Source organism: Brevibacterium sp. LAARM2_SD2 (genome assembly GCF_057364785.1).
The window spans coordinates 1-52,067 of sequence record NZ_JBNFOM010000030.1; the positions used below are offsets into that span (position 1 = coordinate 1).

Genomic DNA, 52,067 nt, shown 5'->3' on the forward strand with positions numbered 1-52,067 from the left:
AAGTCGGTGCCGGCGGAGATAACGCCGCGATGGAGTCCTTCTTCGCGCTGCTGCAGAAGAACGTCCTGGACCGCAAGCGCTGGCGGACTCGAGAAGAGCTCCGCATCGCGATCATCACCTGAATCGCCCCGGGTTTAGTGGAGGGCGGGTTGTCCCAGCGACGGCTGTCGCTGGGAGGTGTTCTCACGGTAGTACTCGTTCTCCTTCTCGATCGGGGTGAGGTAGCTGATCGAGGAGTGCAGCCGGTTCTCGTTGAACCAGTGGACCCAGGACAACGTCGCCAGTTCGAGGTCATCCGGGCTGCGGAACGGGCCGTCGATCTTGACGCACTCGTTCTTGTAGAGCCCGACGACGGTCTCGGCCAGGGCATTGATGCTCCTATAGTTGTCAACTCGCGATTTCACCGGTTCGGGGGTCGGTCTTGACGAGGTGGTAGACCTCGCGGATCACGTAGCGCTTGAGGCAGCGGATGATGTCGCGCTTGCTCTTGCCCTCGGCGGTGCGGCGGGCGACGTAGGCGATCGTCGGCTCGTGGAACCTCATCCTCACGATCACCGTCCGGTAGATCGCAGCGTTGAGCTGCCGGTGCCCACCATGGTTGATCCTGTGCTTGCCGCTGGTCATGCCCGACCCGGTCGGGACGGGGCTGATACCGGCGAGTTTCGCGAACGCCGCCTCGCTCTTGATGCGCTCAGGATTATCGCCCGCGACGATGAGGATCTCCGCGGCAGTGTCGACACCGATGCCGAACTCGTCCAGCAGGTGAGGCGCGCGCTGGAGCACGAGCTGCTCGATCTGCGCCTCGAGGTCGGTGATCTCGTCGTTCAGCGCGATCCAGCGCTTCGCGATCGACCGCAGCGCGTGACGGTTCGCGTCCTCCGGGGTGTCGAGCCCGCGGGGTCGGAGTGCGGCGCAGTGGCGGGCGATCATCTTCTGCGTCTTGCGCGCCGTCTCCCGACGCAGATCCTCGGTGGCATGGACAAGCATCGCTTTGAGGGTGATCATCGCGCCCGTGCGGTCCTTGACCGCGGTGTCGTGGGCGACTTTCAGCTGCCGGATCATCTCGACGACGCCGTCTGCGGTCTTCGGGATCGCGGTCGCGAACCCGGCGAGTACCGCTCTGGCGGCGTTCTCCGCGTCGAGGGTGTCCGACTTGCCGTTGAGGCGTCGCAGTCGCCGGTCGGGTCGTGAGACCTCGGCGACCTTGTGACCGTGGCGGCGGACGAACGAGGTGAGCGCGGCCCCGTAGGAGCCGGTTCCTTCGATGCCGAACGCGATGATCTTCCCGAACCCGTTCGCCCACTCCAACAGCTGCCGGAACCCGGCCGTGTCGGTCGCGATCGTGAGGGTCGCGAGGATCCCGCCGATGGAGTCCATCACCGCGGCGACGTGGATGTGCTTGTGGGTGTCGACGCCGATGACGACGTGCCCCGAACGGGCGGCCTCGAGTGCGGTCATGTTGTCCTGTTCCTCCTGCGGGTTAGCGTGGTGTCACGCTGTCGCCGGCGGGTGGACAGGACTGTCATGGGGACGCGTTGTCGAGACTGCTCCAGGCTCCTATCAGGTCACGCCCGATCCGGCGGCAGCGGTTACTGCGCGCCCGGCCGGAGGCTCGACAGATCAACGCCAAGGCACCCTGCGGGCCAATCGTATGCAAGGGTCAGAACGCTCCGGCCAGGACTTCCTCATCCTCGCGGGATGCGGCAGAAACAGACTGACAGTCGTAGCTGTCGCCGACGGTGCCGATCGAGGCGATCGCGCCGACCTCGGCGAGCCGGTCCGAGTAGCGCAGGGCGGTGTACTGGGCCCCGGCATCCGAATGCTGGATGACGCCGGTGACATCCTGGCCGGCCCGATCTCTCACCCATAGCGCCATCTCGAGCGCATCGAGCGGCAGCTCGGTCGGCATGCGCGACATCGTCCGCCAGCCGACGATCCGGCGCGAGTAGACATCTGTCACGAACGCCGTGAACGCCATACCCGACCAGGTCGCCACATACGTGAAATCGACGACCCAGAGTTCGTTCGGGCGGTCCGCGCGGAACTGACGCTGCACATGATCTGGCGGCCGAAGCGCTGAGTCGTCGGGCCGGGTGGTGACGACCTGCTTACCGCGACGGATGCCGCGCAACCCCAGTCGGCGCATGAGGCGCTCGACGGTGCAGCGGGCAACCTCGATGCCCTCGCGGCGCAGCAGACGCCAGACCTTCCGCGCCCCGCTGATCCCACGGCCGAGTTTTCGGTCCCAGAACACCCGCTCGATCTCGATGATCAGCGCCTCATCGCGGACTGCCCTGGCCGAGGCGGGGCGGGTCTTGAACGCGTAGTAACCGGACGGAGCGATCTGGACGCCGTGCTCGGTCAGCACGCGACAGATCGGCTCGACTCCGAACCGGTCACGATGATCATCGATGAACTGAACTACCACGGCAGTCGCGGGTCGAGCTCCCGCGCGAAGAACGACGAGGCCGCCAACAGGATCTCGTTGGCGCGCTTCAGCTCGCGCACTTCCGCCTCGAGCGCTTTGATGCGCTGCGCGTCGCTCGTCGTCGTCCCGGGACGCTCGCCCGCGTCGATCGCGGCCTGCTTGCACCAGCCCCGCAACGTGTCGGCGTTCACGCCGGTCCGCTGCCCGATCCGCACCACCGCCGCGTTCAACGACAACTCCGGATCTTCCTTCCTGGCCCCAGCGACAAGCCGCATCGCACGCGCACGAAGCTCCTGCGGATGGGGCCTTGACCCTCGATCGTGGACACGGTGTCGGTTCGGTTATGCCGCTTCCGCGAGGGTAGCGGATGCGGCGGCTTCGTAGGTGTTCGGGCTGATGTTGCCGATCGCGGAGTGGCGTCGGCGGGTGTTGTAGCGGTTCACCCAGCGGAACACGGCCCGGTAGGCGGTGGCCTGGTCCGGGAACGCCGCGCGTCCGGCGAGGAGCTCACGTTTGAGGGCGGCGTTGAAGCTCTCCGCGAGTGAGTTGTCGGCACTCGTCCCGATCGCTCCCATGGACTGGATGACCTTCAGGTCCTTGCAGAGCTTGACGTAGGCCTTCGAGGTGTAGACCGAGCCGTGGTCGCTGTGGAAGATCGCGCCGGCCAGTGAGCCACGCTCGCGGGCCGCGGCGCGGAGGGCGTCCTCGACGAGCTCGGTGCGCATGTGGTCGGCGACCTGCCAGCCGGCAAGCTTGCGGGAGCCGAGGTCGATCACCGAGACGAGGTAGAGGTTCGAGCCGTCCGCGATGGGCAGGTAGGTGATGTCTCCCACGTACCTGCGGTTCGGCTCGCCGACCGTGAAGTCGCGTTCGATCAGGTCCGGGAAGCGCCTGCCCGACTGGTCCGGGATCGTCGTCTTCACTCGGCGTCGCAGCCGGATTCCGGCGAGCTGGTGCTCGCGCATCACCCGGGCGACCCGCTTGCGATTGACCCGTTCGATCGGCGCGACGCCGTCGTTGAGGTCAGCGGTGATCCGCGGTGCACCATACGCGCGGTCGCCGCCCTGGTCGGGATCCTGCAGCACCCGGATCCGCGCCGCCAACGCCGCGTCCGCAGCGTGACGCTTGGCTCGTCCTGGCGCGGCTGCGAGCCACGCGTAGAACGAGGATCGGGCGATCTGAATGACCTCACACAACCGCTTCACGCCGTAGGCGTCCTTGTGGTCCTCGACGAACTGGAAGCGGTTCACCAGTTCGTCTCCCCGGCGAAATACTTCGCCGCCTGACGGAGTATGTCCCGCTCCGTCTCGAGCTTGCGGGCCTCGGCCTTCAGCGCTGTGTTCTCCGCTTCGAGCCGGGACACCCGCGCCGCCTGCGACTCCGGCCGCGGCCCATCAGGCACCGCCATGCCACCGCCGACAGTCGTCCCGGAGCCGAGCTTGTCGATCCACTCCTTCAACGCGCCCCGCGAGACCCCAAGATCGCCCGCGATGCCCTTGAGCGTCGCGCCAGGCGTCGACTCGTACAGGTCCACCGCCCGCCGCCGGAACTCGTCGGTGTAGTTCTTCCTTGCCATCCTTGGATTCTCGCTTCCCCAGCATCGTGCTGGAATCAGCGTGTCCAAGATCAGGGGTCAAGCACCGATACTTCCTCGGTGCTGGCATAGTCATCATCCTCTCGGGGAATCAGACCCTCCACGACACCCGGGGCGATTCAACCTGGATCGAACGCACCTACCACCGTCGTCGCCGACAGGCCCGCCTGGGCCGATTGACCCCCATCGAATACGAGACCATCATGAACCCCGCCGTGGATCTCGCGGCCTGACACCCCAACTGTCACCTGAGCGTGCGGCAGTCCCAGCCGATGAAGCCGGGGCTGCCGGGGTGACAGTGGGCGCAGAGTCCTTGGCTGTAATACTCGGTTGATCCGCACTTGCTACAGGCCGGCGGTGTGAACGGGCCGCCGGGGATGCAGTCGTAGCAGAAGTCGATTCGGGGTGTGAGCCACGCGGCCGGCCTCACCCCGCACGCGGTGCAGGGCAACGGCGGACTCAAGGGTCCGTTTGGGCCGCGTGCCGGACTCATAGCGGCGGCGGCGGCCGATCGTTCTTCGGACCGAACCGGGGCGCGACCATATTCGTGCTCCCATTCGCTTCTACCCGCCGACGGGTGCCGGGCTTGCGTGCTCGGACTTTCTCGGGCTCGGGCACCAGCAGATCAGTTGGCTTGCAGGCGAGGACATGGCAGATGACATCGAGATCGTCCAGCCGGATCGTGGTCGGCGTGCCCGTCCACAGCCCGGACATCTTGCCCTGGCTGATCTCTAGCCCGGCGTCGGCGAGCATCCGCCGCAGTTCCGCCGACTTCCAGATGCCGCGCTCGGCGGCCTGGACTCGCAGGTTCCATTTCATCGCGTGGTCATCCCTTCAAATCGGTCTTCCAGCCGTTGGTTGGCTTGCATCCACGAGTCCTCGACGTGCTCGCCCGGGACGTGGATGTACTGCGTCGTGGTCGAGAGCCATTGGTGCCCCAGCAGCTCTTGCAGCGCTTTCAAGTCCATGCCCGCCAGATACAATGATGACGCGCAGTAATGGCGGAGCACATGCGGCGTCATCCGTCCTCCGGCCCAGGCGGGCAAGAACCGTTCAGTCGCTCGGGTCAGGCCCCGCCGGAGCACGTCGTCGCTGGCCCGCCAGGAACGACCGAGTTCGTGGTCGAACCGCTCGGACGGGATCATCGGGGCATCCGGGTTGTCCCAGTCGGGGCCGAAGCGGTGTCGCACATCGCCGAGCCACCAGTCGATGAGCTTGTCCGCCCCGTTGATCGCAGGCACCAGACGCTGCTTCGACCCTCGTCCCCGCGAGCCTTTCCCGAACCGGACATGCAGTTTACCCAGCGCCCCGAGATCGGGCCGCCAGTCACGGATGTCGAGTTTCGTGCTCTCCGTGATGCGCACCCCGACCCTGCGCCAGAGCGACGCAGCGAAGTAGTTCCTCGCGGCGGGCAGATAACGTCGCTCATCTTGGAGCGAGGCGGCCCACCCGCCGAAGAGCCGGCCGATCTCCGCATCGGACGGAGGCACACGGACCTTGCCCAGCGACGAGCCCGACTGCCGGTTGTACTCGTCGACGGGCTGCTCGATCACCCAATCGGTCAGCGCATTGATGTCGCCCTGGTAGCGGGCGATGGCGAAGTCGTAGAACTGCGCGATCGCACCCGCCTTGCTCGCCCGCGTCGTGACCGCCAACCCAGCCCGACGTAGCCCGGCCAGAAAAGCGTCCGCGTCGGAGGGCCTTGCTTGCCACAGCGGGACGTCGAGATGGTGACGGAACTCGAACACGACTGCTCTGGACTGCGCGATGTAGCCGTCGCTGAGCCCGGCGGCAGCCATCGCGAGAGCGTACTGGTCGATGATCTCCTGCTCGAAGTCGGCAGCATCCTCCTCGGACCGCCAGCCCCTGGCAGTTCCGACACTCCGAACCGCAGCGAGCTTCATCACTCCGCAGCTTCACGAATCATGACCATGCATCAAGAATACTGCAAAAGTGTCAGGAATCATGATGGTTCGTCAGAATTCTCGACAAGCGGTAAGTCCGTTGCGGCGGCGGGCGGAGCGCACCTGCGAGGCATGAACCTCGGTCAGAAAGTTGCGGCTCTAGAGATAAACCCCCGCAAGTTCCCCGGATTTCTGACGGTTCTTCACTGTGGCTGACGGTTCGTCAGTATTCCTGAAGGTCTGTCGGAAGCTCTGACGGTTCGCGTGAACATGCGTGTCCGGCGCGGGACGGGCGGGGCGCACCTGGCGGGCATGAGAAAGAACCCCACCAGCCCCACTCCGGCCGCGTCCGCACCGGTGTCATTGCGATCCGTCGTCCTGGACGTCCAGCCGGACGGGTCGATGACCGTCACGATCAACGGCGCCCCGCACCCGCCACCGGAGAACACCGGGGCGTGGTCGCGGAAGATGTTCCCGCAGATCATCGACCAGGCCAGTGATGAGCGGGCGGTGCCGGTGCGGGTCGAGGTGCACGAGGCCGACGGCACCAGCTTCACCGACCTCATCCCTGCCGCGCCCCGCAAGCCCGCCGCCGCCGAACCGGTGCCGCAGAAGAAGGAGAAGCGCACGCCGGGCCGGCCGGTGCTGGTCGAGGTCACCGGGGACGGGTTCGTGCCCGGCGAGGACGTGGCGGTCGCAGTCATCGTCTCCCACACCGATGCCACCGGCGACGGCACCGCCCGCGCCCTGCTCGACCCGGCGCGGTTCGTCGGCTCAGGGGCGGATGAGGTGGTGTTGGTCGGGCGTATCTCCGGCTCCATCGTCGTGGAGACCCTGCGATGAGCATGGCGTCGCAGGGACGGCAGACCGGCAGCCTCGGCGACGAGCTGACCAACGCCGCCATGATCGGACTGGTCGGCCTGTTCGGCCTCGCGCTCATCCTGCGCGCCGCCGGTAGCATCGCCGCGTTCCTCACCGGCACCGACCAGCCGGCGGCCGGGCCGGCGGCCGGGGTCGGGGTGCTGTTCCGGCCCGGCGACCCCGCCGCCGCGCTCGACGCGGACGGGCTGCATCCGTTCGCCTACTGGACGGTCGCCGTCGTGCTGCTCACCGCTCTCGCCGCCGCGGGCGGCTGGGTGTGGGTGCGGCTGCGCCGCCACGCCCGCAAGGTCGAGACCGACCCGCACACCACCGCCGGGATCGCCACCTCGCATGAGATCACCACCACGGCCTCAGCGCGGGCGCTGCTCCAACGCGCCGCGAACCTCCGCCCCTCCCTGGACAACCCGACACCGGCAGACGTGGGGTACCGGCTCGGCACCAGCAAGGGCAAAGAGGTATGGGCATCGGTCGAAGACTCGATCCTGCTGATCGGGCCGCCCCGTTCCGGCAAGGGCCTGCATGTGGTGATCCCGGCGATCCTCGATGCTCCCGGCGCGGTGATCACCACCAGCACCCGGCCCGACAACCTCACCGCGACTCTGCGCGCCCGCAAACGGATCGGGCCCGTGGCCGTGTTCGACCCTCAACACTTGGCCGAGGGCGTGCCGGCGGGGATGCGCTGGTCACCCATCCGCGGCTGCGCCGACCCGCTCACGGCGATGATCCGCGCCACCGGCCTCGCCTCCGCTACCGGTTTGTCGGCGGGCGGGGTGGAGTCCGGCGGGTTCTGGGAGGGGAAGACCCGCACCGCTCTCCAAGCCTTGCTGCACGCCGCCGCCCTCGACCACCGGAGCCCGGAAGAGCTGTTCCGGTGGACTCTCGACCCCTCGGCGGCGGCCGAGGCGGTCGCGATCCTCACCAACCACCCCGACGCGGCGACCGGCTGGGCGGACTCGCTGGAATCCATGATCGACGCCGACCCCCGCACGCGGGACTCGATCTGGTAGGGCGTGTCCCTCGCCCTGGGTGCGCTGGCCGACCCGCGGGTGCTCGATGCTGTCAGCCCCGGCCCCGGCGAGGATTTCGACCCCGAACGGTTCATCCGCGACAAAGGCACCCTGTTCCTGCTCGCCACCGGCGCCGGTGCCGGCGCATCCGCCGCGCTGGTGGCCGCCCTGGTGGAAGACCTCGTGGAGACCGCTCGCCGGATCGCGGCCCGCTCGCCGGGAGCCCGGCTGGACCCGCCGGTGCTGCTCGCGTTGGATGAGATAGCCAATCTCGCACCGCTGCCGAGCCTGCCGGTGCTGATGGCCGAAGGCGGCGGCACCGGCATCACCTGCGTGCCCGTCTTGCAATCCCTCGCCCAAGCCCGCGACAAGTGGAACGAGAACCAGGCGAACGCGATCTGGGACGCCTCGATCGTGAAGATCATCCTCGGCGGCGCCTCCAACAGCAAAGATCTCCAAGACCTCTCCTCGCTGATCGGTGAGCGCGACGAGTACACCGACAGTGTGACCCTCGGCGATCACGGCACCCGGCAGAACCAACGCTCGGTACGGCGGGTGTCGGTCTTCCCGCCCGACCGGCTGCGGACCTTGCCCTTTGGCACTGCCGTCACCCTGCTGCGCGCCGCACCACCGATCGTCACCGATCTGACCCCGTGGCCGGCCCGGCCCGACGCCGCCCAGCTGAAGACGGACCGCGGCGAGATCGAGGCACTGCTGCGCCGCCCCCGTTCCGCGTAGAGCTCAGGACAGCGGGTGTGCACCTGCCTGTCACGACGGTCACCGCCCTCGGTGACCCGATGAGGCAGACAGGAGCAGAGCGATGGCCGAGGAAGCACACCCCGAGCAGGCCCCGGAGCCGGAGGCGGATGTCCGCCAGTCCTTCAAGGGACGCATCGTGTCCACCCCGTCGCTGGACACCACGTCGACGGGCAAGGCGAAGTTCTACGCGAAGGTCGAGCAGCGGCACTGGAACTACGAAAGCGACGGCACCTACACGCGGCTGCCGAACAGCTACCACGATCTGGTCGCCTACAAGGGCGCTGCCGTCCGCGCGTACAAGAATCTCCTCCGTGGCGACTACTTCATCGCCGAGGGTCGCATGGAGGAGTACACCAGCAAGTCCACCGGCGAGATGAAGGAGCGGTTCGTCGCCACCGGGCTCGGGCACGACATGGCCCACACCCGCTACGACGTCGACCGCAGTCCCCGCCGCGAGGTCGCCGAACGCGCCGCCGGGCAGCAGACCCCCGAACGAGACACGTCCCACCAACGGGCCCCGGAGCCGGAGGGGGCACGGTCGCGGCCGGCCCAGCCGCCGCCCGGGCCGCGGGAGCAGGTGTCTGCCTTCGAGGCGTCGGCGCGGCGTCCTGTGCAGCAGCCGCCGGCGATGGGCCTGTGAGGACGAGGGAGACCGCGATCATGAGCGACCTGACCTCCGACCACAACAGCCCCGCCGAGCCGCAGGCCGATGGCCTGCCCGGCGACGACTTCGACCTGGACGAGGACTACGACGAGTACGACACCGAAGAGGGCGAGGAGGATGCCGGCCCGCCTGGACCGGTGAACTGGTACCTGCTGCGCGCTGACGTGCTCGAAAAGGAGTGGTACGCCCTGAACCGGTGGGTCGAAAGGCTGCGCCGCACCTACGGGCTGCCCGCCAGCGTGATCCCGCCGTTCTGGCACCGCCACGACGAACTGGTCTGGGAACTGTCTGCTCTCCATCTGCATTGGCTGTGCGCCTACCACCCCGAGCAGGACGGGTCCGCCCCGTTCGGGTGGCATCGCGACTTCGCCGACGCCCGCGCCCGGCTGCGCGAATGGGTCGCCGCCTCCGGCACCCGTCTGGACCGCGACCGGCCCACCCGGCAGACCGCCTGGCCCGGCGAGGACCCGCCCGACCCGATCGAGGACGTGTTCGTCGCCGACCGCGACCGCGACTTCGTGGACTACGTCGCCGCACGAGTCGCCGAGCGCCGCGCCGCCGAAGACGCCTTCTACGCCGGCGCCGACCCCGAAACCGGAGAACTGCCATGACCACCACCACCACCGCAGTGCAGAAAGAGAACGCCGAGCTCTCGCGACTCCAGGATCGGGGGCGAGAGCTCGGCGCGTCGTTCCTGCCTCCGACCGAGCGGCAGGGCGCTGCGATCAGGACGATTCTGCTCGCTTCCACTGATACGTCTCGGGAACCGAGTAGCGAGGCGTGATCTTGATCCGATCCGGGTTGAAGTACGGCCCCATCTGGATCGCCTTCTCCACACGGATGTCCAGCAGCATCTTCAGCAGCCGACGCTTCTCGACCAGCTCCAGACGGTCCCATGCCGCCTCCAGATCGCTCTCCTGGATGAACGAGAGCAACTGCTTGTCAGCGACGGGAGGAACCGCAGCCTTCGCGGCCTGCTCGATCTGCGGAATCAGTCGACGTTCGATGCTGGTGAGCATCGTCATGCTGATCCGGCCCTCGGCGTACTCGCTCGCCGCCTCGTCCAGTCGCTGACGCAACGCAGCGGCCTGCTCCTCAGCCTCCCGGACCCGCTCACTCCAATCGTCCTCCGGGCCGATGATCACCGCCAAGCTCTCCGGCTTCGACAACCAGCCCAGCAACACGCCGGTGACGTACACGTCGGTGTTGCGCATATCGATGCTGACCTTGCGGCAGCCGGGGCGCCCGCAGCTGTAGTTGTCAGAACGCAGCCCGGTGCGCTTGCGCACCTTCGTGCCGTGAATCCGCACCAGCGGATGGAGGCAGTACCCGCACCTCGCTATGAACGTCAGCAGCCAGCGCGGATGGCTGGGGTTGTCCTCGGGAACGTAGCGGGTGCGCCTGGCTCGGTCATCGAGCAGATGGTTGACCTGCTCCCACTTCTTGACCGGAATGATCGCGGGCCAGTCCGCCTCGCCGATCACCTCGCCCTGGTACATCCGCAATCCCGCGATCGTCGGGCTCTTGATGATCTGCCGGATCGTGGCAGTCGTCCAGCCGCGCGAGTGATCAGAGGTCGCCTTCATCGGCGTGGGCACGCCCTGACGATTGAGGCGCGTCACGATCTGGTTGATCGACCCGCCGTCGAGAATCTCGTCAACCGCTGAGACGATGATCGCCGCCTTCTCCGGGTCTACCTCCTGGCGAACGAGCGCACGGGTATGCTCGTCGTAGACCCTCCGGTACCCGAACGGCAGCCGCCCGTGCGGGCGGCCCTTCTGCGCGTTCAGCCGCACCGTGCGCAACTGCCGGTCGCGGATGATCGCCGCGTCCTTCTCCGCACTCAGAAACTCCAGGCCCATCATGAAGCTGTCATCGTGGCGGGCGAAGTCGTAGACACGACCCTTCGTCAGGTACAGCACCCCGGCCTCCTGACAGGCGGCGCGCAGCTGCACATAGGCCAGGAGCTCACGACCGGCACGTGAGGGCTCCCACGTCACGAAGGCGTCGTACTCCTTCGACGCGATCAGTTCCAGAGCCTCCTCGAATCCTTCGCGCTCGCGGGTGCGCCAGCGCGACGCGGATCGGTTGGCGTCGGTGATGACCTTGGCGACCGTCCACTTCTCCTGCTCGCACCAGGCGCGGCAGTCGGTCTCCTGGTCGGTGGTGGATCGCATGAGGTAGTGGCGATCCATCGAGGCACGTGTGTAGATGAGTGCTCTGACTTCCGAGGCGACCGGCAGAGCGAGTGATTGAGTTTCCATGGCAGACAGGTGCTCCCTTGGGATCTGCCATCGAATTTCTGGGTGAGCCGACCAACGACGTCGACTCCGACATGCTCGCCGCGATGGAGGACCTCCTCGACTCGTGGCCGGGCACCCTCATCGTCGTCTCCCACGACCGCTACCTGCTCGAGCGGGTCACCGATCAGCAGTACGCGATCCTCGGCCACCGTCTGCGGCACGTGCCCGGCGGGGTCGACGAGTACCTGCGCCTGCGCGCGGAGGAGGCCGCGGGGTCGAGCCCGGCAACGAGGTCGAACAGTGCAGATCCCGCCGGGACCGCCTCGGCGGAGGAGTCGTCGGCACCGAAGCTCAGCGGCGCCGAACGGCGGGCCGCGACGAAGGAGGTCTCGGCGATCGAGCGGCGCATGGACAAGCTGAGCACGCAGGTGGCCGCCCTCCACGAGGAGATGGCCGTCCACGATCAGGCCGACTTCGAGGGACTCGCCGCGCTCACCGCGCAGGTCCGGGAACTCGAGGATAAGACGGCAGCGCTTGAGGAGCGCTGGCTCGAGGCCACCGAGGCGCTGGAGGCGTAGTGGACTGGCGTCAGCGGCTGGCCGACGAGGAGGCGGAGACCCGTGCGCTCCTCGCGTCGCTGAGCGCCTCGATCGACGGTCTCTCCGCTGCCCGGCAGGGCGACAACAGCGACGACGAGCACGACCCCGAGGGCTCGACGATCGCGTTCGAACGCAGCCAGGCCGACGCGCTGCGGCAGCAGGCCGGTGACCGCCTCGACGCGATCGCCGCGGCGATGACCCGGCTCGATGACGGGACGTTCGGGATCTGCGCCGCCTGCTCACAGCCGATCGCCCCGGCGCGACTCGACGCTCGCCCGTACGCGGCGCTGTGCGTGATGTGCGCGAGCAGGGACACCGGGAGGTAGACGATGGCCGCCGGAGTCGTCCTCATCGTTCTCCCCCCGCTGCTCCTGCTCCTCGCCGGCGTGCTCGTCCTCGTCCAGGCCGCCCGGGGCCGGCGCACCGGGTCGACGCCCGGTTTCGTCCTCCGCCTCATCGCCGGCATCGGCGTCCTCCTCTGCGCACTCCTCGCACTGTCGGGGCTGTGGCTCGAGATCAACTACGCGGTGGTGTTCTTCCCCGTCATCGCTCTCATCCTCGGCGGGGTGTGGCTCATCGCCTTCCTCGGCGCCGCGCTGCTCGCCGACTGGCTGACCGCCCGCGGCGGGAACTGACGAACTCGGGACGGAAGTCTAGGCGCCTGGGGAGGGCGGGCCGCCTCGGCGACATGACCTTCTGTGACGGAATGCGGCGCGAATCTGACCTTCTGTGACGGTCGACGGCGGACAGCGACGCTGCCTGTGATGAGCTGGCTGAGTCCTCAATGCGACGGAGCTCGGTCATCGGGCCCGACGATCTCAGCTCTACCGGGAGAACTCATGTCACAGTCCAACGCCCTCACCGAGCGCCTCGACGCCGGTCCCGTGATCTGCGCGGAAGGCTTCCTCTTCGAACTCGAGAAGCGCGGTTACCTCTCCGCGGGAGAATTCGTGCCCGAGGTCGCGCTCGAGTTCCCCGAGGCGCTGCGCAGCCTCCACGTCGACTTCCAGCGGGCCGGCTCCGACATCGTCGAGGCCTTCACGTACAACGGACACCGCGAGAAGATGCGGGTCATCGGCAAGGAGGACCTCCTCGAGCCTCTCAACCGCTCGGCCCTGCAGATCGCGCGCTCCGTCGCCGACGCCAAGCCCGGCAACTTCATGGCCGGCAACATCTCGAACTCGAACATCTGGGATCCCGCCGACCCCGCGAAGCAGGACGAGGTCCGCGCGATGTTCTCCGAGATGGTCGGCTGGGCCGTCGAGGAAGGCGCCGACCTCATCATCGGTGAGACCTTCTACTTCGCCGGTGAGGCCATCGCCGCCGCCGAGATCGCGAAGGCCAGCGGCCTGCCCGTCGTCCTCACCCTCGCGCCGATGGCGTTCCAGGAGATGGCCGACGGGGCCGGGATCGTCGAGACCGCCCAGCGCCTCGAGCAGCTCGGCGTCGACGTCGTCGGCCTCAACTGCTTCCGCGGACCGGCGACGATGCTGCCGTGGCTCAAAGAGATCCGCGCGGCCGTCTCGTGTCACGTCGGCGCCCTGCCGATCCCCTACCGGACGACCGAGGAGGAGCCGACCTTCTTCAACCTCTCCGACCCCCACGCCGCGGTGCCGTCCCCGCACGGCCGGACCTTCCCCACCGCGCTCGATCCGCTGCAGACCAACCGCTACGAGATCGGTGCCTTCGCGAAGGAAGCGCACGAGCTCGGCGTCAACTACCTCGGCGTGTGCTGCGGGGCGACCCCGATGCACATCCGCGAGGTCGCCGAGGCGGTCGGCCTGACGACGGAGGCGAGCCGGTTCTCGGAGAACATGAGCAACCACTTCATGTACGGCACGAACGAGCGCCTCGCCGACAACGTCGTCGCCCTCGGCGACCGGGCGTAGGAGCGCCTCGGGCGGACCAGCGCCTCGGGTGCAGCAGCGTGTGAAGCGGTCGGCGGCCGATGCCGCCGGCCGCCGCTTTACTTTCCGGTGACGTCGATCCGGTCGAGGGCGGCTTCGAGGCGGGCGACGGTGCCGTCGATGTCACCGAGCTTGTCGAGCCCGAAGAGCCCGATGCGGAACGTCGTGAAGCCCTCCGGCTCCCCGGCGTGCAGCGGCACACCCGCCGCGACCTGGAGTCCGACCTCCTTGAACGCCGCGCCGTTGGCCAGCTGAGGGTTGGTCGTGTGGACGACGACCACGCTCGGCGCCTGGAACCCGGGGCCGCCACCGAGGGCAGACCGCGGGCGGCGAAGACCGCTCGCACCCGCTCGCCGAGTTCGAACTGCGCCGTCTCGAGCTTGTCGAAGCCGCGCTCCTCGGTCTCGCGCATGAGAGCGGCGTTGTGGGCGAGCGCATCCGTCGGCATCGTCGCGTGGTACGGTGCGCGCCCGGCCTCGTACTCGTCGGCGATGAACAGCCACTTCTTCAGGTCCATCGCGAAGCTCGTCGAGGTGCCGGCCTCGACCGCGGCCCGACCGGCCTCCCCGAGCATGACGTAGCCCGCGCACGGCGACCCGCTCCACCCCTTCTGCGGGGCGCTGATGAGGACGTCGACGCCGAGCTCGGCCATCGACACCCACACCGCACCCGAGGCGATGCAGTCGAGGACGAAGACTCCCCCGACGGAGTGGACGGCATCGGCGACGGCCCGGATGTACTCGTCGGGCAGGAGCATCCCCGAGGCCGTCTCGACGTGGGGAGCGAACACGACGGCCGGGCGTTCGCGCTCGATGGCGGCGACCACCTCGGCGATGGGGGCAGGCGACCACGCGGCCCGGACATCGTCGGAGTCCGGCTGAGCCGGGAGGACGACGGTCTCGCTCGCGATCGCTCCGGCGTCGAGGATCTGCGACCACCGGAACGAGAAGAGCCCGTTGCGGATGATCAGGCACTTCTTTCCCGTCGCGATCTGCCGGGCCACCGATTCCATCGCATAGGACCCGCCACCGGGGACGATGGCCGCACTCTGCGCGTCGAAGGCGGTCCGCAGGATGCGGTTGACGTCCTGCATGACGGAGACGAAGCGCGCCGACATGTGGTTGAGCGAACGGTCGGTGAAGACGACCGAGTACTCGAGCAGACCGCCGGGATCGACGTCGTCGTGGGGCAGGGTCGGATCGTGGGGCTGCGGCGCATCATGTGGCTGAGTCATAGATCCCACAGTGCCACGTTCCCCGCGCCGGGGCCACCGGCGGCTCAGACCTCGACTTCGCTGCGGTCGCCCGACCACAGCGTGTGGAAGACCCCGGGACGGTCGACCCGCCCGTACGTGTGCGAGCCGAAGAAGTCCCGCTGGGCCTGGATGATCGCCGCCGAGGACCGGGGCGTGCGGAGGCCGTCGACGTAGGCCAGCGCCGAGGCGAGCGCCGGGACCGCGATCCCCGCCGCGACCGCGTCGCCGACGGTCGAGCGCAGAGCGGCCTGGTCGGCCTCAAGCGACTGCCGGACATCATCGGCGGCGAGCAGGCTGCTGAGATCCGGCTGCGCGTCGTAGGCGGCGACGATCCGGTTGAGCAGTCGCGCGCGGATGATGCACCCGGCCCGCCAGATCGACGCGAGCTCGCCGAGGCTGATGTCCCAGCCGTGCTCGCGGCGCCGCGGCGATCTCGTCGAAGCCCTGGACGTACGCGAGGATCTTGCCCATGTACAGCGCCCGGCGGACCGTCTCGATCGCCTCGCCGAGGCGGTCGGCAGGGGCCGTGTCCGCCGATGCCGTGTCCGCCGGGGCCGGTCCGCCGAGGGCCTCCCCCTGGGCGCGCAGATCCGCCGCCTGGGACAGCGACCGCGCGAAGACCGCCTCGGCGATCGTCGGCACGGGAACCCCGAGGTCGAGACCCGACTGCGCCGTCCACGCCCCGGTCCCCTTGGCACCGGCGGCATCGGCGACGATGTCGACGAAGGGACGCCCCGTCGCGGCATCGGTGTGGGCGAAGACCTCGGCGGTGACCTCGATGAGGTAGGACTCGAGTTCGCCCGCGTTCCACTCGGTGAGCACCGCGGAGATCTCGGCGGGGGTGAGCCCGAGCCCGTCGCGGAGGATCGTGCACGCCTCGGCGATGAGCTGCATGTCGGCGTACTCGATGCCGTTGTGGACCATCTTGACGAAATGACCGGCGCCGTCCGTGCCGATGTGGGCCACGCACGGGACCGGCTCGACCGACCCCGGCACCTCGGCACGGGCGGCGATCGGCGTGAGGAGGGGACGCAGGCGCTCCCAGGCGGCGTCGGAGCCGCCGACCATGAGCGAGGGCCCCTCGAGCGCGCCGACCTCACCGCCGGAGATCCCGACGCCGACGAACTCGATGCCCGTCTCGGCCAACCGCCGCCCGCGGGCGATCGTGTCGGTGAAGTGGGAGTTGCCGCCGTCGACGATGATGTCGCCGGGGGCGAACACCTCGGCGATGCTGCCGATCGCGGCGTCCGTCGCCGCCCCGGCATTGACCATGAGGATCGCGACGCGGGGCGCCTGCAGCATCCCGGCGAGCTCGGCGGGAGAGGTCGCGACGAGGAACTCGGCCTCCGGGTGGTTCGCGGCCACCGCCCGCGCGCGGTCGACGTCGAGGTCGTAGAGCGCGACGCGCAGACCCTCCTGCCCGGCGAGGTTGCGAGCGAGGTTCGACCCCATCACTCCGGTCCCGATCACAGCGACATCGGCGTTCATCAGCAGTCCTCTTCGTTGCAGGGTCACGTTGTTGACAGTCTTCCGCAGAAGAAATACGGTTCAATAACTCTGATTTATTCTGCAGAGCATATCAATATCATCATATGTTTTCGAGAGATTCTTATGGACCTGGGACAGACCCTTCCACCACTCGTCATCATGGGAGTGTCGGGGACGGGCAAGACCGTCGTCGGCCAGCAGGTCGCCGAGGCTCTCGGGGTGACGTTCATCGACGGCGATGACCTGCACACCCCGGCGAACAAGGCGAAGATGGCCGCCGGCATTCCGCTCACCGACACCGACCGGATGCCGTGGCTCGCCGCGATCGCCACCGAGCTCAGCCGCCTCCCCGCCCCGCTCATCGCCTGCTCGGCGCTCAAGCGCCGCTACCGTGACCGCCTGCGCATCGATGCCCCGGCGACATTCTTCATCCACCTCGACGGTCCCCGCGCCGTCATCGCCGACCACCTGGCCCGGCGCGCCCACGAGTTCATGTCGCCGACGCTGCTCGACTCGCAGCTGTCCACCCTCGAGGCCCTCGAGCCCGACGAGGCGCACATGGTCGTCTCGATCGAGCAGAGCCTGCCCGAGGTGCGGCAGACGATCCTCGATCTCCTGCCCGCCGAACTCTCCCGCATCGCCCTCCACCGCCGCACCCGCCTCGAGGAAGAGGATCAATGACCGACATCGAACTCGCGTGGACGCTGCCGGCGCCCGCGCTGCTCGGCCTTGCCGCCGCGGCGATCGCCCTCCTGCTGCTGCTCATCATCAAGCTCCGGCTCCACGCGTTCGTCGCCCTCGTCGTCGTCAGCGTGCTGACGGCACTCGCGGCCGGCATCACCCCCGGTGACCTCGTCACCGTGCTCTACGACGGGTTCGGCTCGACCCTGGCCAGCGTCGCCCTCCTCGTCGGCCTCGGCGCGATGCTCGGGCGCCTCCTCGAGCTCTCCGGCGGCGCAGAGGTGCTCACCGACCGTCTCATCAAGGCCTTCGGTGAGAAGCGCGCCCCGCTCGCGCTCGGGGTGACGTCCCTGCTCTTCGGGTTCCCGATCTTCTTCGACGCCGGCCTCGTCGTCATGCTCCCGATCATCTTCACCGTCGCGCGCCGCCTCGGCGGGTCGCTGCTCCTCTACGCGATGCCCGCGGCGATGGCGTTCTCCGCGATGCACATCTTCGTGCCCCCGCACCCGGGTCCCGTCGCCGCCTCCGGCCTCCTCGGCGCCAATGTCGGTCTCGTCCTCATCTGCGGCATCCTCATCGCGATCCCCGCGTGGTACCTGTGCGGGTACCTCTTCGGTCTCTTCATCGGCCGGCGCTTCGACGTTCCCGTGCCGACGATCCTCTCCGCCGGCGGCGACGACGAGTATGCGAGCTTCAAGTCGACACCGAGCCTGACCACCGTCATCACCCTCCTCGTCCTCCCCCTCATCCTTATCTTCTTCAACACCGGACTCGGCTTCGCCGCCGAGGCAGGCTGGGTCGACGGCGAATCCACCCTGGTGACGAGCCTGCGGATGCTCGGCGAGACGCCGATCGCGCTGCTCATCACCGTGCTCGCGGCGATGTGGCTGCTCGGGTGGCGGAAGAACAAGAGCCGCTCGCTCGTCGACTCGATCGTCGACTCCGCACTCGGACCGGTGTGCTCGATCGTCCTCATCACCGGGGCCGGCGGCATGTTCGGCGGGGTGCTGCGGGCCAGCGGCATCGGCGACTCGATCGCCGACTCCCTCGCCGCGCTCGGCTTGCCGGTCATCGTCGCCGGCTTCCTCATCGCCGCCATCGTCCGCGTCGCCCAGGGATCGGCGACCGTGGCGCTGACGACGGCCGCCGCGCTCGTCCAGCCGATCGTCGTCGGCAATCCGGACTTCTCGAGCCTCCAGGTCGTCGCGATCGTCCTCGCCCTCGCCGCGGGCTCCGTCTTCGCCAGCCACGTCAACGACTCGGGCTTCTGGCTCGTCTCACGGTTCTTCGGCATGGACACGAAGACGACGCTGAAGACGTGGACGGTCGGGCAGGCGCTCCTCGGCGTCGTCGGCTTCGCCTTCAGCCTCATCCTCTACGCCGTCGTCAGCGCGTTCTGAGGCGCGCGGGACTTCCCGCGTTCTGAGAGGCGCGCGGGCCTCAGCGCCTTGTGAGACGCGGGCCTCTCACGTCCGCCGGGGCTCGCCGTCCCAGACCGAGGACATCTCGTCGTAGGCCTTCGCGACGATCTTCGCCATCGCCTGCCGGGCCCGATCCGGCTCCTCACCGCCGATCGCATCGGCGACGTCGAAGTGCCACTGGAGCGCATCGGGATGGGGGAACTGCGGCTGCAGCCCCTCCGCGGTGCGACCGGCGAGGATCTCGGCGACGACGGTGTCGAACGACGCGAAGAGCTCGTTGCCGCCGGCGCGCAGGACAGCGCGGTGGAACGCGGCATCGGCATCGAGGAAGGCGCTCACGTCACCGGTCCGCCCGGCCGCCCTCATCCGCGCGGCCAGGCGCATGATCTCCTCAGCCGCCTCGGCGTCGGCATAGGTCGCCGCGAGACCCGCGGCCTCGGGCTCGATCGCCACCCGCAGCTCGGTCAGGGACCGCAGCTGACGAGCGGGACGGACCGCCATCCGCCAGCGGACGACGAGCGGATCGAGGATCGTCCACTCCGACATCGCGAGGATGACGAGACCGAGCCGGCGCACCGGTCGAACCATCCCGAGGGACTCGAGGACGCGCACGGCCTCCCGGATGACCGAGAGCGAGACGTCGTAGCGGGCGCGCAGCTCCTCGGCCTTGACGACGACGCCCGGGGGCAGCGCCTCGGAGACGATGTCGCGTCCGATCGCCTCGACGACCTGACCGTGGAGGTTCTCCCGCGGCGGCGGGTTCGCATCGGCGGCCATCAGCCGCTCGGCACCACGTGGGCGCCCGCCGCGGGACCCGTCGTCCGCAGCGCTTCCTTGACTCCCCGCGTGGCCTGGAGGAGAACGGCGAGGTCGAGGGCGTGGTGGGCGTCGCGGGCGAGGAACCCGATCGTCGGTCCCGAGCCGCTGAGCAGGGGCAGGACCGCGCCGGCCTCGCGTCCGGCCTCGAGCACCTCGGCGAGTTCCGGCCGGAAGGACACGGCCGCCTCGGTGAGGTCGTTGCCGGCGGCGGCCGCGAGCGCGTCGACGTCACCGGCGGCGAGCGCCTTGAGCACCTCCGGCGGGACCTCGGCCGGAGCCGGGTCGGGGGTGAGTTCGTCAAAGCGGCCGTAGACCGCAGGCGTCGAGAGCTGCCCCGCCGAGGTGGCCATCACCCAGTGGAAGGTCCCGCGGGTGAGGACGGGGCTGAGCTTCTCCCCGCGGCCGTGGCCGATCGCCGTGCCCCCGCGCAGGAGGAACGGGACGTCGGCGCCGATGTCGACGGCGAGGTCGGCGAGCACTTCGGTCTCGACTCCCCCGATGAGGTGCGCGGCACCGGTCAGTGCCGCTGCGGCATCGGCGGAGCCCCCGCCCATCCCCCCGGAGACGGGCACCTGCTTGTCGATGACGATGTCGAGCCCGCGCAGCGCATCGACGTTCCGTTCGGCCTCGAAGGTGCTGATGAGGAGGTCGACGGCACGGCGGGCGAGGTTCGCCTCCCCGCGCGGCACGGTGTCATCGGCGTAGCGCCCCTGGACGATGATCGCCCCCGTCCCGCCGGGGATGAGGGTGAGCGTCTCGGTGAGGTCGAGGGCCTGGAAGACCGTCGCGAGCTCGTGGTAGCCGTCCTCGCCGACTCCGCCGACGCCGAGGTGGACGTTGATCTTCCCCGGTGCGCGCACTCTCACCGGGGTCGGGGCGCCGGGGCGCGGGGACAGCTGCTCGGTCATGCGGAGCGACCGCCCTCCGGGTCGGCGTCCGGGCTCGGTTCCGCTGCCGGACGACTGTCATCGGCGGCGAGTCGGGCCTCGGCGGCGGCGAGGCGTGCGAAGTCGGCGACGCCGAGCGCCTCCCCCCCGGGTGCGCGGGTCGATGTCGGCGGCGCGGAGGACCTCCTCGGCGCGTGCCGGGCTGCCGGCCCACGTCGCGAGGGCCGCGCGCAGGGTCTTGCGGCGCTGCGCGAACGCGGCGTCGACGAGGGAGAAGAGGCGTGTGCGCTCGGCGGGGTCCCTCTCGCTGCGGGTGACGTCGATGCGGACAAGTCCCGAGTCGATGTTCGGGGCCGGCCAGAAGACGTTCTTGCCGATCCGCCCGGCCAGTCCGACCTCGCCGTACCACTGGGCCTTGACGCTCGGCACGCCGTACGTCCGCGAGCCGGGCCCCGCGGCGAGGCGCTCGGCGACCTCGAGCTGGACCATGACGAGGACGGTCCTCAGGCTCGGGAAGATCTCGAGGAAACGGAGGAGGACGGGCACGGCGACGTTGTAGGGCAGGTTCGCCACGAGCGCGTCCGGGGCCTGCGGCAGCTCGGTGACCTTGAGTGCGTCGGCGCCGACGAGATCGAACCGGTCGACGGCCTCCGGCGCGAACTCCGCGATCGTTGCGGGCAGGCGGGCGGCGAGCACCTCGTCGATCTCGACGGCGGTGACGGCATGACCGGCCTCGAGCAGGCCGAGGGTGAGCGACCCGAGTCCGGGACCGATCTCGACGACGTTCTGCGCCCCGGCGAGGTCGGCTGTCGCGACGATCGAGCGCACGGTGTTGGGGTCGATGACGAAGTTCTGCCCCTTCTGCTTCGTCGGGCGCAGACCGATGTCAGCGGCGATGTCGCGGATGTCGCGTGCGGTCAGTAACGTCACACCCAACAACCTACCTCACGGTCTCGGCAGACCTCACCGTGACGGCGCCCGTGATCCCCCGTGACCTGCGGGTGACCCGGAAACGTTAGGCTGGCCCCCATGGATCGCACGACTCTGGCCGAACTCCTCGACGTCTCCGTCCTCGACCGTCTCGACCGGATCGATGATCTGCCCACAGGCGACCTCGCCCGTTCAGCGGCGCTGCGCAAGGAGGGGTTCTCCGCCGAGGTGACCGCGGCCCTGCTCACGCAGGCGCAGCTGCGCACGGAGGCCGTCGGCAAGCTCGGCCCCTACGCCGCGGAGATGCTCTTCACCCGTGACGGCCTCGCCCAGGCCACCCGCCTGCCCGTCGCCGCCCACCACGCGCAGCGGTTGCTCGCCGCCGGACGAGCCGACGGCTCCGACGCCCCCGTCCGCATCGCCGACCTCGGCTGCGGGATCGGCGTCGATGCGTTCGCGTTCGCCGGCCTCGGCGCCGAGGTCCGCGCCGTCGACGCCGACGAGGTCACCGCCGCGAGTCGCCGCCTTCAACCTCCGGCACCTGCCCGGTGCCGAGGTCGCTCACGGGCTGGCCGAGGACGCCGAGATCGACGGCGCCGACGCCCTATGGTTCGATCCGGCTCGCCGCCGCGTCGGTCGCGCGAACGCCCGCGGGGCGACCGCGCGCATCGCCGACCCCGACGAGTTCTCCCCGTCGCTGACCTGGGTCGTCGACCGCGCGGCGAAGGCCCATGCGGCCGGGGTCAAGCTGGGCCCCGCCCTCGACCATGACCTCATTCCCGCGTCAGCCGAGGCCCAGTGGGTCTCCCACGACGGCGACGTCGTCGAGGTGTGCCTCTACTTCGGAGCGGCCCGGCAGCGCCCCGGACGCAGCGCACTCGTCATGGGCGAGCGCACCCTCCTCGTCCACGAGGACGATGTGCCGGCGACCGACGAGGACGGCATCGGCCGCCTCGGCGCGTATCTCCTCGAACCCGACGGCGCGATCGTCCGCGCGGGGCTCGTCACGGCGCTCACCGGTCCCCTGCAGGCGCGCCGGCTCAACCCGTCGATCGCCTACCTCACAACCGATGTCGCCCCGACCGGGCCGGCCGCGGCCGGGGTCACCGCGTACGAGATCGTCGATGTCCTCCCGGCGAAGATCCCGAGCCTGCGCAAGGAGCTCATCGCCCGCGGCATCGGCTCCGTCGTCATCAAGAAGCGCGGCGCCGACATCGTCCCCGACCAGGTGCGACGCCAGCTCAAGCTGCCGAAGGGCGAGCGCGCCACCCTCGTCTTCACCCGCCTCGGCGACAAGCACGTCGTCCTCCTCACCCAGCCGTTCACGGCACCCGGGACTGCCACGGAGTCCTGAGGGGACGTAGAGTCAGCAGCGGAGGCGATCGCAGGAGATCGACCCGAGCCAAGGAGATCCGATGACCCGAACCGATGTCCTCATCACCGCGCAAGAGCTCCTCACCCAGGCGATGGGCCGGACCCCGCCGAGGCTGCTCGACGTCCGCTGGACCCAGCTCAAACCCGATGGCCGGGACGACTTCGCACGCGGTCACCTGCCGCACGCGCTCTACGTCGACCTCGACACCGACCTCGCCGATCACGGTCAGACCGATCCGCGCGCCGGGCGCCATCCCCTGCCGAGTCCCGAACAGTTCCAGACCACGGTCCGGACCTGGGGCATCACCCCGGAGACCGAGGTCGTCGTCTATGACGACAACTCCGGACTCGGCGCGGCGAGAGCCTGGTGGCTGCTGCGCTGGGCGGGACTGCACGCCCGTGTCCTCGACGGTGGGATCGACGCTTGGGTCTCCGCCGGCGGCGACCTCGAATTCGGTGAGGCCGCTGCCGTCGACCCCTCCACCGTCGTCATCACTCCCGGGTCGATGCCCGTCATCGACGCCGACACCGCCGAGTCCTGGGACGGGGTGCTCCTCGACGCCCGCGCCCCCGAGCGCTTCCGCGGGGAGACCGAACCCCTCGACGCGGTCGCCGGCCACATTCCCGGAGCGCGGAACGCCCCGGCGACGGAGAACACCGCCGACGGCTACATCCTCTCCGAGGTCGACCTCCGCGAGCGCTTCGGCGACCTCGGCGCCCTCGAGGAGTCGGTCGCCGTCTACTGCGGGTCCGGGGTCACCGCGTGCCACAACGCGATGGTGCTCGCGACCCTCGGGGTCGGCTCGAGCCTCTATTCGGCGAGCTGGTCCGGCTGGTCGTCCGACCCGGGTCGCGGGATCGCCACAGGCAGCTGAGCATCCGTGCCGCGGTCCGCTATGCTCCGCCCCTGAACCGGCTGGTGGGCTGCGGGCAGACCGACGTCGACGCGGAGTCCCCCGCCGGCCAGCGGGGTGAGGGTGAGACTGCCGTGATGAGTGGCGATGATGCGCGCGACGATCGCGAGGCCGAGGCCGACCCCTGCGTGGCTGCTGTCGCGGGTGCGCCTGCCGCCGCGCTGGAACGGTTCGGTGAGGGTCGCAACCGCTTCGGGGCTGATGACCGCTCCGGTGTTCTCGACGCTCACCCACGCCCACGGGCCGATGCCGCCCGGTGCCGGCTGCCGGCCGGTGCGCACGCGCAGCGAGCCGCCGGCCGGGAGGTTGTGGACGATGGCGTTGTGGACGAGGTTCGTCACCACCTGGGACAGCAGCACCGGCGACCCCAGCGCTGTGGCCGGCTGAGTGTCGAATTCGACGTCGATCCCCCGCGATTCGGCGAACGGCAGCAGGGTCTCCACGGCATCCTCGGCGAGGAGGGAGAGGTCGACCGGCTCGACGTCGCGGATCTCATTGCCGGCGCGGCTGAGCAGGAGGAGCGCCTCGGTGAGCGCGATCGCACGGTCGTTGACCGCGCGCAGCTGAGCGAGATCCGCGCTGTGCTCGCGGTCGGGCTCGCGCTGTGCGACATCGAGGACCGCCTGCGTGATGGCCAGCGGGGTCCGCAGCTCATGGGAGGCGTTCGCGGCGAAGCGCTGCTGCTCGGCGACATGGGCCTCGACCCGGGTGAGCATCGCATCGAAGACGTCGGCGAGCTCCCGGATCTCGTCCTGGCGCCCGCTCATCCGGATGCGGTGGGAGAACTCGCCGGCGGACACCGCCCGGGCCGCCCGGGTGATCCTCTCCAGCGGGGTGAGCATGCGGCCGGCGAGGAACCATCCCCCGGCCAGCCCGACGACGAGGAGGAACCCCAAGGTCGCCGCCGCGGCGGGGAAGAACGCCCGCTGCAGATCGGAGCGATTGGGGACGAAGCCGTCGGGGGCGCTGATCGGCACGTTGGGGACATAGCGCAGGAGGAAGATCCAGACGACGGCGAGCAGGAGGATGCCGGCGACGATGAGGAACCCGGCGTAGCTGAGCGTCAGCTGCCACCGGACGCTCAGTCCGCGGGGCCGCGGCTCAGCCACGGTCGGCCGCCTCGGCGCTCGGGTCCGCGATGCGATAGCCGACACCGGGCACCGTCGCGATGAGCCAGGGCTCGCCGAGGCGCTTGCGCAGAGCCGAGACCGTGATCCGCACGGCATTGGTGAAGGGGTCGGCGTTCTCGTCCCAGGCCTTCTCGAGCAGCTCCTCGGCGCTGACGACTCCCCCGTCGGCGCGCATGAGCACCTCGAGCACCGCGAACTGCTTGCGGGTGAGTGCGACATACCGGCCGTCTCGGTAGATCTCCCGGCGGAACGGGTCGAGGCGAAGACCCGCGACCTCGAGCACCGGTGCGCGGTGCTGGGACGGCGCCGGTCGAGGGAGCGCAGACGCAGCACGAGCTCGGCGAGCTCGAAGGGCTTCGTCAGGTAGTCGTCGGCGCCGAGGGCGAACCCCGTCGTCTTGTCGTCGAGGCGGTCGGCGGCGGTGAGCATGAGGATCGGCATGCCGGTGCCGGCGGCGACGATCTGGCGGGCCACCTCGTCGCCGGAGGGTCCGGGGATGTCACGGTCGAGCACGGCGATGTCGTAGTCGTTGACCGCGAGCATCTCGAGCGCCTGGTCACCGTCGCCGGCGATGTCGGCGGCGATGGCCTCCAGGCGGAGTCCGCTGCGGACGGCCTCGGCCATCTCGGGTTCGTCCTCGACGATCAGTACGCGCATAGGGATCAGCGTATCGGCCCGGATGTATCGCGGACATATCGATTTCCGCATACGCTCCGGCAACAGGCGACGGCGTTGACTGAAGGCATGACCACGAGAACCGCAGCATCCGTCCCGACAACCACCGACCGCCTCGGCGTCCTCGCCGTGGCCGTCGGACTCGCCGTCCTGCTCATCGCCGCCCTCGCCGGCTGCGCAGTGCAGGCGGAGTCCCCGACCGGCGAGTCGGGAGTCGGGGCGTCGATCGACGCGAACGTTCGCGACACCGACAACGGCGCCCTGCCCGACGACGCCCGCATCACCGACACCGAACTGCCGGGCATCTCCGGGCTCGACGCCGATCTGCGCACAGCGGTGACCGCGGCCGCCGAGTCCGCGCGCCTCGACGGCGTGACGTTCACCGTCAACAGCGGGTGGCGATCGGCGGCCTACCAGGCCGGTCTGCTCGACGACGCCGTCTCCACCTACGGGTCGAAGGCCGAAGCCGCACGGTGGGTCGCCACCCCCGAGACCTCACCGCACGTGTCCGGAGACGCCGTCGACATCGGCCCGATGGACGCCTCGAGCTGGCTCTCCCAGCACGGCGCCGACTTCGGGCTGTGCCAGATCTACGGCAACGAGGCGTGGCACTACGAGCTCCGGCCGGAAGCGCAGACCGACGGCTGCCCGCAGCAGTACGCCGACCCCACCGAGGACCCCCGGATGCGGTGATTCCGCGGTGCGGTGAGGGGCAGGGTGTGCGGCTCGTCTCATTCATCGATGCGCAGGGCCATCCGTCCCGCAGCTGAGGCTAGGCTAATCTTGCACGCCGATTCCCTGAGGACGAAAGAGGACTGCTCCGTGCCCGAGACCCTGCCATCCGGCTCCCTGTCCACCGGCTCCCGCCTCGACAGCGCCCGCCGTTGCCCGACGCGATCGGGCCGGCTCTCAGCCGTGCGCGGCAGCCTCGCGCTGTCGGCCGCCGTGCTCACGGTCAGTGTCCTCAGCGGGTGCGGCACCGACGCGGAGACAGCGGGGGCCGCCTCGGCGAACACCTACTCCGTGGAGACCGAGCTCGGCACCTTCGAGGCCCCGACCGACTATGAACGGGTCGTCGTCACGTCGACGGCGCTCCTCGACTCGAGCGTCGCAGCCGGAGTCACGCCCGTCGGCTCGCCGATGTCGTTCGCGGGTCTGCCCGACTACGTCGGCCTCGACGACGACTCGGTCACGCGCATCGGGGACTCCGACGAGGAGATCGACCTCGAGTCCGTGGCCGCGCTCGAACCCGACCTCATCCTCATGAACGCCTCGGGCGGTGCCGGCCTCGATGACACGATGTTCGACGAGTACTCCGACATCGCACCGACGGTGCCCGTCGTCGTCGGCGAGCAGGACCCCAAGGGCCTTGCCGCCCAGGTCGGGGCCGCTCTCGACCGCACCGCGGAGATGGATGAGGCCGCCCGGGCCTACGAGTCCCGCGCTGCCGACCTCAAGGCGCAGCTCGCCGACGATCCCGAAGCGGCCAAGCCGGTCTCGCAGGTGCGCCTGCGGCCCGACGAGGTGCGCGTGATGATGGAGGAGACGAACGCCGGGGTTGCGATGACCGACGCCGGGCTGACGTTCGCTCCGCCGGCCGAGGGCGCGAGCGTCGGCGAGGGCGGCTATGTCGAGACGAGCCTCGAGCTGCTGCCGGGCAGCCTCGGCGACCACATCTTCGTCTACAGCACCGAGGAGGGCGTCGTCGATGAGGTCGCGGCCTCACCGATCTGGCAGGCCATCCCCGCCGTCGAGGCCGGCAACGTCCACACCGTCGACTTCGAGGCGTGGATGCGCGGGCAGGGCTACCTCGCGCTGAACACCGTCCTCGACGACATCGCCGCCGCATACGGCAAGCAGCTCGACTGACTCACCCGCTGCACGACGGCGCCGCGTCGCTGCCGTCGTACTCGACCGGCAGCGATCCCGTGGCGGTGAGGTCGCCCTTGAGCCACTTCGCGACCGCCTCGAGCGCGTAGGGATTGGAATCGTAGGCGGTCACCGCGGTCTTCGCCGTGGTGCTGCGCATGGTCCACGGGGCAGCGGTGCCGACGGCCACCTCGGCGGAGGTCTTCGGACTCAGACTCACCGTCGTCCCACCGGAGCCGACGGTCAACCCCGCGGACTCGGCCGCCTTGCCCAGAGCGGCCTTCTCCTTCTCGCTGCCGCCGACGATCGAGATCGACTCGGTGCCCGCGAACTCGCAGTCGCCCTTGAGCACGGTCAACGACTTCTCGGCGACCTCGGTGAGCACGGCCTCGGGATCCTCGGCGCCATTGCCAGCGTCTGACCCGGCGATGCCCTTCTGCGTCTCCGCGGTGGCCAGCTGCATCGCAACGACCCGGCGGGACTTCTCGACGAGGTCGTCCTTCGCCAGCGTCCCATCCCCCAGCGCCGCGACGATCGCCTTCTGTGCGGCTGCGGCGTCCGGGGGCATGAGCGCGAGGTCGGCGCCGGCCTTGAGCGCGGTCACGGTCTCCCCGCCGTTCTCGTTCTGGGGCACGGCCTCCATGTTGAGCGCATCGGTGATCGCGACCCCGTCGAAGCCGAGCTTGTCCCGCATCGCCGCGTAGGCGTCCGGGTTGAGGCTCGCCGGGGTCGTCTTCGCGTCCGGCAGACCGATGTGGCCCATCATCACGAGCGGCACCCCAGCCTCGACCGCGGACTTGAAGGGCAGCAGGTCCGTGCTCTCGAGCTCGTCGATCGACTTCTCCGACACCGGCAGGCTCTCGTGCGAGTCGACGGTGAGGCGTCCGTGGCCGGGGAAGTGCTTCGCGGAGCTCGCGACCCCGCCCGCTTCGTAGCCGTCGACGGCCTGGGCGACCACCTCGGCGACGGCCTTCGGATCGCCGCCGGCCGAGCGCACGTTGATCGCGACGTCCTCGGGTCCGACCGTGACATCGGAGTCGGGGGCGAAGTCGATCGTGAAGCCGAGGTCGGTGAGATTGCGCGCCTGCACCGTCGTCGCCGTCGTCGTCAGCTGCCCATCGCCGGTGGCGGCGAGCGCCATGAGCGGCGGGAACGGCAGCGCCGCGGTGCTCAGGCGCGAGACCGGGCCGCCTTCCTGATCGACGCCGATCGACACCGGCTGGCCCTGTGTCCGCGCACCGGCGATGTCCTTGGTCAGGGCGCTCACCTCGTCGGCCGTGGGGGTCTCCGTGAGATTGTCGGCCATGACGATGACCCCGCCGAGGCTGTTCTGCCTGACCATGTCGACCGCACCCTGGGAGCCGGCACCGGCCCAGGTGCCGATGATGAGGGACCCGGCGAGCTGCTCGTCGGAGAAGGAGTCGACGATCTCGGCGGCCTCGTCGGCGAAGTCCTCAGGCTGTGCCGGGGGCGCGCTCGTGGGCGCACTCGCGGGGGCGGCCGAGCTCGCCCCCGCCTCGGCGCTCGAGGGATCAGTCGTCGGATCCGACTCCCCCGCGCTGCCGCCGGAACAGCCGGCGAGAACAAGGGTGAGTGCCGCGGTCAGTGCCGTGAGGGTGAGACGTGTTGGCATGCTCCCATGCTAGTGGGCGCACCTGAACCAGGTCCGCGCGCTCGGCGCCCGGGTGGGAGACCGATCTCATGCCCGTGTGGGCAAGACGGCGTCTCGAGTCGGGGACGCGCGCCACTATGATCGATCCATGGTCGATTTCGCACGTTCACCCCGTTCCACCCTCGGTGTCGAATGGGAACTGGCTCTCCTCGACGGGGAGAGTCTCGATCTCACCCCCGCAGCGGAGAGCCTGCTGGCCGATGTCGCCGACCGCGCACCCGCATTCGAGAAGCGGATCGTCGGCGAGATGCTGACGAACACGATCGAGCTCGTCACCGATGTGCAGACGACGGTCTCCGGTGTCGCCGAGGACCTCGCGACGTCGATGGGCGCGCTGCGGACGCTGACGGAGGATCGCGGCATCGAGCTGATGTCGGCGGGCACCCACCCGTTCGCCCAGTGGCAGACTCAGGAGGTGCGGGCGAAGGACCGATACCTCGAACTCGTCGACCGCACGCAGTGGTGGGGTCGGAACATGCTGATCTTCGGCGTCCACGTCCACGTCGGCGTCGATTCGCGCGACAAGGTCCTGCCGATCATCAACGCGCTCCTCGCCTACGTCCCCCACCTGCAGGCGCTCAGCGCCTCCTCCCCGTTCTGGGGCGGGACGGACACCGGGTATGCATCGAATCGGGCGATGATGTTCCAGCAGCTGCCGACGGCCGGTCTGCCGTTCCAGTTCGATTCGTGGGCGGCGTATGAGAAGTACGTCGACGACATGCTCACGACCGGCATCATCGACCATCTCAACGAGATCCGCTGGGACATCCGGCCGGCGCCGAACTGGGGCACCGTCGAGGTGCGGGTGTGCGACGGGCTGCCGACGCTCGAGGAGATCACCGCGGTGACCGCGTTCATCCAGTGCCTCATCGACGACTTCTCCGCCCGCCTCGACGCCGGTGAGACCCTGCCGACGATGCCCGACTGGTTCCACGACGAGAACAAGTGGCGGGCGGCGCGGTACGGGATGGACGCGATCATCATCGAGAACGCGCAAGCCGATGAGCGGCTCGTCACCGAGTGCATCGCCGACGAGCTCGTCCGTCTGGCGCCGGTGGCCGAGAGGCTCGGATGCGCGCGCGAGCTCGCCTCGATCAGCGATCTCATGGCGCGCGGGGTGCCCTACCAGCGCCTGCAGGACGTGTTCCACACGACCGGATCGCTCACCGAGGTGACCCGCTCGCTCATCCGGGATCTGCGCACCTCGTACGTGTGAGGCGCGGGTCCGGCTCGCGGGCCGGGGCTGCCTAGAGGTGCGGGCTGCCTAGAGGTGCGGGGCGAGGAGCTCCTCGAGTTCCGGCAGGCTCGCCTCCACCCCCGGGTGGAGGTCGAGGTCGCGGAGTTCGTCGAGCGGCACCCAGCGCAGCTCGATGCTCTCAGGATCGTTGATCACCGGCTCGAGGTGCCGCAGGGTCTTCGCGATGACCGTCGTGTACGACCATGTGCCGAGGTTGAGGACATGGCAGTCGACGATCGTGAAGTCGTTGCCGTCGGGATCGGGCACGCCCGCCTCCTCATGGGATTCGCGGATCGCGGCATCGATCGCCGACTCCCCCATGTCGCGGGCCCCGCCGGGGAACCCCCACGTGCCGCCGGCCACCGACCACAGCGCCCGGTGCTGCATGAGCACTCCGCGATCGGGGTCGATGAGCATGAGTCCGGCCGCGCCGTTGAGACCCCAGTGCTTCTCTCCGTCGGAGCCGACGGTCCACCCGTCACCCGAGCGCCGAGGCGGCAGGGAGTCGGGCAGGCGCTCGGACCGGGCGGGCGAGGAGGCCTCGCCTGCGGCTTTCCCCGGCGGTGTCGCTCGGGTCGTGTCAGCCTCCGAGGCCTCGTCGGACCGTCGGGTCTCGTCAGACGAGGACATCATCGACATCCAACGACGAGACCGCGGCCAGGCCGAGATCGCTCGGGGCGGCACCGCGGGCGACGAGCTCCGCACCGAGTGCGGCGACCATCGCGCCGTTGTCGGTGCAGAGGCTGAGCGGCGGCACCCGCAGGGTCACGCCCGCCTCGGCGCAGCGGGCGGTCAGCACCTCGCGCAGGTGCGCATTCGCCGCCACCCCTCCCCCGAGGACGACGTGGTCGATACCCGTGTCAGAGGCGGCGAGTAGGGTCTTCGTCACGAGGACGTCGACGACGGCGTCTTCGAACCCGGCGGCGATGTCGGCCACCCTCAGGTCGCTGCCGAGTGCCTCAGCCTTCGTCACCTCACGCAGGGCAGCAGTCTTGAGCCCGGAGAAGGAGAAGTTGAACCGACGCTCGGGATCGCGCAGATCGTCCTTCTTCGCGAGCCCGCGCGGGAACCGCACTGCCGTGCGGTCACCGGGCACACCCGTGCCGTCGAGGAGACCGAGCGCGGCCTTCGAGATGTTCGGGCCCCCGGGGTAGCTGAGCCCGAGCAGCCGAGCGGTCTTGTCGAACGCCTCACCGGCGGCATCGTCGATCGTCGCCCCGAGGAGCTCGATGTCGTCGACGATGTCGCCGATGCGGAGGATCTCCGTGTGCCCGCCCGAGACGAGCAGGGCGATCGTCGGCGTCCGCAGACCGTCGATGTCGTCGGCGACGAGGTCGACGGCGACGTGGGCGGCGAGATGGTTGACGCCGTAGAGCGGCAGCCCGAGCGCCGTGGCCAGACCCTTCGCGGCGCCCACGCCGACCATGAGCGCCCCGGACAGTCCGGGTCCTGCGGTCACCGCGATCGCGTCGAGATCGCCGAGGGCGACCCCGGCCTCATCGCACGCGGCGACGATCGCGGGACCGATCGCCTGGACGTGGGCGCGGGAGGCGACCTCGGGGACGACACCGCCGAACCGGACGTGGTCGTCCATCGACGACGACACCGTGTTCGTCAGCAGCGTGCGCCCGCGCACGATGCCCACCCCGGTCTCGTCGCACGAGGATTCGATGCCGAGGACGAGGGGGTCGCTCATCGGCTCTCCGTACCGCGGTGCGGCTCGCCGACGCGGGCGTCCTCCGGTTCAGCGGTCCCGAGATCGTCGAGATCCGGATCGCCGAGGTCGTCCTCAGCGGCGTCATCGACCTCGAGTTCGAGGTCGGCGTAGGTGCGCAGCAGATCGTCGTCGTCGACCTCGGGCGCCTCGACGCCGAGGCTGCGGGCGAACATCCGCAGGTGCGTGTCCCACATCGGACCGAAGTCGGCGGCCTTCTGGCGGGCCGCCTCGGCGTCGGTGGCCGACTGGGTGAACACGAGGACGGTGCCGTCGGTCTCATCCGCGGCAGCCACGGTCGCCGCCTCCGGACCCAGCGACGGGTCGGCAGACGCGGCGGCATCGACCGCGACGGGCAGCAGCTGGATGCCGAGGACGCCGAATTCGACGAACTCGACGAGGACGTGCTCCTCGTCCTCGCAGCTGAGGATCTCCCCGACGAGTTCGGTCTGCCCGAGTTCGGAGACGCCGAGGTCGAAGGACACGGAGTCGCCGTCGACGGTGAAGGGAGCGAACCAGTCACCGGCGCGCTCCCCGTCGGTCAGGCGTGCCCACGCCGCCGCAGGCGTCACCGTCAGCGGCAGCTCGATGACGAGGTCGGTGCCGTTCTCCCAGGTCACAAGGCGCGGATCGGGCGCGATCATGCGTCGGCCCACGCGTCGTCAAGCTGCGCGATCTCGGCATCGGTGAGGGTGAGCTCGGTGCCGGCGAGGAGCTCGGTGAGCTGCTCGGGCACCCGCGCCGAGGCGATCGTCGAGGGAATGAAGTCATGGCTGAGCTGCCAGGCGATCGCCGTCGCGGTCATCGACGCATCGTGGGAGGCGGCGACGTCGTGGAGGACTTCGAGGGCGCGGAGGGCGTTCTGGTCCTCGAGGAGGTCTCCGACCCGTTCGCCGCGGACGCTGCCGGTGGCGTCACCGCCGGTGTGCTTGCCGGTGAGGAAGCCCGAGGCCAGCGAGTGGTAGGGCAGTTCGGCGATGCCGCGGCTGCGGAGGTACTCCTGCTTGTCGGCATCGACGGCGCCCCGGGAGACGAGGTTGAACTTGTCCTGAACGACCCGGTAGTGCGCGAGCGAGTACTTCTCGCTGATCTTCATCGCCGACTTCAGCCGGTCGAGGGAGAAGTTCGAGGCACCGAGGTAGCTGACCTTGCCCGAGCGGACGAGCGCGTCGAACGTCTCCGCGACGGCGACCTGGTCGACCTTCTCATCATCGATGTGCGCGTAGTAGAGGTCGACGCGGTCGGTGCCGAGCCGACGCAGTGAGGCATCGAGGGCCTCGCGGATGTTGACCGGGTCGAGCCCCTTCTGCTTCGGGAGCATCCCGACCTTCGTCGCGATGACCATCTCGTCGCGGTTGCCGCGGGCGGCCATCCATTCGCCGATGATCGTCTCCGACTCCCCACCCGAGTTGCCCTCGACCCAGACCGAGTAGGCATCGGCGGTGTCGATGAAATTACCCCCCGCCTCGGCGTAGGCATCGAGGACGGCGAAGCTCTCGTCCCGATCAGCGCCCCACCCGAACGGATTGCCGCCCAGCTGCAGGGGGTGAACCATGAGATTCGTGTCTGCCAGTTGCACTCGTGTCATGTCTCCACCCTACTCGCCGAGGCGGTTCTCCGTCCTCAGGTCGGGTTGAGGATGGAGGGGGTGCGAACCCAGCGGTCACGGAGCCTGCCGCGATAGACTCTGTCCACCCGGCGACATCAGAGGAGCAGCCATGACCGACCCGTTCTCCGCTCGTCTCAAGGGCAGCACGGCGACGATCCACGACGAGGTCGAGCACACGGACTTCATGGTCGAGCTCATGGAGGGCCGGCTCGATGCGGCTGCGTACGCGACACTGCTCAGGCAGTACGAGGTCATCTACGCAGCCCTCGAGGCACGGGCCCGTGACTTCGCCGCCTCTCCCGTGTTCGCCCCGTTCCACGACCCCCGGCTAGAGCGCTCCGCGCGGATCAGCGCCGACCTCGCCGCCCTCGATCGCGTCGACGGCATCGACGTCTCCGGGATCGCGGTGACGACGAGTGCGCAGGCCTATGCCGATCATCTCGCCGCCCTCGGCACCCCCGAGCAGATGATCGCGCACCATTACACCCGCTACCTCGGCGATCTCTCCGGCGGGCAGGCGATAGGCACCCTCATGGGCAGGCATTACGGGCTTCCCGAGGAGGCGCTGACGATGTGGGACTTCACCGCGCTCGGCAAGGGGAAGCCGTACAAGGACGCCTATCGCGGTCGTCTCGACGAGGTCGCGGCGACCGGCGGCGACGAGGAGGCCGTCATCGCCGAGACGCTGCGGGCTTTCGACCTCAACGGGGCGCTGCTCTCCGAGCTCAGTGACCGGTCCGCCCCGGTCGCGTAAGACCCGCGTCAGGCCGCGGGCTCATTCGCTCGAGGCGACGTCGCTAGCGCAGGCTGCGGCGCATGAGGATCGCGTCGGCGCCCGGATAGTAGTCGGGGCGCCTTCCCCATTCCTCGAAGCCGAGCGACCGATAGAGGCCGAGCGCCGCGTCATTGCCGTCGGCGACCTCGAGGTGGACGATCTCGGCACCCTGGCGGGCAGCCCAGTCGAGCCCGGCGGTGAGGAGACTGCGGCCGACCCCGTGTCCGCGGGCCGCCTCGGTGGTCGCGATCGTCATGACATCGGCTTCCGCACCGATCGCCGACATGACCACCCAGCCCGCGAGCACCCCAGAAGACGCATGATCGGGAGGCCCACCGGTCACCGCCTCGTCCTCCCCGACCTCCGGGAGACGCGCGGCGAACATCGCCGTGCCCGGTTGGGCCCGCACCGCCCAGTAGTACTGGACGGTCCAGGCGGTGGGGCCGAAGATGCGCGCATCGGCCTCGGCCACCTCGGCGAGGTCCCACCACGGGAGGTCGGCGATCTGCACGGGCGCGGCTACTTGAGCGTGCTCTGGCGCACGGGCGTCGCCGCGGCATCGGGTTCGCGGAGGTACTCGGGGACCGGTTCGCCGAGCTCTCGCCCCGCCGCGAGCTCACGGGCGGCGGCGAAGGCGAGGAACTCGGCCCTGGGGTCGACGATGTCGGGTCGGGTCGAGGCGCCGAGGAGGTCGGAGTAGAGGGCGAAGCCGCGCCCGAGACGCTCGCCGATCGCCGCGTCATCAACGCCGTGGGCGGTCAGCTCCACGGCGAGGTCGGCGGGTTTCGCGACGAGCGGGCCGGCGACGAGATCGGCGGCGGGCGAGTACACGCTCGCGTAGACCTCCTTGCGGCGCGCGTCCCCGGCGATGAGGACGAGTCCCGAGTCACCGCCGGCGTGCCCGGAGCATCAGGAGGCGTGTTCAGGCGGCGGAACTCCTCGGCGATCGCCGCCTGCGAATGGAGGCCGTGGACGGGGATCCCGCGCGCGAGACCGACCGCGATGCCCGCGGCGATGCCGACCCGCAGACCGGTGAACGGCCCCGGGCCGGTGCCGGTGACGACGAGGTCGGGCGCCGCGGGGTGGGCGAGCACGCGCTCGAGCGCCGGTCCGATGAACTCGACGTGTCGGCGCTGGTCATCGGCCTGTTCCGCCGCGAGCACCTCCCCCGATTCGGTGTCGATGAGCGCCACCGAGGCGGCCTGAGAGGTGTCGATGCCGAGAATGATCATGCGTGGTCCTCCTTACGACCCATCGTCCCCGGGACCATCGGCGACGTCGAATCCGGCGGTGCGGATCGCCGTGGCGAGACCGCCGAGGCGGCTCTCCCACCCGGGCCCGTGGCCGACGATGTCGACGGTGCGGTTCTCGTCGACGAGGTAGTCGTCATCGGCGGGATCGTCGAGGTCGAAGTCGCCGGTCGCCTCGGCGTCGCTTGAGTCAGTGCTGCCCGCCCCGGCGTCCAACGAATCAGGGTCGCCCGCCTCGGCGGTGCCGGGATGGGTGATCGTGAGATCGAGGTAGTCGGCGCTCAGCTGCTCGGCCAGTCCCTCGCCCCACTCGACGACGGTCACCGACTCCTCGAGCTCCGAGTCGAGGTCGAGGTCGGAGAGCTCCTCGGCGGCACCGAGGCGGTAGGCATCGACGTGGACGAGCGCAGGCCCGCCGTGGGTCGACGGGTGCTCCCGCGCGATGACGAACGTCGGCGAGGTGATCCGCCCCGCGACCCCGAGGCCGGCGCCGAGGGACTGCGTGAACGTCGTCTTCCCCGCCCCGAGATCGCCGGTGAGGATGAGCAGGTCACCGGCGCGCAGCTGCTCGGCGACCGCCTCGGCGAGGGTGCGCATCCGCTCCAGGGAGGTGACGCGGATCCTCATGGCGCCCCCTCACGCCCGCCGGTGACGATGTCGACTCCGCTGCCGTCGACGTCGACTCCGCTGCCGTCGACGTCGACATCGGCACGGGTGACGTCGACGCCGAGGCGGTCGACGCGGGCGCTGATGCGCGTGACGATCTCGTAGTTGATCGTGTCCGCCCACGCCCCCCACTCGTCGGCGCTCGGGCCGTCGGGACCGAAGATGACGACCTCATCGCCGACAGCCACCTCGGCGTCGCCGACGTCGACGATGAACTGATCCATGGCGATGCGCCCGATGACGGGGAAGCGCCGCCCGCGGATCGTCACCGCTGCGCGGTTCGACGCCGACCGCGGCAGCCCATCGCCGTACCCTCCGGGCACGAGGGCGAATCGCGTGTCGGTCTCCGCGGTGTACGTCAGCCCGTAGGAGGCCCCGTGACCTGCGGGGATGTCCTTGAGGTTGACGACCTCCGAGACGAGGCGCATGACCGGGGTGAGGCCGAGATCCCGCGCCGACCGGTCCTCGAGCGGGGAGAGCCCGTAGAGGGCGAGCCCGACCCGGGCCGCGGTGCCGGGCACGGGCCGCAGGGTGAGTGCGGCCGGGGAGTTCGCGATGTGGATGTCGAGTTCGTCGACTTCGCCGAGGCGACCGCCGGCGGCCTCGAGGACGGCGACGAGGTCGTCGCGCACGGTGTCGAAGACCTGCTGCTGCTGCGCGGTTTCGGGGCGGTCGGGTTCGTCGGCGACGGCGAAGTGGCTCATGACCCCGGCGACGACGAGGCGGGGACGGTCCGCGGCGGCACAAGCCCTGAGCTTCGCGAGCACGGCGGCGACATCGTCGGGCGTCAGACCGTTGCGCCCGAGCCCGCTGTCGATCTTGAGGTGGATCCGCGCGGTCGTGCCCGTCCGCTCGGTCGCCTCGAGGATCCGGTCGAGGGCCCCGAGTGTGGACACACCGAGGGCGATGTCGGCGTGCAGGGGTCCGTCGAGGTCGGATTCGGGACCGTAGAGCCAGGCCATGATGTCCGCGTCGGGACCGAGGAGACCGCGCAGATGCAGCGCCTCGTCGAGGGTGGCGACGCAGAACTCGCGGTGTCCGGCGGCGTGGAGGGCCGTCGCGACGATGTCGACGCCGTGCCCGTAGGCGTTGGCCTTGACGACGCATTTGAGTCTGGCCGGCGCGATTCCCGCAGCGAGGACGGCGGCATTGGCGCGCAGGGCGGCCGCATCGATCTCAGCTCTGACGACAGAGCCCTGGGATTCGCGAGAAGTCACTGGACAAGGATACCGTCCCCGTGGACGAGGGCGGTCGTCACCGTGCCGGTCGCGGTGACGAGCTGTTCGGCGTTGATCGACAGCTCCCCGGCCGCATTGTGGAGCAGCACGCCGAGGCCGGCCGTGTGCGCGGCGGCGCGCGCAGGCAGCGGTCCGTCCTCGCCACGGGTCCGCCGCCGTGCCTGGGCCGCGGCGAGCAGGGTGCCGATGATGCCGGTGAGGACGTCGCCGGACCCGGCCGTCGCGAGGCTCGCCGGCCCCGGCGACGGGAGCACCGCGAAGCCGTCGGGACAGGCGATGACCGTCTGCGCGCCCTTGAGGAGGACGACGTGCCCGGTCACCGCGGCGGCCTTCCGCGCCCAGTGGAGGGGGTCCGCCGCGACCCGGCGGGAGGTGATGATCTCGCCGAGGAGGCGGCTGAGCAGGCGGGAGAGCTCACCCGCGTGCGGGGTGAGAACGACCGGTCGGTTCGCATCGGGCTCGTCGTGTCCGACGAGGTCGAGGGCTCCGGCGTCGAGGACGAGCGGCACCGTAGTCTCGGCGATCGCGCCGAGTGCGGCCTCGACGAACCCCTGCTCGGGATCCCCTGATCCGACGACGAGGGCGTCGATGCGACCGGCGGCGAGGACCACCTCGGCGTGCCGGTCGAGGATCCGGTCCCCGACCTCCCCGTCGCCGAGGTAGCGGACCATCCCGGCCGCGGTGTTCACCGCCGCACCCGAGGTGAGCACGCCCGCGCCCGGGTACATCGCGGACCCCGCGACGACGCCGAGGACCCGCGGGAGTACTTGTGATCGGCGGCGACGGGGCGGGGGAACTCGGCGATGAGGTCGCCGATGTCGAGGACCTCGGCGACCGCCTCGGCGGGGTCGAGATCGAGCCCGATGTCGACGACGTCGACGGCCCCGGTGAAGGCGGCGGCCCGGGGGTCGACGAGGCCGGCCTTGAGTCCGCCGAACGTCAGCGTGGCATCGGCGTGGATGCGGGCGTCGGGTGCGGAGTCGGCAGAGGTGTCGAGGTCGGAGGGGACGTCGACGGCGATGACAGCGCCGGTCGGGTCGCCGGCCCGCCAGTTGCGGATGAGCGCGGTGACGGGGCCCGGCAGCCCGCGGCGGCCGCCCGTGCCGAGGATGCCGTCGAGGACGAGGTCGGCGCGATCGAGTGCGGTGAGCGCTTCGGCATGGGCGGGCTCACCGGCGGCGAGGACAGCGGCTCCCGCGCGCTGTGCGGCGGTCAGTCCCTCGGCATGGGTGCGGTCTAAGAGGGTGATGACATCGACGAGGGCACCGCGGCGGGCCAGTGCGGCGGCGGCGAAGAGCGCGTCGCCGGCGTTGTTGCCGGGTCCGGCGAGCACGCACACCCGCGCTCCGGCGATCTGTCCGCGCGCGGAGCGCAGGGTCTGCGCGGCATACCGTGCGAGGGCACCGGCGGCCCGAGCCATGAGCGGGACGCCTGCCTCGAGGAGAGGCGCCTCGGCGTCCCTGATCACCTGACTCGGATACGCGAACGTGCTCATCGAATGCTCCTTCTGACTGCAGACGGCAAAGTCACCGACAACGCACGCCCGACGACACGAGTCTAAGCCCGTGCAACGCTGAATTTGAGAAGGTGATCACCCTCGGAATCGGATTCAGACTGGGACAGCTCAGGGATAATTGCGGAATGCCCCGATCTCTCACTCCCCACTCCTTTCCTTGGTCTTTCGTCCTGCTCGTCACCACTATCCCCCTCCTCCTGTGGATTGCCGCCAGCATGGGCGTGCTCAGCCTCTTCGACGAGAACAACCCGGACGAGACCGGTGCTGCTGCTGTCCTCGTTGTGATTCTCGGAGCGGTCGCTGTCGTCGCGCTCTCAGGGTTCATTGCCGGGTTGCTCTGTCGTCCTGAGTTCGCCGATGGTGACCTTGACGATGATGAGCCGCATTCCACTTCGCCCTACGCCCATAGCGATCTCGTCCCCGCTGCGCGCAAGAAGGTATGGAGGCAGCTCACCGACAAATATGACGGGGACGATGACTTCGCGTTATGGATCATTGACCAAGCAGACCCTGAGGACAGCCCGGAGACGTTGATCCGCCTCGCCGCACAGCGCTGGGGCGAGTGGTTTAACGCTGAGAGCGAGCACGAAGTCGCGCGACATGAAGCCTCACATGTCGCAGTCGGAATGGCCTTGGGTCGCTGTCCCCGAATGGCCGCGATCTGGGATGAAGATGGTGAGTTCGAAGGCGAAACCTCGTTCTACCCGGCCTTTCCTCCCATCGACCCAGTCGATGAACTCTGGCAGGACCTTCGCATAGCGGTATCCGGAATCGCAGCACAGAGACACTCAGCGTTGTCCGCCCACGGCGACGGTGGCGATTTCGAGCAAGCGGAGAAGATCGCTCTCAAACTCGTGGCACGGGGACGAACCCCGCAGGGCTTCACGGCCGAGGGCACTGTGGAGAACTATCTTCGAGTGGCCAGCGACCAGGCAACGGAAATCCTCGCTGCCCACGCAGACGAGGTGAATGCACTGACACTGGAGATCGCGGACCGCTCAGTGATCGGCGGTCAGGAATTGCGAACAATCTTTGCGACGCGTCAAACGCCCGCCCGCTCTGCGGAAAATCCTCGCAGATCCTGACGGGCGTGTCTGGCAGATTCCCGGAAACCAGATTCGGTCGACACGGATCAACTCACTCCCCCGCCAGCTGCTTGAGCTTCCGCCCGGCGAGGTGGGCGAGGAAGAGCGCCTGGTCAGCCAGGCCCTCGTCGCTGTGCCGGGCCCGCGGTGAGTGGTTGGCTTCGCGCTCGGCGACGGGCAGGGTGGGCAGGGCGACGCCGAAGTGCCCGTAGGCGCCGGGCACCTCGGCGAGCACACGGGAGAAGTCCTCGGACCCCGGCAGCGGGTTCGCCCTGGTGACGGTGCGGTCGGCGCCGAAGAGGTCGGCGAAGGTCGCGAGGAAGAAGTCCGCCTCGGCGTCGTCGTTGATCGTCGGCGGGAGGATCCGCTCGTAGTCGACCTCGGCTTCGAGCCCGTGCGCGGCGACGAGCGTGGTGACGAGATGGGGCAGCTCCGCCTCGGCGCGGGTCGTCACCTCGTCGGAGAACGTGCGCACGCTGACGACGAGGGTGGCGAAGTCGGGGATGACGTTGGGGGCGGTGCCGCCGTTGAACTGGCCGACGGTGACGACGATGGGGTCGAAGATGTCGAAGCGGCGGGTGACGTACTCCTGGAGCTGGCCGACGAGCATCGCCCCGACCTCGATGGGGTCGCGACCGCTGGCCGGGCGGGACGCGTGCGTGCCCAGCCCGCGGACGGTGATCGTCATCTTCGCGAACGCGGCCATGTACGACCCTCGCCGGGAGGAGCCGACGCCGAGGTCCTGATCAGCGGAGACGTGGATGCCGTAGGCGGCTTTGACCCGCGGTCCGGCCGCGTCGAGGACGCCTTCGTCGAGCATCCACCCGGCACCGTCGTAGCCCTCCTCGCCGGGCTGGAACATGATGACGACGTCGCCGGGCAGCTCGGCGCGCTTGTCGTGGAGGAGGCGCAGCGCCCCGACGAGTCCGGCGGTGTGGAGGTCATGGCCGCACGCGTGCATGTTCCCGTTCGTCGCGGCGAAGTCGAAGCCGGTCGCCTCGGTGATGGGGAGGGCATCCATGTCACCGCGGAGGAGGACCGCGGGCACGACGCCGGTCGAGTCCGCGGTGCGCTTGCCGCCGCGGAGGACGGCGACGAGGGAGGACAGCGCGTGGCCCGCGGTGAGCTCGACGTCGAGATCGGCGATGGCGTCCCTGACGAGGGCCTGCGTCGCGGGCAGGTCGAGGCCGACCTCCGGATTCGCGTGGAGGGCCCGGCGCAGGGCGACGAGGTCCCCGGCGATGGCCGCGGCGTCAGCGGGGGTGGGGAGGCCTGCCGCAGTGGTGCCGGGGTGCGCCGCCGAGGTGGTGTCCGGGAGGGGCTCCGCGGTGGCGGTCGCGGGGGTGTCGGAGGGAGCCGCCGAGGTGGTGGACGCGGCGGATTCAGCGGAGGAGGGGTCGGCGGAGTCGGCCTCGGTGGCGGACGCAGGGGATTCGGGGTCGCGGGGGTCGGCGGCGGAGGTCATGGGATGAGTCTATTCCTGCCCACGGCGAGCTCCGAGACGATTTTCCGGACGCAGAGTGTCGATGTGCGAGTCCGAAATCGACACTTTGCGACCTCGATTCGGTCGCACCGGCCGGCGTCTACCCGAAGTGGTTCGCGTCCCACTCGACGCCGGGGCTGAGTGAGGGCCCCTCACCCTCGGCGATGACGAAGGTCATCGTCACGTTCGCGTCGTGGGTGATCGACAGGTGGAGGTTCGTGCCGCCGATGAGGCGGAAGTGCTCGAGAACGAGCCCGCGCAGACGGAACGAGGGGGCACCGGATCGGGCGGGGACCACCTCGGCGGACTGCCATGGCAGCCAGCCGGGGAACCCGATCGCCTTCTTCAGCGCCTCCTTCGCGGAGAACCGCGCCGCCAGGGACGCGTCCGTGCGGCGCTTCCCGTTGCGCTTGAGCTGTTCGGCAGGGGTGAGGAGGCGGTCGAGGAGTTCCGGCACGCGTTCGATGTGCTCGGCGAAGCGCGGCACATCGGCGATGTCGGTGCCGATTCCCAGAATGGCCATGGCCTCCCCTGTTCTCCAGAGTGACAGTTCTCCGGTCCGACGTTCTCCAGTGCGACTCGGATGCGTGCCATGCGACTGGTCAGCGTGCGCCCGGTCAGTGTGAGACTCGAGCCCGGGCCGCATCATGCGCGGCCCGGGCTCGAGGGTGCGTCATTCGACGGTGACGGACTTCGCGAGGTTGCGGGGCTGGTCGACGTCGAGTCCCTTCGCCGTCGCGAGCTCCATCGCGAAGATCTGCAGCGGCACGGTGGTCAGCAGCGGCGCCATGAGCGTCGTCGTCTCCGGGACGTAGATGACCTCGGATGCGAACTCGCGCACCTCCTCGTCACCCTCCTCGGCGATGACCACGGTGTTCGCACCGCGGGCGCGGACCTCCTGGATGTTCGAGATCACCTTCGCGTGGAGCGAGTCGCGGCCGCGCTTCGACGGCACGACGATGATGACGAGCTGGCCGTCGTCGATGAGCGCGATCGGGCCGTGCTTGAGCTCACCGGCGGCGAAGCCCTCGGCGTGGATGTAGGCGAGCTCCTTGAGCTTGAGCGCACCCTCCATCGCGACCGGGTAGCCGACGTGGCGGCCGAGGAAGAGCACCGAGCCGACATCCTCGTTGCGCCGCGCGAGCTCGAGGACCTGGTCCTTGCCCTCGTCGAGGATCCGCTGGATCTTCTCCGGGATCGTCTGCAGCTCCTTGAGGATGAGCGAGATCTCGTCGCGGAACTTGTTCCCGCGCAGCTGCGCGAGGTAGAGGCCGAGCAGGTAGCAGGCGACGACCTGCGAGAGGAACGCCTTCGTCGAGGCCACGGCGATCTCCGGACCGGCGTGCGTGTAGAGCACGGCGTCGGATTCGCGCGGGATCGTCGAGCCGAAGGTGTTGCAGATCGCGATGACCTTGGCACCCTGCTGGCGGGCGTGGCGGACGGCCATGATCGTGTCCATCGTCTCGCCCGACTGGGAGATCGCGACGATGAGCGTCTTCTCGTTGACGACGGGGTCCCGGTAACGGAACTCGTGGGCGAGTTCGACCTCGACGGGGATCCGGCACCAGTGCTCGATCGCGTACTTCGCGACCTGACCGGCGTAGGCGGCGGTGCCGCACGCGACGACGACGATCTTGTCGATCGTCTTGAGCACGGCCTCGTCGATGTTCATCTCGTCGAGCGAGAGCTTGCCGTCGGTGTCGAAGCGCCCGAGCAGGGTGTCGCCGACGGCCTGCGGCTGATCGTGGATCTCCTTGTCCATGAAGGAGGAGAATCCGCCCTTCTCCGCCGAGGCGGTGTCCCAGTCGACCTCGAACTGCTCACCGGGCACGACCTTGCCGGCGAGTCGGTGATGACGACCGAGTCGGGCGTGATCGTCACGACCTCGTCCTGGCCGATCTCCACGGCTGTGCGCGTGTAGTCGATGAATGCGGCGACGTCGGAGCCGAGGAAGTTCTCCCCTTCGCCGAGGCCGATGACCAGCGGCGAGTTGCGGCGCGCGGCGACGACGGTGCCGGGCAGGTCGGCGTGGACGGCGAGCAGGGTGAACGCGCCCTCGAGCTGCTGCGCGGTCTCGCGCATCGCGGCGGTGAGGTCACCGGTGGCGCGGTAGTTCTTCGCGAGCTGCGCGGCGGCCACCTCGGTGTCGGTCTCCGAGGTGAACTCGAAGCCCTCGGCGACGAGCGGAGCCTTGAGCTGCGCGAAGTTCTCGATGATGCCGTTGTGGATGAGCGCGAGGCGCCCTCCGTCGGCGACATGGGGGTGGGCATTGACGTCGGTCGGTCCGCCGTGGGTCGCCCACCGGGTGTGGCCGATGCCCGTCTGCGCGAGCGGCAGCTCGTTCGCTTCGAGGTCATCGGTCAGGTTGGAGAGCTTGCCTGCCTTCTTCGCCGTGGCGAGTTCGCCATCGGGGGTGACGAGGGCGACTCCAGCGGAGTCATATCCTCGGTATTCGAGCCGTTTGAGACCGGCGAGCACAACGTCGAGCGCAGTATGGTCGACATCGGCGACCGGCGCACTGGAGACATAACCTACGATTCCACACATGAGCAGAATTTTACTGGGCCGCGTCAAGCCCACCGCTCACCGGGTCCCCCGCTCTCCCGCCGAGGTGACCGGCCCCACTGCGCGGCCGTGACCGGCCCCACTGCGCGGGCGTGACCAGGGGCACGACGCGGGCGTGAACGGAGGCACTGCGCCGAGGCGACCGACCCACCGCACGGCCGTGACGACCGCTGCCCCACCTCGGCGAGGACGCTGCCGGTGACCGGGTGCGCACGGCACCTCACATGACGCATGACACAATTGTCCCCATGCCTCATGTCGACCCCCAGCTGGACCGTGCGCGCCGCCTCGCCGGACTCAACACCGCGAAGAAGATCGAGGACCAGCCGAGCTCGCCGTTCTGGGAGTTCGACCGGGAGGTGTGGGGGAAGCTCGCGCAGTCGACGCCGCTGCCGCTGACCCAGCGCGACATCGAGCGGCTGCGAGGCCTCGGCGATCGCATCGACCTCGACGAGGTGGCTCAGGTCTACCTGCCGCTCTCCCGCCTGCTCAACCTCTACGTCTCCGCCCGGCAGGGCAAGCACCAGATGACGCGGGAGTTCTTCTCCCCCCTCCACGAGCTCGGGCTCGAACCGCAGGACGCCAAGCGCACCCCGTTCGTCATCGGCGTCGCCGGGTCGGTCGCGGTCGGCAAGTCGACGACGGCGCGCGTGCTCCGCGAGCTCCTCGCCCGGTGGCCCGACACCCCGCGCGTCGAGCTCATCACCACCGACGGCTTCCTCTACCCCAATGCCGAACTCGAACGCCGTCACCTGGGCGGACGCAAGGGCTTCCCCGAGTCGTACGATCGTCGCAGGCTCCTCCGGTTCCTCTCGGCCGTGAAGTCCGGTGCCCCCGAGGTCCGCGCGCCCGTGTACTCCCACCACACGTACGACATCGTTCCCGGCGCCGAGGTGGTCGTCCGCTCCCCCGATGTCCTCATCGTCGAGGGCCTCAACGTCCTCCAGCCGGCCCGACCCCGCCCCGACGGCACCGTGGGCCTGTCGACGAGCGACTACTTCGACTTCACCGTCTACGTCGATGCCCGTTCCCGCGACATCCGCGAGTGGTACGTCTCCCGCTTCCTCAAGCTCAAGCACGGCGCGTTCCAGGACCCCGACTCCTACTTCCACCGGTACTCGAAGCTCAGCGACGACGAGGCGGTGACGCTGGCGACGGAGATCTGGGACTCGATCAACTTCCCCAACCTGCGGGAGAACGTCCTGCCCAGCCGCGGCCGCGCCGACCTCGTCCTCCACAAGTCCGCCGACCACACGATCCGCAAGGTGCAGCTGCGCAAGCTCTGACCGCCTCGGTGCGGCATCTCCTGCGGATCTCGGAAATAGAATCGCCGCGCAAATAGTTGCACAGGGTGCACAGTTCGAGATCTCCGAGGAGGCGATGCGCCTTCGCCCGGGCCGCTGCGCGATCACGAGCACGCGACGCCGAGGGGCGAGAAGAGGAAATGAGGCCACGATGAGCATGCAGTCAGCCCACCGACTGATGTACACCTCGGTGAAGAACAAGCGCACCCCGGACACGAAGATCCAGCCGGGCACCTACCGGCGGATCGTCGGCTTCGCCAAACGGCACAAGAAGAAGCTCGCCGTCTTCCTCACCCTCTCCGTCGGATCGGCGATCATCGGCGTGCTCAACCCCGTCCTCGCCGGTGACGTCGTCAATGCGATCACCGGGGGCGGCCCCGTCGCCACGGTCGTGTGGATCGCCGTGGCCATCGGTGCCCTGGCGATCGCCGATGCCGCGATCAGCATCTCCAACCGCTACCTGTCCTCGCAGATCGGCGAGGGCCTCATCTTCGACCTGCGCACGGCCGTCTACGAGCACGTGCAGTCGATGCCGATCGCGTTCTTCAACCGCACCCGCACCGGCGCACTCGTCTCCCGCCTCAACACCGATGTCATCGGTGCGCAACGGGCGTTCTCGAACACCCTGTCGGGGATCGTGTCGAACATCGTCTCGCTCATCCTCACCGTCGGCGTGATGGTGACGATCTCCTGGCAGGTCACCGCCCTGTCGATCCTCCTGCTCCCGCTCTTCATCATTCCCACCAGGCTGCTCAGCGGGAAGCTCGCGTCCCTGCAGTTCCAGGCCGCGGAGAACAGCGCGGACATGTCGACGCGGATGACCGAGCGGTTCTCCGCCGGGGGTGCCACGCTCATCAAGCTCTTCGGAAATCCGGCCACGGAGAACCGCGAGTTCGCCGATCGTGCCGGTCAGGTCCGCGACATCGGCGTCAAGGTCGCGATGCTCCAGTCGACGTTCGTCTCCTCGCTCACCCTCGTCTCCGCCCTCGCCCTCGCTCTCGTCTACGGCATCGGCGGCGCCCAGGCCGTCCTCGGCAATCTCAACGCCGGTCAGGTCGTCACCCTCGCGCTCCTGCTCACCCGGCTCTACACGCCGCTGACGATGCTCGCGAACGCCCGACTCGACATCATGAGCGCGGTCGTCAGCTTCCAGCGGGTCTTCGAGATCCTCGACCTCGTGCCCTTCATCAAGCAGCCGACCCAGCCCAAGGAGCTGCCGGCGACCGGGCTCGACATCCGATTCGACGATGTCAGCTTCGCGTACCCGAGCGCACAGCAGGTCAGCCTCGCGAGCCTCGAGGACGTCTCCGTCCTCGACTCCCGCGGCGGGCAGGAGGTCCTCCACGACCTCGACTTCACGATCCCGGCCGGGCACACCGTCGCCCTCGTCGGGTCCTCGGGAGCCGGCAAGTCGACGATCGCCTCTCTCCTGCCGCGCCTCTACGACGTGACGAAGGGAGCGATCACGATCGGCGGCGTCGATGTCCGCGAGCTCTCCGCCGAGACGCTGCGCCGCACCGTCGGGGTCGTCACCCAGGACGGTCACGTCTTCCACGAGTCGATCCGCTCGAACCTGCTGCTCGCGAAGCCCGATGCCACCGAGGCGGAACTCGCCGACGCTCTCGACCGGGCGCAGCTGCACACCGTCATCGCGAGCCTGCCCGACGGCCTCGACACGGTCGTCGGCGAGCGCGGCTACCGGCTCTCCGGCGGCGAGCGCCAGCGCCTGACGATCGCGCGGATGCTGCTCGCGGCCCCGGAGATCGTCGTCCTCGACGAGGCCACCTCGGCGCTCGATTCGACCAACGAGGCGGCCGTGCAGCAGGCGCTGACGCAGGCGATGTCGGGGCGCACCGCGCTCGTCATCGCCCACCGGCTCTCGACGATCCGGCAGGCCGACACGATCCTCGTCGTCGAAGACGGTCGCATCGTCGAATCCGGCTCGCACTCCGAGCTGCTCTCCCGCGGCGGCCGCTACGCGGAGCTCTACGCGACGCAGTTCTCCGCAAGCTGAGGCCCGGGCGGGGAGCCCGGGCGGGTCGCGGTGCGGGTGTCGCTCAACAGTTAGCGTGAATATCAACGCTTTCCCGAATCCGAACTCCCTCGCTCAACAGTTAGCGCGAAAATGTGGCCTTTGGAGACCACATTTTCGCGTTATCTGTTGAATGAGCAGAGCACAGGCGTCACTCAGCCTGCGGTTGAGTGTATAAGCCGCTGCGGGGAGCCCGGGCAGGCTGCGAGGCACGCTGTCGCTCAACACTTCGCGTGAATATCAACGCTTCGCCGAGCCCGAACTCCCACGCTCAACAGTTAGCGCGAAAATGTGGCCTTTGGAGACCACATTTTCGCGTTACCTGTTGAATGAGCCGCGCCGAGGGAGCAATCGGCGGCTCCACCGGCACTCAGCCTGTGATTGAGCGAGCAGGCCGCGGTGGCGTCCGTCGTTCGATCGCCGCTTTGATTCGGAGAAACTGGGTCGCGGCGAAGAGGTCCTGCCACGTCAGTCGAAATACCTCGTATCCGAGATTGCGGAGGGCGTACTCTCTGCGCCGCTCCTGCTCGAATGCCTTCTTCGGGTCCACACCTTTGAGGTGGTATTTCACAGCACCATCGAACTCGGCGATCACCTTGGCCCGCTTGTTCGCGAAGTCGGTGCGCGCGACGAAGCAGCCGTTCTCGTCGACGATGACGACCTGCGGTTCGAGCCCCGGCACGGAGAACTCGACGAAGCGGACAGCGCTGATCGACTCGCCCACCGATTCGCGACGCCCGTCGACGTTCTCCATCACTGTGTCGATCCGTCGCTGCCGGGTGCGCACGGGATGGTCGGCGACGTAGGTCTGGAGCTGCGCCTCGGTGATGACCGATCGATGCAGAGCGTCGTCGATCGCAGCGACAGCGAGGGCAAGCGGATAGTCCCGCGCGAGGTCGAATAGAGTGCGGAGAACTGAGGTGACCGGAATCCCATCGACACTGACGATGTCTCGCTCGTCGAGCGAGCGGCGCCTCACCTGCATCGACGGCCTGCGCAGACCACACCGTTGATGGACTGACTCGGCGAACACATCACGCTCATGCTCGATGTAGGGGACGGCGAGTCCGTGGATGATGAGCGCACTGCGGTGGGAGAACACCGCGTGCGGCAGAAGCTTGCCGACGTACGACCGGACCATGATGCGCAGATCTTCGTTGCGTTTGAGCTGCCCTTCCTTCTCCCGAGGGAGGTCGGTGGCGTCATCCGCAGCGACGTTCGAGACGAACCGATGAGCATTCACCGCACAGGACTTGGTGACGACGTAGATCCCGCGGCGGACGCGCCGCAGGCAGCACTTCTCGGCTCTGAGAATGTCGTACTCGCTCAGGCCCGCCGTCCTCAGCTCCGCAGCGCTCATGCATATGAACATGCATCAAGAGTGATCAAAAGACAGCACTGTGACAATACCTCTGGATCAATCTGTGGATAACTTGTCACTTGAGTGCACAGGTCGCGCAATTCTCAGGGCCGGAAGCGGGAGAGATTGCGGGCTGTCGCTCAACACTTCGCGTGAATATCAACGCTTTGCCGAGCCCGCACTGCCTCGTTCAACAGCTGGCGCGAAAAAGCGGTCCCCAAAGGCCACTTTTTTCGCGCCAACTGTTGAACGAGCTGAAGGCACCGGGAGGCGGTGTGCGGCACAGACGGCCCCACGCGCGAAGCCCGGCCGAGTTGCGGCGCGGACGGCCCCACGCGGTGAGCCCGGGCGGGCTGCGGTGCGCAGGGTTGCGGCCCCGCGCTGCCGCCCACAACTCAGTCGCGGAGGCCGAGGTACTGCGGGATCTCGGCTACCGAGGGCAGGGACTGAGCCCCGTCCTGCGCCGCGAAGTCCGCGGCGGTGAGCTTGCCGGTCTCGACACCGAGGACGACACCGGCACCGGCGGCGGCTCCGGCCTCGACGTCGACGACGGTGTCACCGGCGACGAGCACCGTGGCCACGTCCTTCGTGCCGGTGCGCTCCATCGCCCGCTGGATCATGTACGGGTAGGGGCGTCCGGCGGCGACCTCGTCGGAGCAGACGACCGCGTCGAGGTTGCCGCCCTCCCCCGTCGCCCAGCCGAGTCCCTCGAGCAGAGGTCCGGCGACATCGGTCGAGAATCCCGTCGTCAGCGCCACCTTGACGCCGTTGCTGCGGAGTTCGGCGAGCGCCTCGGGGATCCCGGGCAGCGGCTCAGGCGGGGTCGCTGCGTAGAAGTCGCGGAGCAGCGCGCGGAAGCGGTCGAACGAGGCCGCCACCGTCGCCTCGTCGCCGGCGTGCCCGCCGAGGCGGAGCAGGCTGCGGATCGCTTCGACTTTGTCGGCACCCATCCACGTCTGGAGGTTCTCGTCGGTGACCTCGACGCCGTTCTCCTCGACGCTCTGGCGCAGTGCGCGGTAGACGTCGCCGTGTTCGTTCAGGGTGGTGCCGGCCATGTCGAAGACGGCGAGTTCGATGGTGGTCATGGGTGTGCTCCTTGAATGCGGTGTCAGGTGTCGGGAATGAGCTGAGTGCGGTGTCAGGTGTCGGGAATGAGGCGGACGACGGAGTTCGCCGCCCCTGCGGTGTTGTTGATCGTGAAGGTGACCTGGTCGGGCAGATAGTGGTCGTCGGAGTACTCGACGGGCACGCCCGAGCCGGTCGAGGTGATGCGCCGTTCGCGCAGCAGCGGCGAGCCTACGGGGACGTCGAGAAGTTCGGCGTCGACCTCACCTGCGCCGATCGCGTCGAAGGTGTGCCGGGCGGCGACGAGCTCGACGTCGTTGGCCTTGAGGTGGGCGAAGATCGACCCGCTGTCGGTGTCGAAGTCGAAGAGGTGGCGTCCCGCGTCGAGGGTGAACGCCGTGCGCTCGACCATGACGGGCACCTCGTCGAGGAGGCGGAGGCGGATGATCTCGACGACGAGCTCTCCGACCGGGACGCCGAGGTTGAGCGCGACGTCCTGATTCGCCGCACGCTTGGCGAGTTCGACCGTGCGCTGGCCCGGGGTCCGGTTCGTCGAATGCGCCCACTCCGAGAACGAGAGGAAGCTCGTCATCGACTGCGTCGGGATCGAGCCGACGACATGCGCGACCGCTCCCTGCCCGCCGGCGATGATCCCCTCGGCCCGCAGCGCCGACAGCGCCTGGCGCACCGGACCGCGGGAGACGGAGAACTCACGGCACAGCTCGGCTTCGCTCGGGACCGCGGCTCCGATCGGCAGGCGGCCGTCGGTGATCCGCGCGCGGAGTTCGTCGCCGATGACCCGATGCAGCGCGGTGCGCGGCTCCATAGGTGAACGAGAACTTGTCATCATAGGTTCGACCCTAACCCACTCCCCACGTCCCGACCGGCCTCACGTTTGAACGCCGGGTGAACAGATTCTGACTCTGCGGGATCGTATATGAACGGCTCGACAACTTATATATACATGCCTCGAATCGGCTTGTCCCAGACGTTCCCGACACGGCAGTCTCGAGGCATGAACCATTCTCACATCATCGTCGTCGGGGCCGGCATCGTCGGTCTCGCCCACGCCCGGGCCGCTGCCCGGCGAGGGCATTCGGTGACGATCCTCGACGTCGACACCACCCCGCGCGTGCCTCGGTGCGCAACTTCGGACATGCCTGCATCACCGGACAGACCGACGAGTTCGCCGAGCTCGCCGCCGCCGGCCGCGACCAGTGGATCGCAGCGGCCGCGGAGTCGGGCTTCTGGGCCGCGGAGACCGGGGCGTACGTCGTCGCCACCTCCCACGCGCAGATGGCCGTGCTCGAACAGGCCCGACTGTCCAAGCGCCCGGCGCCATCGACCTCCTCACCCCCGAACGACTCGCGACCGCCGTCACCGGTGACCCGCACGCTCGCCTGCGCGGCGCCGTCGGCGGCGCCCATCTCACCGCCGACCTCCGGGTCGACCCGCGCACCGCGGCTCCGCGGATCGCGCAGACCCTGGCGGCCGCCTCGGCGATCGAGCTCCGCACCGGAGTCCGGGTCGGTCGGGTGGGCGAGGGCGTCGTCGAGACCAACCGGGGCACGTTCACCGCCGACCATGTCATCGTCTGCACGGGCCACCAGCTGCCTGCGCTCTTCCCCGACCTCGCCGCCGAGGCGGGCCTCGTCGAATGCGCGCTGTCGATGACCCTGGCCGCGACCCCGGAGCACATCCGCACCGACGCCGCGATCCTCTCCCGCACCTCGCTGCTGCGCTACGACGCGTTTTCCACGATGCCCGCCGCCGAGGCGGTCCGCGACGAGGTCGCCCGCAGCGCTCCCGAACTCCTCGCGGTCGGCGCGAACGTCATGTTCGGCCCCCGGCCCGACGGGACGATCATCATCGGCGACTCCCACGTCTACGGGGAGAACGTCGACCCGTTCCTGCCCGAATCGACGACGGAGGTCCTGCTCGCCGAGGCGGCCGCCGTCCTCGATCAGCCCACCGGGTTCTCGATCCGCCACGCTGGCAGGGGTCGTACGCCTCGAGCGAGTCCCGCCCGCTCATCGTCGAGACCGTCGACGAGCGGACCACGGTCG

At 69.3% G+C, this 52,067-nt stretch carries 46 protein-coding genes, 9 pseudogenes and 1 other annotated feature; of the genes and pseudogenes, 22 read left to right on the forward strand and 33 right to left on the reverse strand.

The window, feature by feature from the left end; genetic code table 11:
• Positions 1–119 (forward strand): annotated as a pseudogene (locus AC2W7K_RS15800) (IS3 family transposase); the annotation flags it as partial.
• A gap of 15 nt (positions 120–134) precedes the next feature.
• On the opposite strand, the gene AC2W7K_RS15805 reads toward AC2W7K_RS15800, so the two are convergent.
• From AC2W7K_RS15805 to AC2W7K_RS15835, 7 genes and pseudogenes are all read right to left on the reverse strand, one after another.
• Positions 135–404: an integrase core domain-containing protein gene (locus AC2W7K_RS15805; protein WP_198499363.1), complete on the reverse strand. Its 270-nt coding sequence runs from the start codon at positions 402–404 to the stop codon at positions 135–137.
• Positions 388–1,458 carry an IS110 family RNA-guided transposase gene (locus AC2W7K_RS15810; protein WP_198499364.1) on the reverse strand — a complete coding sequence of 357 codons (1,071 nt, stop codon included), beginning with the start codon at positions 1,456–1,458 and terminating at the stop codon, positions 388–390. Before AC2W7K_RS15810 ends, AC2W7K_RS15805 begins: the two co-directional genes overlap by 17 nt.
• A gap of 262 nt (positions 1,459–1,720) precedes the next feature.
• A pseudogene (locus tag AC2W7K_RS15815) lies at positions 1,721–2,428 on the reverse strand (IS3 family transposase); the annotation flags it as partial.
• Positions 2,336–2,464, reverse strand: a sequence feature (AL1L pseudoknot). It overlaps the preceding pseudogene by 93 nt.
• Positions 2,422–2,664, reverse strand: a complete 243-nt coding sequence (locus AC2W7K_RS15820) for a transposase (RefSeq protein ID WP_198499366.1) — start codon at positions 2,662–2,664, stop codon at positions 2,422–2,424. It overlaps the preceding feature by 43 nt. The gene AC2W7K_RS15820 and the pseudogene AC2W7K_RS15815, both read right to left, overlap by 7 nt.
• A 105-nt stretch (positions 2,665–2,769) precedes the next feature.
• A protein-coding gene (locus AC2W7K_RS15825) for an IS3 family transposase (RefSeq protein WP_486006386.1) occupies positions 2,770–4,004 on the reverse strand; the annotation gives its coding sequence in 2 pieces (ribosomal slippage) (positions 2,770–3,695 and positions 3,695–4,004; 1,236 coding nt in all).
• A gap of 507 nt (positions 4,005–4,511) precedes the next feature.
• A complete protein-coding gene (locus tag AC2W7K_RS15830; RefSeq protein WP_162228821.1) occupies positions 4,512–4,841 on the reverse strand; it encodes a helix-turn-helix domain-containing protein in 330 nt (109 codons plus the stop codon).
• Positions 4,838–5,926, reverse strand: coding sequence for a tyrosine-type recombinase/integrase (locus AC2W7K_RS15835; protein ID WP_198499368.1), 1,089 nt, complete (start codon positions 5,924–5,926; stop codon positions 4,838–4,840). The genes AC2W7K_RS15830 and AC2W7K_RS15835 overlap by 4 nt, the downstream gene beginning before the upstream one ends.
• Before the next feature lie 312 nt (positions 5,927–6,238).
• Between AC2W7K_RS15835 and AC2W7K_RS15840 the strand changes: the two genes are divergently transcribed.
• The 4 genes and pseudogenes from AC2W7K_RS15840 to AC2W7K_RS15855 all read left to right on the forward strand — a co-directional run bounded on the left by AC2W7K_RS15840 (position 6,239) and on the right by AC2W7K_RS15855 (position 9,849).
• Positions 6,239–6,769, forward strand: coding sequence for a hypothetical protein (locus AC2W7K_RS15840; protein WP_162228944.1), 531 nt, complete (start codon positions 6,239–6,241; stop codon positions 6,767–6,769).
• A gap of 2 nt (positions 6,770–6,771) precedes the next feature.
• A pseudogene (locus tag AC2W7K_RS15845) lies at positions 6,772–8,553 on the forward strand (type IV secretory system conjugative DNA transfer family protein).
• Positions 8,554–8,635: 82 nt separating this feature from the next.
• Positions 8,636–9,214, forward strand: a complete 579-nt coding sequence (locus AC2W7K_RS15850) for a single-stranded DNA-binding protein (RefSeq protein ID WP_162228823.1) — start codon at positions 8,636–8,638, stop codon at positions 9,212–9,214.
• Positions 9,215–9,234: 20 nt separating this feature from the next.
• Entirely contained in the window at positions 9,235–9,849 is a 615-nt protein-coding gene (locus AC2W7K_RS15855; protein ID WP_162228824.1) for a hypothetical protein, read from the forward strand.
• A gap of 114 nt (positions 9,850–9,963) precedes the next feature.
• Here AC2W7K_RS15855 and AC2W7K_RS15860 read toward each other — a convergent pair whose 3' ends face one another.
• Entirely contained in the window at positions 9,964–11,502 is a 1,539-nt protein-coding gene (locus AC2W7K_RS15860; protein ID WP_259864523.1) for a recombinase family protein, read from the reverse strand.
• 38 nt (positions 11,503–11,540) lie between these two features.
• On the opposite strand from AC2W7K_RS15860, the pseudogene AC2W7K_RS15865 reads away from it, so the two are divergent.
• The 4 genes and pseudogenes from AC2W7K_RS15865 to AC2W7K_RS15880 form a co-directional block, all read left to right on the forward strand.
• Positions 11,541–12,059, forward strand: a pseudogene (locus AC2W7K_RS15865) (ABC transporter ATP-binding protein); the annotation flags it as partial.
• A complete protein-coding gene (locus tag AC2W7K_RS15870; protein ID WP_198499369.1) occupies positions 12,059–12,406 on the forward strand; it encodes a TraR/DksA family transcriptional regulator in 348 nt (115 codons plus the stop codon). The pseudogene AC2W7K_RS15865 and the gene AC2W7K_RS15870, both read left to right, overlap by 1 nt.
• A gap of 3 nt (positions 12,407–12,409) precedes the next feature.
• On the forward strand, positions 12,410–12,715 hold the full coding sequence (locus AC2W7K_RS15875) for a hypothetical protein (RefSeq protein ID WP_198499370.1): 306 nt from the start codon (positions 12,410–12,412) through the stop codon (positions 12,713–12,715).
• Between the two features lie 204 nt (positions 12,716–12,919).
• The gene (locus AC2W7K_RS15880) at positions 12,920–13,969 is read left to right on the forward strand and encodes a homocysteine S-methyltransferase family protein (protein ID WP_198499371.1); all 1,050 of its coding nucleotides are present in this window, start codon (positions 12,920–12,922) and stop codon (positions 13,967–13,969) included.
• Here AC2W7K_RS15880 and AC2W7K_RS15885 read toward each other — a convergent pair.
• Both AC2W7K_RS15885 and gndA read right to left on the reverse strand, forming a co-directional pair.
• Positions 13,908–15,221, reverse strand: coding sequence for a pyridoxal-phosphate-dependent aminotransferase family protein (locus AC2W7K_RS15885; RefSeq protein ID WP_486006387.1), 1,314 nt, complete (start codon positions 15,219–15,221; stop codon positions 13,908–13,910). The two genes, AC2W7K_RS15880 and AC2W7K_RS15885, sit on opposite strands and share 62 nt — an antisense overlap.
• A 44-nt stretch (positions 15,222–15,265) precedes the next feature.
• Positions 15,266–16,730, reverse strand: a pseudogene (gene gndA, locus AC2W7K_RS15890) (NADP-dependent phosphogluconate dehydrogenase).
• Positions 16,731–16,853: 123 nt separating this feature from the next.
• Here gndA and AC2W7K_RS15895 point away from each other — a divergent pair.
• Together AC2W7K_RS15895 and AC2W7K_RS15900 are read left to right on the forward strand one after the other, a co-directional pair.
• A complete protein-coding gene (locus AC2W7K_RS15895) occupies positions 16,854–17,411 on the forward strand; it encodes a gluconokinase (protein ID WP_198499374.1) in 558 nt (185 codons plus the stop codon).
• Complete coding sequence (locus tag AC2W7K_RS15900) at positions 17,408–18,811, forward strand: GntP family permease (RefSeq protein WP_198499375.1); 1,404 nt, start codon at positions 17,408–17,410, stop codon at positions 18,809–18,811. Before AC2W7K_RS15895 ends, AC2W7K_RS15900 begins: the two co-directional genes overlap by 4 nt.
• 66 nt (positions 18,812–18,877) lie before the next feature.
• Here AC2W7K_RS15900 and AC2W7K_RS15905 read toward each other — a convergent pair whose 3' ends face one another.
• The 3 genes and pseudogenes from AC2W7K_RS15905 to rsmA all read right to left on the reverse strand — a co-directional run bounded on the left by AC2W7K_RS15905 (position 18,878) and on the right by rsmA (position 21,468).
• Positions 18,878–19,609 (reverse strand): FadR/GntR family transcriptional regulator, encoded by a 732-nt coding sequence (locus AC2W7K_RS15905; RefSeq protein ID WP_198499376.1) that lies wholly within the window; start codon positions 19,607–19,609, stop codon positions 18,878–18,880.
• Positions 19,609–20,559 (reverse strand): 4-(cytidine 5'-diphospho)-2-C-methyl-D-erythritol kinase, encoded by a 951-nt coding sequence (locus AC2W7K_RS15910; RefSeq protein ID WP_198499377.1) that lies wholly within the window; start codon positions 20,557–20,559, stop codon positions 19,609–19,611. The genes AC2W7K_RS15905 and AC2W7K_RS15910 overlap by 1 nt, the downstream gene beginning before the upstream one ends.
• Positions 20,556–21,468 (reverse strand): annotated as a pseudogene (rsmA, locus tag AC2W7K_RS15915) (16S rRNA (adenine(1518)-N(6)/adenine(1519)-N(6))-dimethyltransferase RsmA). The gene AC2W7K_RS15910 and the pseudogene rsmA overlap by 4 nt, the downstream one beginning before the upstream one ends.
• Positions 21,469–21,916: 448 nt before the next feature.
• Between rsmA and AC2W7K_RS15920 the strand changes: the two are divergent.
• Both AC2W7K_RS15920 and AC2W7K_RS15925 read left to right on the forward strand, forming a co-directional pair.
• Complete coding sequence (locus AC2W7K_RS15920) at positions 21,917–22,822, forward strand: THUMP-like domain-containing protein (RefSeq protein ID WP_486006388.1); 906 nt, start codon at positions 21,917–21,919, stop codon at positions 22,820–22,822.
• A gap of 61 nt (positions 22,823–22,883) precedes the next feature.
• Positions 22,884–23,717 carry a sulfurtransferase gene (locus AC2W7K_RS15925; protein ID WP_198499380.1) on the forward strand — a complete coding sequence of 278 codons (834 nt, stop codon included), beginning with the start codon at positions 22,884–22,886 and terminating at the stop codon, positions 23,715–23,717.
• Here AC2W7K_RS15925 and AC2W7K_RS15930 read toward each other — a convergent pair.
• Complete coding sequence (locus AC2W7K_RS15930; RefSeq protein ID WP_198501043.1) at positions 23,654–24,865, reverse strand: sensor histidine kinase; 1,212 nt, start codon at positions 24,863–24,865, stop codon at positions 23,654–23,656. The two genes, AC2W7K_RS15925 and AC2W7K_RS15930, sit on opposite strands and share 64 nt — an antisense overlap.
• Positions 24,858–25,543, reverse strand: a pseudogene (locus AC2W7K_RS15935) (response regulator transcription factor). Before AC2W7K_RS15935 ends, AC2W7K_RS15930 begins: the two are co-directional and overlap by 8 nt.
• An 87-nt stretch (positions 25,544–25,630) precedes the next feature.
• Between AC2W7K_RS15935 and AC2W7K_RS15940 the strand changes: the two are divergent.
• Both AC2W7K_RS15940 and AC2W7K_RS15945 read left to right on the forward strand, forming a co-directional pair.
• Positions 25,631–26,254 (forward strand): M15 family metallopeptidase, encoded by a 624-nt coding sequence (locus AC2W7K_RS15940; RefSeq protein WP_198499382.1) that lies wholly within the window; start codon positions 25,631–25,633, stop codon positions 26,252–26,254.
• 129 nt (positions 26,255–26,383) lie between these two features.
• Complete coding sequence (locus AC2W7K_RS15945; RefSeq protein WP_198499383.1) at positions 26,384–27,430, forward strand: ABC transporter substrate-binding protein; 1,047 nt, start codon at positions 26,384–26,386, stop codon at positions 27,428–27,430.
• A gap of 1 nt (position 27,431) precedes the next feature.
• Here AC2W7K_RS15945 and AC2W7K_RS15950 read toward each other — a convergent pair whose 3' ends face one another.
• Positions 27,432–29,063, reverse strand: a complete 1,632-nt coding sequence (locus AC2W7K_RS15950; RefSeq protein WP_376911282.1) for a glycoside hydrolase family 3 N-terminal domain-containing protein — start codon at positions 29,061–29,063, stop codon at positions 27,432–27,434.
• 127 nt (positions 29,064–29,190) lie between these two features.
• Between AC2W7K_RS15950 and AC2W7K_RS15955 the strand changes: the two genes are divergently transcribed.
• The gene (locus AC2W7K_RS15955; RefSeq protein WP_376911283.1) at positions 29,191–30,318 is read left to right on the forward strand and encodes a glutamate--cysteine ligase; all 1,128 of its coding nucleotides are present in this window, start codon (positions 29,191–29,193) and stop codon (positions 30,316–30,318) included.
• Between the two features lie 48 nt (positions 30,319–30,366).
• On the opposite strand, the gene AC2W7K_RS15960 is transcribed toward AC2W7K_RS15955, so the two are convergent.
• The 4 genes from AC2W7K_RS15960 to AC2W7K_RS15975 are packed head-to-tail and all read right to left on the reverse strand — an operon-like array spanning position 30,367 to position 33,641.
• Positions 30,367–30,969, reverse strand: a complete 603-nt coding sequence (locus AC2W7K_RS15960) for an NUDIX domain-containing protein (RefSeq protein WP_376911284.1) — start codon at positions 30,967–30,969, stop codon at positions 30,367–30,369.
• Entirely contained in the window at positions 30,956–32,035 is a 1,080-nt protein-coding gene (gene tsaD / locus AC2W7K_RS15965; protein WP_376911285.1) for a tRNA (adenosine(37)-N6)-threonylcarbamoyltransferase complex transferase subunit TsaD, read from the reverse strand. Before tsaD ends, AC2W7K_RS15960 begins: the two co-directional genes overlap by 14 nt.
• Entirely contained in the window at positions 32,032–32,697 is a 666-nt protein-coding gene (locus tag AC2W7K_RS15970) for an SRPBCC family protein (RefSeq protein WP_376911286.1), read from the reverse strand. Before AC2W7K_RS15970 ends, tsaD begins: the two co-directional genes overlap by 4 nt.
• Positions 32,694–33,641 carry an aldo/keto reductase gene (locus AC2W7K_RS15975; RefSeq protein ID WP_376911288.1) on the reverse strand — a complete coding sequence of 316 codons (948 nt, stop codon included), beginning with the start codon at positions 33,639–33,641 and terminating at the stop codon, positions 32,694–32,696. The genes AC2W7K_RS15970 and AC2W7K_RS15975 overlap by 4 nt, the downstream gene beginning before the upstream one ends.
• A 130-nt stretch (positions 33,642–33,771) precedes the next feature.
• Here AC2W7K_RS15975 and AC2W7K_RS15980 point away from each other — a divergent pair, with 130 nt between their 5' ends.
• Positions 33,772–34,416: a biliverdin-producing heme oxygenase gene (locus AC2W7K_RS15980; protein WP_376870798.1), complete on the forward strand. Its 645-nt coding sequence runs from the start codon at positions 33,772–33,774 to the stop codon at positions 34,414–34,416.
• Between the two features lie 43 nt (positions 34,417–34,459).
• On the opposite strand, the gene AC2W7K_RS15985 is transcribed toward AC2W7K_RS15980, so the two are convergent.
• From AC2W7K_RS15985 to AC2W7K_RS16015, 7 genes are read right to left on the reverse strand one after another with little or no spacing between them, the layout of a single operon-like run.
• Positions 34,460–34,948: a GNAT family N-acetyltransferase gene (locus AC2W7K_RS15985; RefSeq protein ID WP_376870795.1), complete on the reverse strand. Its 489-nt coding sequence runs from the start codon at positions 34,946–34,948 to the stop codon at positions 34,460–34,462.
• A gap of 8 nt (positions 34,949–34,956) precedes the next feature.
• On the reverse strand, positions 34,957–35,268 hold the full coding sequence (locus AC2W7K_RS15990; protein ID WP_486006389.1) for a hypothetical protein: 312 nt from the start codon (positions 35,266–35,268) through the stop codon (positions 34,957–34,959).
• The gene (gene tsaB, locus AC2W7K_RS15995; RefSeq protein ID WP_486006390.1) at positions 35,196–35,669 is read right to left on the reverse strand and encodes a tRNA (adenosine(37)-N6)-threonylcarbamoyltransferase complex dimerization subunit type 1 TsaB; all 474 of its coding nucleotides are present in this window, start codon (positions 35,667–35,669) and stop codon (positions 35,196–35,198) included. The genes AC2W7K_RS15990 and tsaB overlap by 73 nt, the downstream gene beginning before the upstream one ends.
• 12 nt (positions 35,670–35,681) lie before the next feature.
• The gene (gene tsaE, locus AC2W7K_RS16000) at positions 35,682–36,314 is read right to left on the reverse strand and encodes a tRNA (adenosine(37)-N6)-threonylcarbamoyltransferase complex ATPase subunit type 1 TsaE (RefSeq protein WP_376870789.1); all 633 of its coding nucleotides are present in this window, start codon (positions 36,312–36,314) and stop codon (positions 35,682–35,684) included.
• Positions 36,311–37,570, reverse strand: a complete 1,260-nt coding sequence (gene alr, locus AC2W7K_RS16005; RefSeq protein WP_376870786.1) for an alanine racemase — start codon at positions 37,568–37,570, stop codon at positions 36,311–36,313. The genes tsaE and alr overlap by 4 nt, the downstream gene beginning before the upstream one ends.
• Positions 37,567–38,319: an ADP-dependent NAD(P)H-hydrate dehydratase gene (locus AC2W7K_RS16010; protein ID WP_486006391.1), complete on the reverse strand. Its 753-nt coding sequence runs from the start codon at positions 38,317–38,319 to the stop codon at positions 37,567–37,569. The genes alr and AC2W7K_RS16010 overlap by 4 nt, the downstream gene beginning before the upstream one ends.
• On the reverse strand, positions 38,277–39,086 hold the full coding sequence (locus AC2W7K_RS16015) for an NAD(P)H-hydrate epimerase (RefSeq protein ID WP_486006392.1): 810 nt from the start codon (positions 39,084–39,086) through the stop codon (positions 38,277–38,279). The genes AC2W7K_RS16010 and AC2W7K_RS16015 overlap by 43 nt, the downstream gene beginning before the upstream one ends.
• Positions 39,087–39,232: 146 nt before the next feature.
• On the opposite strand from AC2W7K_RS16015, the gene AC2W7K_RS16020 reads away from it, so the two are divergent.
• Positions 39,233–40,192 carry a hypothetical protein gene (locus AC2W7K_RS16020; RefSeq protein WP_376903998.1) on the forward strand — a complete coding sequence of 320 codons (960 nt, stop codon included), beginning with the start codon at positions 39,233–39,235 and terminating at the stop codon, positions 40,190–40,192.
• A gap of 52 nt (positions 40,193–40,244) precedes the next feature.
• Here AC2W7K_RS16020 and AC2W7K_RS16025 read toward each other — a convergent pair whose 3' ends face one another.
• The 3 genes and pseudogenes from AC2W7K_RS16025 to glmS form a co-directional block, all read right to left on the reverse strand.
• The gene (locus AC2W7K_RS16025) at positions 40,245–41,657 is read right to left on the reverse strand and encodes an amidohydrolase (RefSeq protein WP_376870777.1); all 1,413 of its coding nucleotides are present in this window, start codon (positions 41,655–41,657) and stop codon (positions 40,245–40,247) included.
• Positions 41,658–41,775: 118 nt separating this feature from the next.
• Complete coding sequence (locus tag AC2W7K_RS16030) at positions 41,776–42,198, reverse strand: holo-ACP synthase (protein WP_137827059.1); 423 nt, start codon at positions 42,196–42,198, stop codon at positions 41,776–41,778.
• Between the two features lie 150 nt (positions 42,199–42,348).
• Positions 42,349–44,222: pseudogene (gene glmS, locus AC2W7K_RS16035) on the reverse strand (glutamine--fructose-6-phosphate transaminase (isomerizing)).
• A gap of 266 nt (positions 44,223–44,488) precedes the next feature.
• Here glmS and coaA point away from each other — a divergent pair.
• Positions 44,489–45,526 carry a type I pantothenate kinase gene (coaA, locus tag AC2W7K_RS16040; RefSeq protein WP_137827057.1) on the forward strand — a complete coding sequence of 346 codons (1,038 nt, stop codon included), beginning with the start codon at positions 44,489–44,491 and terminating at the stop codon, positions 45,524–45,526.
• 169 nt (positions 45,527–45,695) lie between these two features.
• Positions 45,696–47,558 (forward strand): ABC transporter ATP-binding protein, encoded by a 1,863-nt coding sequence (locus AC2W7K_RS16045; protein ID WP_198499397.1) that lies wholly within the window; start codon positions 45,696–45,698, stop codon positions 47,556–47,558.
• A 388-nt stretch (positions 47,559–47,946) separates the two neighbouring features.
• Here AC2W7K_RS16045 and AC2W7K_RS16050 read toward each other — a convergent pair whose 3' ends face one another.
• From AC2W7K_RS16050 to AC2W7K_RS16060, 3 genes are all read right to left on the reverse strand, one after another.
• The gene (locus AC2W7K_RS16050; RefSeq protein ID WP_376911293.1) at positions 47,947–48,936 is read right to left on the reverse strand and encodes a hypothetical protein; all 990 of its coding nucleotides are present in this window, start codon (positions 48,934–48,936) and stop codon (positions 47,947–47,949) included.
• A gap of 395 nt (positions 48,937–49,331) precedes the next feature.
• The gene (locus tag AC2W7K_RS16055; RefSeq protein WP_486006393.1) at positions 49,332–50,021 is read right to left on the reverse strand and encodes a phosphonatase-like hydrolase; all 690 of its coding nucleotides are present in this window, start codon (positions 50,019–50,021) and stop codon (positions 49,332–49,334) included.
• 53 nt (positions 50,022–50,074) lie between these two features.
• Positions 50,075–50,827, reverse strand: coding sequence for a GntR family transcriptional regulator (locus AC2W7K_RS16060; protein WP_249356767.1), 753 nt, complete (start codon positions 50,825–50,827; stop codon positions 50,075–50,077).
• A gap of 189 nt (positions 50,828–51,016) precedes the next feature.
• On the opposite strand from AC2W7K_RS16060, the pseudogene AC2W7K_RS16065 reads away from it, so the two are divergent.
• Positions 51,017–51,112, forward strand: a pseudogene (locus tag AC2W7K_RS16065) (FAD-dependent oxidoreductase); the annotation flags it as partial.
• A gap of 106 nt (positions 51,113–51,218) precedes the next feature.
• On the forward strand, positions 51,219–52,067 hold an 849-nt coding region (locus tag AC2W7K_RS16070; RefSeq protein WP_486006394.1), incomplete at its 3' end, for an FAD-dependent oxidoreductase.

What these genes read in the sequence shown, in the direction of transcription:
- AC2W7K_RS15900 (WP_198499375.1), top strand. Translation starts at nt 17,408, where the DNA reads ATGACCGACATCGAACTCGCGTGGACGCTGCCGGCGCCCGCGCTGCTC.
- AC2W7K_RS16055 (WP_486006393.1), bottom strand. Translation starts at nt 50,021, where the DNA reads ATGACCACCATCGAACTCGCCGTCTTCGACATGGCCGGCACCACCCTG.
- AC2W7K_RS15830 (WP_162228821.1), bottom strand. Translation starts at nt 4,841, where the DNA reads ATGAAATGGAACCTGCGAGTCCAGGCCGCCGAGCGCGGCATCTGGAAG.
- tsaD (WP_376911285.1), bottom strand. Translation starts at nt 32,035, where the DNA reads ATGAGCGACCCCCTCGTCCTCGGCATCGAATCCTCGTGCGACGAGACC.
- AC2W7K_RS15895 (WP_198499374.1), top strand. Translation starts at nt 16,854, where the DNA reads ATGGACCTGGGACAGACCCTTCCACCACTCGTCATCATGGGAGTGTCG.
- AC2W7K_RS16030 (WP_137827059.1), bottom strand. Translation starts at nt 42,198, where the DNA reads ATGGCCATTCTGGGAATCGGCACCGACATCGCCGATGTGCCGCGCTTC.
- AC2W7K_RS16010 (WP_486006391.1), bottom strand. Translation starts at nt 38,319, where the DNA reads ATGTACCCGGGCGCGGGCGTGCTCACCTCGGGTGCGGCGGTGAACACC.
- AC2W7K_RS15970 (WP_376911286.1), bottom strand. Translation starts at nt 32,697, where the DNA reads ATGATCGCGCCCGATCCGCGCCTTGTGACCTGGGAGAACGGCACCGAC.
- AC2W7K_RS15885 (WP_486006387.1), bottom strand. Translation starts at nt 15,221, where the DNA reads ATGACTCAGCCACATGATGCGCCGCAGCCCCACGATCCGACCCTGCCC.
- AC2W7K_RS15850 (WP_162228823.1), top strand. Translation starts at nt 8,636, where the DNA reads ATGGCCGAGGAAGCACACCCCGAGCAGGCCCCGGAGCCGGAGGCGGAT.
- AC2W7K_RS15955 (WP_376911283.1), top strand. Translation starts at nt 29,191, where the DNA reads ATGGTCGATTTCGCACGTTCACCCCGTTCCACCCTCGGTGTCGAATGG.
- AC2W7K_RS16025 (WP_376870777.1), bottom strand. Translation starts at nt 41,657, where the DNA reads ATGACCTCCGCCGCCGACCCCCGCGACCCCGAATCCCCTGCGTCCGCC.
- tsaB (WP_486006390.1), bottom strand. Translation starts at nt 35,669, where the DNA reads ATGATCATTCTCGGCATCGACACCTCTCAGGCCGCCTCGGTGGCGCTC.
- AC2W7K_RS15905 (WP_198499376.1), bottom strand. Translation starts at nt 19,609, where the DNA reads ATGGCCGCCGATGCGAACCCGCCGCCGCGGGAGAACCTCCACGGTCAG.
- AC2W7K_RS15910 (WP_198499377.1), bottom strand. Translation starts at nt 20,559, where the DNA reads ATGACCGAGCAGCTGTCCCCGCGCCCCGGCGCCCCGACCCCGGTGAGA.
- AC2W7K_RS15835 (WP_198499368.1), bottom strand. Translation starts at nt 5,926, where the DNA reads ATGAAGCTCGCTGCGGTTCGGAGTGTCGGAACTGCCAGGGGCTGGCGG.
- AC2W7K_RS16060 (WP_249356767.1), bottom strand. Translation starts at nt 50,827, where the DNA reads ATGGAGCCGCGCACCGCGCTGCATCGGGTCATCGGCGACGAACTCCGC.
- AC2W7K_RS15880 (WP_198499371.1), top strand. Translation starts at nt 12,920, where the DNA reads ATGTCACAGTCCAACGCCCTCACCGAGCGCCTCGACGCCGGTCCCGTG.
- AC2W7K_RS16020 (WP_376903998.1), top strand. Translation starts at nt 39,233, where the DNA reads ATGCCCCGATCTCTCACTCCCCACTCCTTTCCTTGGTCTTTCGTCCTG.
- AC2W7K_RS16045 (WP_198499397.1), top strand. Translation starts at nt 45,696, where the DNA reads ATGAGCATGCAGTCAGCCCACCGACTGATGTACACCTCGGTGAAGAAC.
- AC2W7K_RS15960 (WP_376911284.1), bottom strand. Translation starts at nt 30,969, where the DNA reads ATGTCCTCGTCTGACGAGACCCGACGGTCCGACGAGGCCTCGGAGGCT.
- AC2W7K_RS15925 (WP_198499380.1), top strand. Translation starts at nt 22,884, where the DNA reads ATGACCCGAACCGATGTCCTCATCACCGCGCAAGAGCTCCTCACCCAG.
- AC2W7K_RS15940 (WP_198499382.1), top strand. Translation starts at nt 25,631, where the DNA reads ATGACCACGAGAACCGCAGCATCCGTCCCGACAACCACCGACCGCCTC.
- AC2W7K_RS15855 (WP_162228824.1), top strand. Translation starts at nt 9,235, where the DNA reads ATGAGCGACCTGACCTCCGACCACAACAGCCCCGCCGAGCCGCAGGCC.
- AC2W7K_RS15810 (WP_198499364.1), bottom strand. Translation starts at nt 1,458, where the DNA reads ATGACCGCACTCGAGGCCGCCCGTTCGGGGCACGTCGTCATCGGCGTC.
- AC2W7K_RS15920 (WP_486006388.1), top strand. Translation starts at nt 21,917, where the DNA reads ATGCGTTCGCGTTCGCCGGCCTCGGCGCCGAGGTCCGCGCCGTCGACG.
- AC2W7K_RS16015 (WP_486006392.1), bottom strand. Translation starts at nt 39,086, where the DNA reads ATGAGCACGTTCGCGTATCCGAGTCAGGTGATCAGGGACGCCGAGGCG.
- AC2W7K_RS15875 (WP_198499370.1), top strand. Translation starts at nt 12,410, where the DNA reads ATGGCCGCCGGAGTCGTCCTCATCGTTCTCCCCCCGCTGCTCCTGCTC.
- AC2W7K_RS16050 (WP_376911293.1), bottom strand. Translation starts at nt 48,936, where the DNA reads ATGAGCGCTGCGGAGCTGAGGACGGCGGGCCTGAGCGAGTACGACATT.
- AC2W7K_RS15975 (WP_376911288.1), bottom strand. Translation starts at nt 33,641, where the DNA reads ATGACACGAGTGCAACTGGCAGACACGAATCTCATGGTTCACCCCCTG.
- AC2W7K_RS15840 (WP_162228944.1), top strand. Translation starts at nt 6,239, where the DNA reads ATGAGAAAGAACCCCACCAGCCCCACTCCGGCCGCGTCCGCACCGGTG.
- coaA (WP_137827057.1), top strand. Translation starts at nt 44,489, where the DNA reads ATGCCTCATGTCGACCCCCAGCTGGACCGTGCGCGCCGCCTCGCCGGA.
- AC2W7K_RS15950 (WP_376911282.1), bottom strand. Translation starts at nt 29,063, where the DNA reads ATGCCAACACGTCTCACCCTCACGGCACTGACCGCGGCACTCACCCTT.
- AC2W7K_RS15860 (WP_259864523.1), bottom strand. Translation starts at nt 11,502, where the DNA reads ATGGAAACTCAATCACTCGCTCTGCCGGTCGCCTCGGAAGTCAGAGCA.
- tsaE (WP_376870789.1), bottom strand. Translation starts at nt 36,314, where the DNA reads ATGAGGATCCGCGTCACCTCCCTGGAGCGGATGCGCACCCTCGCCGAG.
- AC2W7K_RS15980 (WP_376870798.1), top strand. Translation starts at nt 33,772, where the DNA reads ATGACCGACCCGTTCTCCGCTCGTCTCAAGGGCAGCACGGCGACGATC.